We start from the raw sequence: 56060 nt of genomic DNA, 5'->3' as shown, positions 1-56060 counted from the left end.
GTTCGCGCCGCGCGACGATTTCAGGAACCCGATCGCGGCCTGCACTTCGTCCTGCAGCGCCGCGTCGAGGCGGCCCGAGGTCAGGTCCGCGTACACGCCGTCCTGGTTCTGGTAAGACACGACGTTTGCGCCTTGCTTGCCCCAGTACGCCTTGGCGTACGTTTCCTGCGTCGTGCCCTGCTCGACGCCGATCGATTTGCCCTTCAGCGATTCGGCCGTCGGCAGCAGTGGCGAGCCCTTCTTCACGACGAGCCGCGTCGGCTGGTTGTAGATCTTCGTCGTGAAGCCGATCTGCTGCGCACGCTGCGGCGTGATCGACATCGACGACAGCACCGCGTCGAACTTCTTCGCCTTCAGCGCCGGAATCATCCCGTCGAAATCATTCTCGAGCCACACGCACTTTGCCTTCAGGCGCGCGCAGATCTCGTTGCCGAGGTCGATGTCGAAGCCGACGAGCTTGCCGTCGGGTGCCTTCGACTCGAACGGCGCGTAGCTGGCATCGGTGCCGAAGCGGATCGTGGTCCAGTCCTTCGCGACGGCGGGGCCTGCGGATACTGCGAGCAGGGCGATCGAAACAGCGGCAATCAGTCTCTTCATGGTGCGTTCCTTGGCGGGGTGCTTCCGGTTTCTGTGCGACACGGTTTCACGGACCCGAACCGCGTCAGCGCGCGGTGTCCGCATGGCCATTAACGCAGAAAATAAAATCAGAGTCCAGAATGGACAAAAAATATCGTTTTGTCGGATGCATGGCATGGTCGCCGGGTGTCGACCCTTGCAAAAATACGAAAATGGACTAATCTTGTTAGTAGATTCATTTCGAGACTAACGATCATGTCACAGCCCGCCTACGAATCGCATTCCGCCCCGCCGCAGGCTTCGATCGCGCAGATGTCGGCGGCCGGCCTCCGCGCGTTTTTCAACATCGCGCGCGACTGGGAACTGACGATCGACGAGCAGATCGTGCTGCTCGGGTCGCCCGGTCGTTCGACGTTCTTCAAGTGGAAGGCCACGCCGGAATCGGCGCGGCTGCCGCGCGATACGCTCGAGCGGCTATCGCTGCTGCTCGGCATCTACAAGGCGCTGCAGATCCTGCTGCCGCAGCCGGCCGCGGCCGATGCGTGGGTCAAGCGGCCCAACGACGCGGCGCCGTTCGGCGGCAAGCGCGCACTCGACCGGATGCTCGCCGGCAACGTCGGCGACCTGGTCGCCATCCGGCAATATCTCGATGCGATGCGAGGTGGCTGGGCGTGACGATGCCGATCCAAGCACAACAATGGCCCACGACCGCGGTCGACTGGGCGCCTGCCTATCGCGTGATCCCCACCCGTTTTCCGGCGATCAACCTGTTCGACCGCGTTGCGTCAGCGGACGATTTCGACGCGCTTTACGCGCTCGAATCGCTGACCAACGACCGGATTCGCAACGAAGTCGGCACGCTTGATCTCGTGCCGCCCGCCGAGCGTCGCTACGGGCAGGGCTGGGGGCCGATCATGGCCGCGTTCACGCACCTGAATCCGCAGGGCAGCCGTTTTTCCGATGGCAGCTATGGCGTGTTCTACTGCGCGCGCTCTCGCGATACGGCGATCGCCGAAACGCGTTATCACAGCGCGCTGTTCCTGGCGGCGACGAAGGAGCCGCCGATGCGCCAGCAGATGCGGCTCTACACGGTGATTGCGCAAGGCGACGTGGCCGACGTGCGCATGTGGCCGAAACGCGATCCGGCGTTGCTGCACCCGCTCGACTACAGTGCCGGGCAGGCGCTCGGTCGCGCGGTGCGCAATGCCGGCGGCGCGGGGATCGTCTATCCGTCGGTGCGGGATCCGCGCGGCGAGTGCCTGGCGGCGTTCCGCACCGCGCTGCTGCGCGACTGCCATCACGCGGCGTACCTCGAATACAACTGGAACGGCTCGGCGGTTGACGCGGTGTTCGAACTGAACCAGGTCGGCTAGTGTCCGCCCGCGGGCGTCAGGGCGTCAGGGCGTCAGGGCGTCAGGGCGTCGGGGTGTCAGGGCGTCGGGGTGTCAGGGCGTCGGGGTGTCAGGGCGTCGGGGTGTCAGGGCGTCGGGGTGTCAGGGCGTCGGGGTGTCAGGGCGTCGGGGTGTCAGGGCGTCGGGGTGTCAGGGCGTCGGGGTGTCAGGGCGTCGGGGTGTCAGGGCGTCGGGGTGTCAGGGCGTCAGGGCGTCAGGGTGTCAGGGTGTCAGGGTGTCAGGGTGTCAGGGCGTCAGGGCGTCAGGGCGTCAGTGTGTCAGTGTGTCAGTGTGTCAGTGTGTCAGTGTGTCAGTGTGTCAGGGTGTCAGGGTGTCAGGGTGTCAGGGTGTCAGGGCGTCAAGGTGTCAAGGTGTCAAGGTGTCAAGGTGTCAAGGTGTCAGGGCGTCAAGGCATCAGGACATCAGCGCATCAAGGCAGCGGCCAGTCGCCCGCCTGGCGTTCGCGCGCTTCGGCCTGCGTCATCGACCAGGTGCGCCCGGTGCGCGGCTCGGCGAGCGTGAGCCGCCCGGCCGGTGCGAACGCGCCCGTGTCGACGAACCACTGCGCGCCGATCCGCTGCGGTGCGCGCACCGGCGTGTGCCCGGTGCAGGTCAGCGACAGCCCGGCCTGCCGCGCCGGATCGGCGAGCCCCTGGACGAGATCGCGGCCCCAGATCAGCCGTTCGCGCACGTCGTGCGAATAACTGCCCGTGTCGAGATCGGCGTCCGAGCCGAAGAATTCCGCATGCAGCACGTTGAAGCGCCCGGGGCCGTCGCCGATCACGCGCACCAGCGGCAGCGCGTCGACGCGTGCCGCATGCGCGTGCAGCCGTTCCGGCGGCAGGTCGGCGCCCCAGTCGCCGCCGATCCCGCGCCACGCGTCGGGCGACAGCTTGCCGCGCGCCACGAGGCTCAGCACTTCCTCGTGATTGCCGCGCACGACGTGGCACCACGGGCGGTCGAGCAGCTCGAGCGTGGTTTCGGATGCAGGGCCGCGGTCGACGAGATCGCCGACCGAGAACAGGCGGTCGCGAGCCGGATCGAAGCGGATGTCGCGCAGCAGGGCGCGCAGCACGTCCACGCAGCCGTGCAGGTCGCCGACGACGAAGTCGCGGCCGGCCGTGTTCGCGGGATGGCGGCAGAGGGGGGCGGTGGCAGTCATCCCATTATCTTAGGCGCTCGTGCCCATCGCCACGTCACGATGGAATGACGATAATCGGGGCAGTACCCGCCGGCGCGGCGTAGCGGGCTGTCCCGCGCGCCGGTCGAACCCTTTCCATCCGCTTTCGGAATCACACGATGACGTTTTATCCGCAGGTATTACGCAACCGGCCGCGCATGGTTGCGGCATTCGTCGCCGGCGTGCTGTGCGCGCTGCTGCTGCCGTTTCCGCTGCGTCCGACCGTGCGTGCGCTGATCGGCTGGGATGGCGCGATCTGGCTGTATCTCGTGCTGATGTGGGTGCGCATGGTCACCGCGCACCACCACAAGGTGCGCGAAATCGCGATCCGCGACGATGAAAACGCGACGACCGTACTCACGGTCATCTGCATCGCGACCGTCGCGAGCGTCGCCGCGATCGCGATCGAGCTCGCGACCGCCAAGAGCGTCGGCTTCCGCGCGGGGCTCGGCCATTACGCGATCACGGGCGCGACGCTGTTCGGCGCGTGGTTCCTGATCCCGACGATTTTCACGCTGCACTATGCGCGGCTCTATTACGGCTCGCCGAGCGGCGATCGCGCGCTGCGTTTCCCGGACCGGAACCCCGAGCCCGATTACTGGGATTTCCTGTATTTCGCGTTTACGATCGCGGTCGCGTCGCAGACGGCCGACGTGTCGACGACGAACCGCTCCGCGCGGCGCTCGGTGCTCGCGCAGTCGATCCTGTCGTTCTACTTCAACATGGCGGTGCTCGGGCTGTCGATCAACGTCGCGGCGGGCCTGCTGAGTTGACGCAGGCCGGGCGCATTCGCAGCGTTACTTGAGCAGTTCGTACGGGCCGCCGCGTTCCAGCGCCCGCCGGTATGCCGGCCGCGCGTGGATCGCGTCGAGAAAGCGCGCGATCGCGGGATGCCGGCCGTCGCCCCCGCGCGCGGTCGCGGCTTCGAGCGGAAAGCTCATCTGGATGTCGGCTGCGCTGAAGCCGTCGCCGACGAACCAGCCGGTGCGGTTCAGCACGCCGTCGATATAGCCGAGATGCAGCGCGATCTGCGGATCGACGAAGCTCGACTGCAGTGTCGCGGCGATCTTGCGCGCGATCGGCCGTGCGAAGAACGGCATCGGCGCATGCGCGATCCGCAGCGCGACGAGCTTGAGCAGCAGCGGCGGCATCGCCGATCCTTCCGCGTAGTGCAGCCAGTACGTGTAGTCGTGCCGCTCGGGCGTGCCGGGCGGCGGAGCCAGGCGCCCGTTGCCGTAGCGTTCGACCAGGTACTCGATGATCGCGCCCGATTCGGCGTACGTGCGGCCGTCGTCGGTGACGACCGGCGACTTGCCGAGCGGATGGATCGCGCGCAACTCGGGCGGTGCGAGCATCGTCTTCGGATCGCGCGCGTAGCGCACGATCTCGTACGGCACATCCAGTTCTTCGAGCAGCCAGAGCACGCGCTGCGAGCGCGAGTTGTTCAGGTGATGGACGGTGAGCATGGCGACGCCGGAAGTGGGGGCGGGAACGACATCATACCCAGCGCGTGCGGCGCGCACGCGAAACGCTTCGCGTGCGGTGACGCGCCGCGTCTGGCCGACCGCGTCTAGCCGACCGCACCTGGCCGGCCGCCCCGATCCATCACGCGCGCCGCACCGCGATCCACGCACCCCAGAACAGGCTCGCGAAAAAGCGCAGCGGCGCGTCGAAGCCCGCCTCGCGCAGCAGGCCGAACACGGCTTCCTCGGACGCGGGCGGGTCGGCACCCTGCAGGATCTTCGCGAGTTGCGCACGCACCGCGTCGGGCGTCGCGCCTTTCATGCGCCAGCGCTGCTGCCATGCGTCGAGCAGGCGAGGGTGGTCCGCGTAGCGGCGATGGTTGCCGGCGAGCACGAGCGGCGCGCCGGGTTTCAGGCGTCGCGCGATCGCATTCAGCAGCGCCGCCTTCGCTTCGTCGCCCGGGACATGATGCAGCACGCCGATCAGCGTCGCACCGTCGAATGCAGGCGTGTCGGGCAACGCATCGACACCGTCCTCGACGAACACCGCGCGCGTGCCGAAGCCCGCGGCCTCGATGTTCGAGCGCGCGAGCGCGAGCATCGGCGCGGACGGGTCGACGGCAGTGAACCGCCAGCCCGGCTCGAGCGCGGCCGCCACGCAGATTTCCTGCCCCGTGCCGCCCGCGCCCGCGACGAGGATCCGCGCATCGGGTGCAGCGATGGCCGACGCGAGCATGCACGCGGTGAGTTCATGGCAAGCATCGTAGCCGGCGAGCGCGATGCGGGATTGCTCGGCGTATTCGTGTGCGCGTGACGGATCGAATTTGGCGGCACTGGCAGGAAGCGACATGGCAGGTTCCTCGGGGCGGGCGCGGACGACGTGTCCACGAGCATCGCGCAGAGCGTAAGCGTGCGCGGCCGGTGCAACAAGGCGAGCACACATTCCGGTATGCGGGCTACCCGCCTCGTCGGCCCGTGCGGATTGCGGGTTTTCCCGGGGTCGATTCGCTTTTAATAATGTCCGGGAACGATGCATCGGGGTGGCGAATCCGGCGCATACTCGGTTCTCTCCCCCCGCCTGGCCGTCGCATGCCGGGCCCCGATGTGCCGCGCCGCTGGCGCGGCCATGCCGCTCGGTACGCACGAGGAGCGCATGATGTCCGATTGTCCGCACGATCCGTATGCGCAGCACCACATTCACTGCTTGCCGTTCGGCGCACAGCCCTGTGGCGCGCTCTGCGCGACGCCGCGCACGCATTTTCGCGTGTGGGCGCCGGGTAGCGCGCAGGTCCAGCTCGAACTCGATACCGGCTTCGGCCCGTTGTTCGTCCCGATGGCGGCCGCCGGCACGAACTGGTTCGAAGTCTTTGCCGATTGTGGCGCGGGCGCGCTTTACCGCTATCGCCTCGACGATGCGGTATCGATTCCCGATCCCGCGTCGCGCTCGCAACCCGAAGGGCTCAACGGCCCGAGCGAGGTCATCGATCCGCGCGCGTTCACGTGGCGCAATACGTTCTGGCGCGGGCGCCCATGGGAAGATATCGCGCTCTATGCGATTCGCCCGCACGCGGTGGGCGGTTTCGACGCCGTGCGCCGGCGCCTGCCGCAACTTGCGCGCCTCGGCGTGACCGCGCTCGAGCTGCTCGCGTCGCCGCACGACAGCCTGCCGTTCGCGCCGCTTGCGGCCGAAGGCGGTCCCGACGCGCTGAAGGCGCTGATCGACGATGCGCACGGCTATGGTCTCGCGGTGCTGCTGGAGCTCGACTACGCGCGCTTCGGCAGCGGCACCGATGCGCTGCGCCACTACGCGGCGCCGTTCTTCCATACGCGCGACGACCCGCTGCAGGCGCCGCCGCTCGCGCTCGATCATCCGGAAGTCTGCGATTTCTTCTGCGACAACGCGCTGTACTGGATCGACGAGTACCGTTGCGACGGGCTGCGCCTGCGCGAAGCCGACCGGATCGGCGTGTCGTGGCTGCGTGAGATCGCGGATCGGGTGCGCGCGGCCGTGCCGGCCGACCGGCTCATCCACCTGGTACTCGGCAGCGAGCGGCATCCGGCGCATCTTGCCGATACCCATTTCGATGCGCAGTGGAACGGGTGCGGCGAACGCGCGCTGCATCGGCTGACGGGGCGCGACACGTCGGCTCATGAAGGCATTTCCGCGCACCAGTCGATCCACACGCTCGCCCGCGCGCTGACCGCGGCCGGGGCGGCGTTCCAGCCGGCCGGGTCGGGAGAGGGCATGGCGGCCGACAGCGGGCTGTCGTTGACGTCGCTGGTGCTGTCCGATGGCGCGTGGCGCGACAGCGGGCAGGGCGACCACGGGCAGGAGGCCGGTCTGGCCGCACTTGCGCTGTCGCTGCTCACGCCACAGATCCCGTTGATTTTCGATGAAACCGCGCGGGATGCCGATCGCGCGCATTTCGTCCAGTCGGCGCTGGCGGTGCGCGCAAAGCTGATCTCGCCGCGATTGTCCGATTGCCGGCCGCAGGACGCGCATGCGCTGAAGGCGGACGGTGACGGCGATGCCGACGCGCTGCTCGCGTCATGGCGTCTTGCCGACGACGAGACGCTCACGATCGCGTTGAACCTGTCGCCCGATGCGGTGCCGTTCGATGCCCCGAGAGGGCAGGTCGTGTTCGAGACGCCGGCGCGAGCGCGCGACCGGGTCGATGAAGGGGAGTTGCCGCCGTATTCGCTCGTCGCGTGGCTGACGGGTGACGTCAACCGGTATGCGCTCACGCACGACGCGCGTCGCATCGACGACGGTGCCTGGCGCGGATGGCGTCCGAACCTGAACGCATGACGACGTGAGCGGGTAAGAGACCGTACGGCCGGGCGCATCCGGGCCCGGCTGCACCGCAGGAAATTCCCGAACTACCAGAACCCGCGAATGCCGGCGATGCCGTACGCGCCGTGGCGGCGCGCGTCGTCGAGGTGCGTGCGCGTCATGCCGCCGAGCGCGAAGACGGGCATCGCGGCCTCGGCGGCCAGTGCGTCGAACTGCGCCCAGCCGAGCGTCGGCGCACCGGGATGACTGAGCGTCGGCAAGACGGGCGACAGCGTGACGAAATCCGCGCCGGCGCGCGCGGCCAGCAGCAGGTCATCGCGCGTGTGGCAGGCAGCGGACACCCATCTTCCGGCCGGCAACGGCCGCTGCGTGGCGGCGCGCAATGCGGTGCCGTCGAGATGCCAGCCGGCGCCGTCGAACTGCATCACGCCGGCCGCATCGATCGGGCCGTTCAGCATCAGGTGTGCACTGGCCGCGTCACAGCGCACGAGCGCCGCGGCGGCGAGCCGTGCAAACGCGGCTGCGTCGAGCGATTTCACGCGCAGTTGCACGAGCGTCTCGCCGCGCACGAGCACGGCCGACAGCCGGTCGAGGAACGCCGCGCAATCGGCTGCCGACGCGGACGCCGGCTCCGGCGTGATCACGCAGCAGCGCGGCAGCGTGGCGTTCATCGCGTGCGGCAGCGGCAACCACGAGCGGCCGTCATTCGTCGGCCTCTTTCGTGATCTTCGGGTACACGCGCACGAGCACGATGCGCGGCCCGTTCATCTTCTTCACGACGACGTCGAAGCGGTCGAACGACACGCGCTGCCCTTCGGTCGGCAGGTCGCTGAGCGCCTGGATCACGAGGCCGCCGACCGATTCCGCGCGGCCTTCGTCGATGTCGATGCCAAGCGCCTGTTCGAGCGACACGACGGGCAGGCTGCCCTTGCCCATCAGCGTGCCGTCGTCGAGGCGGCTCCAGTCGGCGTCGCCCTGGCGGAACTCGTCGTGGATCTGGCCGACCAGCGCGCCGAGCAGGTTGTCGAGCGTCAGGAAGCCGATCGGCTTCTCGCCCTTGTTGCCGACCAGCGCGAAGTGCGGTGCGCCCTTGCGGAAGCGGCGGAACAGGTCGAGTGCCGGGGTGTCGGGCTTCACGTACTGCACGGGGCGCACGTAGTCGGACAGGTCTTCGAGCGCGGCGCCCGCGTGACGCGCGAGCAGCAGGTCCTTCAGGTGGATCAGCCCGCTCACCTGTTCACGCGACGCATCCTCGAACAGCGGATAGCGGCTGAAGCGGTGCCGCGCGACGATCTCCATGTTGTCCGGCAGCGGCAGGTTGCGACGCAGGCCGATCATTTCATGGGCCGGCCGCATCAGGTCCGACACGGTCATCGACGAAAAATCGAGCGAATGCGCGAGCGTGTTCCACTCGTCGTTGCTGTACGTGCCGCGCGCGGGCTGTGCCGGATTGCCGGCCGTGCTGCGGCGGCTGCGCAGGATCAGCTTCAGCTCGTCGGTCGAGTAGTGCGCGTCGCCGCCGTGGTCGGCCGACAGCCCCGCGAGCCGCAGCACCGCGTTGGCGCTGTTGTTGAGCACCCAGATCGCCGGGTACATCGCCCAGTAGAACGCGTACAGCGGCAACGCGACCCACAGGCCGACCTTCTCCGACTGGCGGATCGCCATCGATTTCGGCGCAAGCTCGCCGACGACGATGTGCAGGAACGAGATCAGCGAGAACGCGAACACCAGCGAGATCAGGTGCACGACGCGCTCGGACTGCACACCGATCAGGTCGAGCAGCGGGCCGAGCAGTTGCGCGAACGCCGGCTCGCCAACCCAGCCGAGGCCGAGCGACGCGAGCGTGATGCCGAGCTGGCAAGCGGAAAGATAAGCGTCGAGCCGGCCGTGCACGATGCCGAGGATGCGGCCGCGCAGGCCGTGCTTGCGGGCCAGTGTCTTGACGCGCGTGGCGCGCAGTTTGACCAGGCCGAATTCGGCCGCGACGAAGAACCCGTTCAGGGCCACCAGGAACAACGCGCCGATGAGCGCGAAGATCTGTAACAAAGAATCACTCCGGTTATGACAGGCCCATCAGTATAGAGCCAGAAAGGAATTTGTAATGTATTGGGAGGCCGATTGCTTACACCGGCGTCTCGCCGGGGACGGAGAACGTGATGGTGGCGGTTGCGCCATCGGCGAACGCGTCGTGCGAGAACGAACCACCGTGTGCGAGCGCGACGCGCTGGCAGAGCGCAAGCGTCCAGGCGACGCGCTTCGCGTCGCGTTCGCGCAGCAGCTCGCGTCGTGCGAACGATTCGAATGCGTGCGGCTGCGCGGGATCGGCGAGCGCGCCGGCGTCGACGGTGCACGTGGCGCGCGCGGTGAACTGCACGCCGTCGCGTGCGCACGCGACCGTCACGCGGCCGCCGGCGGCGCTGGCTTCGACGGCGACCGTCAGCATCGTCCAGAGCGCCTGCGCGATGCGTTCGCGGTCGGCGGTCAGCGACGGTTCGCCGTCCGGCAGCGTCGCGTCGAGCGTGACTTGCCGTGCGTCGGCGAGCGCGAAACGGACGAGTGCGAGCGTGTCGTCGAGCAGCGCGCGCAGCGCGAACGGCTGCGGCTCGAGTGCGAGCGTGCGCGTTTGCGCGCGCGGCGCGTCGAGCACGTCGTCGATCAGCGCGACCTGCTGGTCGATCCCGGTGCGGATGCCCGCGAGCGCGCGCTGCAGATTCGGATCGGCGTTGGCCAGCTGGCGCTCGAGCACGTACGCCCAGCTATGCATGGCGTTCAGCGGGCTGCGCAGGTCGTGCGACGCGGTGGAGAGCGCCTGGTCGCGCAGGAACAGCGCCGCCTGGGTGGCGTAATGCGCTGCGCGTTCGCGCAGCAGGTCGGCGGCGGGATCGACGGAAGTGGACGTCACGGAGCTGGCCTGTCGGAAGCGGTTGGCGTGGAAGTCACGCGAACCGCCATTATAGGGACGGTGCGTGTCACGCCGGCAGCGCGTCCTCGTCCTTTTTCCGGGCGTCGCCGTTCGGCAGCAGCTGGCACGCGAGCAGGCCGGCCAGCATCAGCGCGCAGCCGACGAGCGCGCGCAGCGTCAGCGTTTCGCCGAGCGCGGCCCAGCCGGCGATCGCCGCGAACACGCCTTCCATGCTGAAGATCACGGCCGCGTGCGCGGGCGCCGCGTCGCGTTGCGCGACGACCTGCAGCGTATAGCCGACGCCGACTGACAGCAGGCCGCCATACAGCAGCGTCGGCAGTGCGTTGCGCAGCATCGCGCCGCTGACCGGCTCGATGACGAGGCCGACCGCGAGGCACGTCACGCCGCATACGACGAATTGCATGAACGCGAGCACGAGCGGATTGTGGCGCTTCGCGAAATGGCCGACGGCCATCACGTGCGCGGCGATGATCACGGCGCCAGCGAGCTGGAACCAGTCGCCGTACAGCACCGAGAAGTGCTCGTTGATGCTGAGGAAATACAGGCCGATCGCCGCGAGCAGCGCGCCGAACCACGTGCCCGGGCCGATCCGGTGACGGGCGAATACGCCCATCAGCGGCACGATCACGACGTACAGCGAGCTGATGAAGCCCGCGTTGGCGATGCGCGTGTATTGCAGGCCGATCTGCTGCAGCGAAATCGATACCGCCAGCAGCCCGCCGAGCGCGAGGCCGGGCAGCAGCAGCGCCGGCTCACGGCGGATGGCCGCGAGCTGCGCGCGCGACGCCGTGTTCAGCGTCAGCAGCGGCACGAGCACCAGCGCGCCGAGCAGGAAGCGCAGCCCCGTGAACAGGAACGGCCCGATCACGTCGAGGCTCAGGCGTTGCGCGACGAAAGCCGAACCCCAGATCGCGGCGGCGGCGAGCATCAGCAGGTTGGCACGGAGGTGCTTGCGGGCTTCGGGCTTCATCGGAATTCTTCTGGAGATTGCGGGCGGCGGAACCCGCTAGTTTACGCCGAGATTGCAAGGCTGTCGGCAAACCTGCGCAACGCGGCGGCGGCGCGTGCGTCGCGCACGCGCGAATACAGCACGACCTGCGACAGCGGCAGCGGCGGCAGCCCGAATTTCGCACCGACGTCGACCAGCGTGCGCGGCGCGACACGCCGCGCGAGCGGGCAGACGGCGAGCCCCGCGGCAGCGGCGGCCGTGACCGCCGCGACGCCGCCTCCCGTAAAGCGCTCGCGCCACGGCCGCCCTGCGTGATCGAGTGCGCGCAGCGCCGCGGCCCGCACGCCGCACGAGCCGGCCAGCACCGCGAGCGGCAGCGGCTCGCCGGCACGCGGCGCCCAGTCCGGCGCGGCGAGCCACGCGAGCGGTTCGGAAAACAGCAGCGTGCCGTCTTCGCGCGGCGGGTCTTCGCCCGGCTCGTGCCGCACGATCACCGCATCGAACCGGCGTTCGTCGTATTGCGCGAGCAGGTTCGTCGACGTGCCGAGATGCATTTCGAGCGACAACCCCGGATCCTGCCGATGCAGGCTCGTGAGCACGGCCGGCAGGTCGGGCACGGCCACATGTTCGCTGACGCCTAGCGCGAGCCGGTGCGTGCCGGCCGAGATCGCGCCGAGCGCGTGGTCGTGCGCGTCGAGCAGCGCGCGGGCGGCCGGCAGGAAATTCTCGCCGTCGGCGGCCAGCTTGACCACGCGCGGCGTGCGCGCGAGCAGCGGCTTGCCGAGATGGGCTTCCAGCCGCTTCAGCTTCAGGCTCACGGCCGACTGCGTGGTGCCGAGCGCATCGGCGGCACGCGTGAAGCTGGCGAGATCGGCGACCAGCACGAACGCGCGTACGGCATCGAGGTCAAGGACTTTCATTTCTGATGTAAATGGATGAAATATGCATCAATGACTGTTTATTATAGTTCGGCGAGCCTAACCTGACGCTGTGTTTCCGTTCTTCAACGTCAACTTCACCGACAGGAGCAGCACCATGCCATTCACCCGTATCGCAGTGCGCGAAGGCAAACCGGCCGCCTACCGTGCGGCGCTCGTCGACGGCGTGCATCGCGCGCTGATGCACACGTTCAACGTGCCCGAGGACGATATCTTCATGGTCGTCACCGAGCATGCGGCCGAGAACTTCGTATACGGTCGCCACTACCTCGATATCGAACGCAGCGACGATCTCGTGATGATCCAGATCACTGCGAACAACACGCGCACGCTCGAACAGAAGCGGGCGCTGTACCGGGCGATCGCGGACAACCTCGCACAGCAGCCCGGCGTGCGGCAGCAGGACGTATTCATCAGTCTTGTCGAGGTGCTGAAGGAGGACTGGTCGTTCGGCAACGGCCTCGCGCAATACGCCGTTTGACCTGCGACAGGTCGACAGGGCCAGATCGTCGCCTGCGCGTTTTTGCGGCGTGTACTATGGAAGCTGCTTCACGGGTGACGCCGGCGCGATCGATGCGCCGGCGATTCTTCATGTGCAGGAGCCTCCATGTCGCGTGTGCTGGAAATCGTGTTGTCGCTGTCGCTGGAAGGGTGGCCGGTCAAGACTGCGAGTCGCGCCCGAGGCGCGCAGCGCGATTTCGGCGCCGAGCTCGTGCGCGCGTGGCGGATCTGCCCGCAGGTCCGGATGCGCCGCGGCCATGAACGCGTGACGATCGAGCCATGCCGGATCGAGGAGGCCGAGTTGAGCCCCGGCGCGAGCTGGTGGACATGGGTCGAGTCGAATGCCCATGGAAGGCGGGTCGTTGCGTCGCGCACGAAGGCGTTTGCGCCAGGTGTCACCGAGCGCGAACTGTTCGACGCGGAGCATGCGGGCATTGCCGTCGCGATGCCGTTACCCATACCCGAAGCGGCCGTCGCAGTCGAGGCCGTCGTCGCGACGGGCGAAGTCGACGGCACCGCGCCGGATGCGACCGGGCGCCCGGAGGCAGTCGGTACCCAGCCAGAAGCGTCGGCGCTGCGCCTCGTCAGCGAACGGCGGCGCGGGCGGTGGGCCGACGACAGCGGCGTCGTGGTCGAGATGACGCTCGACGACGTCACGCTGCATCGCGGCAGCGAGCCGCCGCACCGCTACGTCGAACTGCGCCTCGCCGCGCCCGATTGGGAAACCTTGCCCGCGCGCACCGCCGCGCTGCACGCGCTGTTTGCGGCGGCGCGCGAATTGAGCGGCGCGTGGCCCGCATTCGTGCAACTGACGAGCGTGATCGATCGCACATGTGCGGCCGAGCCGACCACCGACGGGCCCGTCAAGGCAAAGCTCGTTGACCTGACCGGCGTGCGCACGCAGCGCGCCGCGCTCTTCGCGCTGTCCGGCGACATCACCGCACAATGGCTCGGCAACGAGGGCGGCGTGCTCGAGCATGACGATCCCGAATTCGTGCACCAGATGCGCGTCGCGCTGCGTCGCCTGCGAACGCTGATGCGCTTTTTCCCGCTCTTTGCCGACCGCCAGTGGCGGGACACGCTCGGCGTCGACCTGCGCTGGCTTGCCGCGCTGCTCGGCACGGTGCGCGACTGGGACGTGTTTGCGACCGAAAGCCTGCCCGCGCTGATCGCCGCCGACGGCGGCGACGGCGAGTGGCACGGCACGCTCGACGCCGCGCGCGCGCAGTGCGGCGCGGCGCGGGGCGAGCTGCGGCAGGCGCTGCATTCGGCCCGCTACGCCCGGCTGACGCTCGGCTGGCTCGAATGGCTGAGCTTGCTTGCGCTGCCGCCCGCCGAACACGGCGAGGCACCCTCGCTGCGGCGCCACGCGACGAAGCGCGTGCGGCGGCTGTTCGGTCATCTGTACGCGTCGCCGTCGCTCACGTCACTCGACACGGCTGCGCGCCATCAGGTGCGGATCGATGCGAAGCGGCTGCGCTATGCACTCGAATTCTTCGCGTCGCTGGCGTCGCGCCGCACGCGCACCGAGACGGTCAAGACGCTCACGCGCGTGCAGAGCGTGCTCGGCGAAGCCAACGACACGATGGTCGCGCTGCATCATCTCGAAAAACTGGCGGCGCCGCCGTACCAGCTCGGTTTCGTGCGCGGCTACGGCGCTGCGCTCGAGCAGCGCGCGGCGCGCGATGCCGAGACACTGCTTGCCAGCCTGCGGCCGCCGAAGCTCGACGGCAAGCCGGGTTGAGCGGCACGCGCTGACTATAATGGCCGCCCGATTCCCGCACGTATCCCGATGACCGACACACTGCATTCCTCCCCGTCCGCCGAACCGCTCGAACTGGGTGGCGAGCTGTGGCTGCGCGCCGGCGAGCAGACGCTCGGCGGCGCCACGCGCATCGCGCTGCTCGCGGCGATCGGCGACACCGGTTCGATCACGCGCGCGGCGAAGGCCGTCGGCCTCAGCTACAAGGCTGCGTGGGATGCCGTCGATACGATGAACAATCTCGCCGGTGAACCGCTCGTCGCGCGTTCGACGGGTGGCAAGGGCGGCGGCGGCACGACACTGACGCCGCGCGCGACGTCGCTGATCGCCGCGTTCCGCACGATCGAGCGCGAGCATCGCCGGTTCATCGAGGCCGCGAGCGCGGCCGTGGCCGGGTTCGACGTCGACTGGGCGCTGATCGGCCGGATCGGGATGAAGACCAGCGCGCGCAACCAGTTGTTCGGCAAGGTCGCATCGATCGTGCGCGGCACCGTCAACGACGAGGTCACGCTCACGCTGCCCGGCGGGCAGCCGGTCGTTGCCGTGCTGACGCACGAAAGTGCCGATGCGCTCGGCCTGCAGGCAGGCGCGGATGCATGCGCGCTCGTGAAGGCGTCGTGGGTCGTGCTCGCGGTCGACGATGGCGAGGACGCGTTGAGGGTGTCGGCACGGAACCAGTTGCGCGGCCGCGTGGAAACCGTCACAGCGGGCGCGGTGAATAGCGAGGTGACGCTGGCGCTCGACGGCGGCGGGACGCTGACGGCCGTCGTGACCAACGACAGCGTCGATGCGCTGCAGCTCGACGCCGGCCGGCCGGCGATCGCGCTGTTCAAGGCGTCGAGCGTGATTCTTGCTGTGACGGGCTGAGCGCCCGCGCGCGTCGGCGCGCTTCGGCGGTCGTGTGACGGACGGAGCGAAGCCGGCATCGTCGCAGTATCAGTACGGCGCCGGCTTCGTTTCCGCTTTCTGCTTGTGCCGCTGCTTGCGGCTTCTCTCAGGCTCCAACGTGCTTGTCACCACCACGACGACCACGGCCTCGCGCGTTCACGCGACGCGCGTCGGCCACTCGGCGTGCGGCGGAGCCGCCTGCACGCGTCCTTCGCTCAACTGCACGACCTGGTCGCCGAACGCGGCGACGTCGTCGGGATCGTGCGAGATCAGCACCATCGGGATATCGAGCCGCGCCTGCAGTTCGGCGAGCTCGTGACGCATGCGCTGGCGCATTGCGCCGTCCAGCGCCGCGAACGGTTCGTCGAGCAGCAGGATCCGCGGCTGCGCGACCAGTGCGCGCGCGAGCGCGACGCGCTGTTTCTGCCCGCCCGACAGTTGCGACGGATACTGTCCCGCGAGCGCTTCGAGATCGAACGCCTGCAGCCAGTACGCGACTTCCGGCGGTACCGTCTTCGCGCGCGGGTTGCGCAGCCCCGACGTGAGCCCGAACGCGATGTTCTGGCGCACGTTCAGGTGCGGAAACAGCGCGTAGTCCTGAAACAGGTAAGCGACGCGGCGTTCGCGGGTCGGCACGTCGATGCGGCGCGCGGCGTCGAACAGCGGTTCGCCGTTCAGCACGATCGTGCCTTCGTCGGGCGACAACAGGCCGGCGATCGCCTGCAGCGTCATGCTCTTGCCCGCGCCGGACGGCCCGAACAGCACGACGCGCTGTGTCGTCGCAGTGAACGACATGTCGAGCGTGAAGCGGCGCTCGGCGTTCGCGTAGGTCTTGCGGATGTCGACGACGAGGCTCATGCGGGCCTCCGCCGAAGCCGGCCGGCCACGAAAGACGATGGGCGAGGCAGGCGCTTCATGTCAGCTGGCTCCGCCGGGCACGCGACGGCACGAGCCAGCCGGTCGCGAGCAATACGAGCACGCAGGTGATCGACGTCACCAGCACGAGGAAGTTGGCCGTGTTGTCGTCGCCGGCCTGCACGGCCGCATAGATCGCGACCGACAGCGTCTGCGTGCGGCCGGGCAGGTTGCCCGCGATCATCAGCGTCGCGCCGAACTCACCGAGCGCGCGCGCGAACGCGAGCAGCGCGCCCGCGAGGATTCCGCGCGTGGCGAGCGGCAGCGTCACGCGGAAGAACACCGCGACTTCGCCGAGCCCGAGCGTGCGCGCGGCACGTTCGAGATGCGGATCGACGCCTTCGAATGCAGCCCGCGCCGATTTCAGGATCAACGGAAACGCGACGACCATCGATGCGATCACCGCGCCTTGCCACGTGAATACGAGCTCGATGCCGAGCCTGTCGAGCCACGCGCCGAACACGCCGCGCCGGCCGAGCAGCACGAGCAGGTAATACCCGAGCACCGTCGGCGGCAGCACGAGCGGCAGCGTCAGCACGGAATCGACGACGTCGCGCAGCGGCGAGCGCCAGCGTGCGAGCATGAACGCGGCCGCGACGCCGAGCACGATGTCGAGCGCGGTCGCCCAGCCGGCAACCTTCAGCGACAGCAGCAGCGGGACCCAGGCGTCTTGCATCGCGTTACGCTCACTTGCCCGCGGGCTTGAAGCCGAACGTCGACAGCACGGCCTGGCCTTGCGGCGACGCGACGAAGTCGATGAACGATTGCGCCTGCGCGGCGTGGCGGCTGTCCTTGACCACGGCGATCGGATAGGTGATGGCGGTCTTCGTCGGCACCGTCAGCGCGATTTTCACGCGGCCCGGCATGATCGCGGCGTCGGTGCCGAACACGAAGCCCGCGTCGACTTCGCCGCGCGCGACGTAGTCGAGGCTCTGGCGCACGTTGGCGGCCAGCACGCCCTTCGCGCTGACGGCATCCCACACGCCGGCCGCGCGCAGCGCGCCTTCGGTGTAGCGGCCGACCGGCACCGACGCCGGGTCGCCGTACGCGATGCGCTTTACGCCGGGCGCCGCCAGATCGTTCAGCGACGTCGGCGCGGCCGCCTTGCTGTCCGCCGGCACGATCAGCACGAGCGAGTTCGCGGCGAAATCGCGACGCGTGCCGGGCACGATCACCTTTTCGTCGACCGCGCGATCCATCGCCTTCTGGTCGGCCGATGCGAACACGTCAGCCGGCGCGCCCTTGGCGATCTGCTGCATCAGCACGTCCGACGCGCCGAAGTTGAACAGCACCTTGGTATCCGGATGCTGCTTCTCGTACGCGTCACCGACGGCCTTGAACGCGTTCGTCAGGCTGGCGGCGGCCGACACGACCAGTTCATCCGCGGCGGAAGCGGGCGCGCTGAACGCGATGCCGGCACCGGCAAGCGTGGCGATCGGCAGCAGGCGGAGCAGGGTGCGGCGAAGCGGACGGACGGTTGAGCGCATGGTGGATTCGTTTTGAATGGGTGAAAACCGTAATCGTAATATAGGGCGGGTTATAACGCTCGACATACCGCTCATGCGACGGCGCGCATGTAATGGTCAGACCTGAATAGGGGTGTGCGCGCCGGCCGGGTGGCCGGTCACGTACGGAGCGTCTGCGGTGACGACTGGGTGCGCTGCAGCGACGACGGCTGCGATGCGGGGCGGTAGTTCGGGTTGGCCTTCCAGCGCGCGCGGACGAACGGGCGTTCGTGGCCCGACAGTTGCAGCGCCACCTTGGTGACCCAGCGATGCGACGGCACCGTGATGCCGTGCAGCGCCACGGTGACGAGCGCGAGGCTCGCGACGACCGCGGGCACCGACCAGCGGTGCGGCACCGCGCGCCATGAACCCGCGATGAACGCGAGCGCGGCGATCGCGCCGACGATACAGCCGGTGATCGATTCGGACGGCGAATGCGCGTCGAGCGCGACGCGCGACACGCCGACCGCGACGCCGGCCGCGAGCCCGAGCGCGATGCCGGCGATCCGCACCGGCGTGCGCGTGCGGATCAGCGCCAGGAAAATCGCGACCGGATAGACCGACGTCGACAGCATCGCATGGCCGCTGAACCCCGTGAAATCCCACTTGCGGATGCCGATCCCCCAGCCGAGGAACGCGATCTTCGTCAGCGCGACCACGCCGATCGCGGCCGCGAGCACGCCGAGCCACGCGGCCGCGCGCTGCCACGAGTAGCCGAGCGCGAGCCAGACGGCGATCGTGATCGCGAGCGGCAAGGTCAGGCCGGCGCCGCCGAACGCGGTGATCATGATCCACAGGTGAGACGACAGGTCGAACATCGGGAAGGGGACGAACGAAGGCGGGGAGGATGCTTAAATCAACGCGCGAGCCGGGAAGAACGACTACAACGGATACAAGCGGCGAAACCCCAGTATAGCGCCGCGTGCGCATGAGCCCCGTTTTTTGCGCGGACGGGAACTATCCGCATGCAGGAAAAATCCCAGAAACAATGTTATGGTGCATTGCACAAAGTCGAACGCTGCATCCGTTGTGGTGCCCCTATTTTTCCTGACTGCGAGCCCGATCGATGACCAAAAGTCTGACCAAGGTGTGGGTAGGCGGCATGAAACGCATGCTGTCTCCTGCCGCCAAGCGCGCGGCGCGCGATGCGCAGCGCATCACACGCGACGCCCTCGAAGCCGCGGCGTCTCCCGCCGTATCCGATCTGTCCCCACCGCGCGAATCGCGCGTGCGCCCGCGCGCGGCCGCATGGGCGGCCGGCGAGTGGACGCGCGGCGAACATCCGATGGCACCCGCGCTCGGGCGCCTCGTCCAGCATCTCGCTTACGGCCTCTACGTGCCGCCCGGCCGCCGGCGTGGCGCGATGCCGCTCGTCGTGATGCTGCACGGCTGCCAGCAGTCCGTCGACGAATTCGTGCAAGGCACGCGGATGAACCTGCTGGCCGACAAGCATGGTTTCGCGGTGCTGTATCCGGAGCAGTCGCTGCGCGCGCACGCGCACGGCTGCTGGCACTGGTACGAAGATACTGACCGCGCGGGCCGTGGCGAGGCGAACGCGGTGGCGTCGCTCGTCGATGCGCTCGTCGACGAGCGCGGTTTCGACGCGTCGCGTGTCTATGTCGCGGGGCTGTCGGCCGGCGCGGGCCTCGCGTCGCTTCTTGCACTGCACCATCCCGACCGCTTCGCGGCGGTGGCGTTGCACTCGGGCCCCGCGCTCGGCGAGGCGAATTCCGGCATTACCGCGATGGACGTGATGCGGCGCGGCGTGCGGCAGAACCCGGCCGCGGCCGTCGATGCGCTGGTTGATGCCGCCGCGTATCCGGGCATGCCGGCGCTGATCGTCCAGGGCGACGGCGACCACGTGGTTGCACCGAAAAATGCCGACCAGCTGACGGTTCAGTTCATGCGCCTGAACGGGCTCGCCGACAGCCGCGGCGCACTGCGAGGCGGCGAGCGGGTCGAGACGCGCGACACGGGTGTGCAGATCACCGATGTCTGCCGCGACGGCGAGCCGGTCGTGCGGCTCTGCCACGTGAAAGGGCTCGATCATGCGTGGGCCGGCGGAGATGAAGCGGTGCCGTTTCATGCGGCGGTCGGCCCCGATGCGAGCGCAATGATCTGGGCCTTTTTCGAAGCACAGCAGCGCACTGTGGCGACCGAACGACGCATCGTCTGATCGACGCTGGCCAAGAACTAGGGTTTTCCCTATAATTCGGGAAAACCCTAGTCAAAGAACCCTTGGATTGCGAGATCGACCATGTACCTGCTGAGCCACCTCTTCCTGATGCTGACCAAGAACGCTGAAACGGCCCGTAAAGAGCGCGCCGAGGCGTACCTGTCCGAAGCAACCGACATCTACGATCTCGAATTCCGTATGCGCAAGATCGATCGCGAAGCGGCGGTGAACCGCCCGTATTCGATCGGCTCGCGCTAAGCAGCGCAAGGCGGGCCTGCCGGTCTGCCATTCCGGCGAGTCACGCAGTAAAAAAGGGCGCGTGCGGCTACATGCCGCACGCGCCCTTTTTGCATTCGCGGCCTTGCGTCGCGTCAGACGAGCGTCAGGCGCACCGGCACGTTGTTGCGCGTCGCGTTCGAGTACGGGCAAACGTGGTGCGCCTTTTCGACCAGCGCTTGTGCGTCGGCCTTGTCGAGCCCCGGCAGCGACACGCGCAGCTCGATGTCGAGCCCGAAGCCGCCTGCGTCGTTCGGGCCGATGCCCACTTCCGCCGTGACCTGCGTGTCGGCCGGCAGCGCCTTCTTGTCCTGGCCGGCGACGAATTTCATCGCGCTCAGGAAGCAGGCCGAGTAACCTGCAGCGAACAGTTGCTCCGGATTCGTGCCTTCGGCGCCCGTGCCGCCGAGTTCGCGCGGCGCGGCCAGCTTTACTTCCAGCTTGTTGTCGGCGGATACCGCGCGGCCATCGCGGCCACCCGTGCTCGTGGCGCTGGTCTTGTACAGAATGTTCATCGTGCAGCTCCTGTCGGGAAAAGGGAGGAAAAGCGGCCCGGTCGAACGGGGTGTCGCCGGCCACGAGAAAAATATAGAACACAAATCATTTGTGTGCAAATGAAATTTCGAAGAAAAGGCCCGGTAGTGCCGGGCCGGTTCGTCGATGCCCGCCTGTCAGCGTTCGTTGGCGGCCGACAGCGCGTCGCGCAGCTGCTGGAGATCGGCGCGCAACCTGACCAGGAACTCGGGGGATTGCTGCATCGCGCAAAAGAGATCGGCGGGTACCGAGCGCGCGCGGTCCTTCAGCGCACGGCCTTCCGGCGTCACGCGTACGTTCACGACGCGTTCGTCGGCCGCACTGCGCACGCGCTCGACGTAGCCGAGCGCCTCCAGCCGCTTCAGCAGTGGCGTGACCGTGGCCGGGTCGAGGTCGAGCCGCGCGGCGATGTCCTTCACGGCGATGTCGTCGCGCTCCCACAGCACGAGCATCGCGAGATATTGGGGATAGGTCAGCGACAGCTTGTCGAGCAGCGGCTTGTACGTTTTCGTCATCGCGTGCGAAGTCGAGTAGAGCGCGAAGCACAGTTGCTCGTCGAGCGTCTGGGGCAGTGGGGGCAGGCGGTCCATGATTCGGGAGGCGCGTTGAACGCGCGAACAATTTGTACGCAAATTATTTTGCGCGCAAAAGATCGGGATGAACAGAGGCGGCCGGCGCGGGGCGGTGGCCGACGGAGGCGGGGGAAGGGAGGGGGCGCCGGGAGTCAATCCGGCGCGCAGAGCGGCGGGCCGGCGACGCGCGCCGGCCGGAGACTTCAGCGGCCCGACGTGGTTGTCGTCGCGCCCGGCTCCTGTACGCCGAAGCAGCCGCGATAGGTCGCGTAGAACGAGCAGTACAGCATCGTGACGATGACGATCGTCACCGGCATCATGATCGTCAGTGCATAGGCGCCGGCGCCGAGCGCCTGCAGCAGCAGCGACAGCGCGAGCGACGTGCCGAGCGCGACGCCGAACCACAGCGCGCCGTACACGACGAACGCGCCGCGATTGCGCCAGCAGCTGACGATGCTGAAGAACAGCGCCTTGGCGGGCGGGACGTCGTGCCACGCGACCAGCACCGGCGCGAACCAGAACAGCATCGCGACCGGCAGGTAGAGCAGCGTCGCGAACATCAACGCGCCGAACGTGCCTTGCGCAGCGAGCGTTTCCGGCGTCGTGCTCGCTTCATCGGCCGCGCCCATCATCACGTGGAACAGCGCGCCGCCGTCCACGAACGACGAAGCAGCGAACACGAGCACCATCGATACAACGTAGATCACGCCGAGCACGAGCAGCCGCTGGGTCGCGACGGTGCCGTAGGAGCGGAAGCCGTCGATGAGGATCGTCGGCATCACGGGCTTGCCGGCCACCGTGTCGCGGCATGCGGCCATGAAGCCGACCGCGATGCCGGGAATGAACACGAGCGGCAGCGCGGAGCCGATCACGGGCACCATCGACACCAGCGTGATCGCCAGCAGGTACGTGAAGAACAGCGTGATGAACGCGAGCGGGTTCCGGCGGAACAGCCAGACGCCTTGACGGAACCAGACATAGCCCGTTTTGGCGGGCACTTCGATCAGTTGCATGCGGTTTGGATCTCGGGAAGCGCGGGCGTATGCGCGATACGCTCGCGCAGGATGCGTTCGAAATGGCCGGGGTCGTGCGGCTTGAGCATCTCGGCCGCGCGCGGCAGGTAGAAGTCGTACAGGCGCGACACCCAGAAGCGGTACGCGCCCGCGCGCAGCATGTCGCTCCAGTGGCGGCGCTCCTCGGCCGTGAACGGCCGTACGGTCTGGTACGCGCGCAGCAGCGCATCGGCGCGCGCGACGTCGAGTACGCCGGTCGCGAGGTCGACGCACCAGTCGTTGACCGTGACCGCGACGTCGAACAGCCACTTGTCGCAGCCCGCGAAATAGAAGTCGAAGAAGCCGCCGAGCCGTACGTCATGGCCGGTGTCGGGCGCCGCGTGCGCGAACAGCACGTTGTCGCGGAACAAGTCGCAATGGCACGGCCCGGCCGGCAGCGCCGCGTAGTCGTCCGACGCGAAGAAGCCGGCCTGGTGCGCGAGCTCGCCTTCCAGCAGCGCGCGCTGCGCGTCGGTGATGTACGGCGCGATCGCCGGCACGTTCTCCTGCCACCACGACAGGCTGCGCAGGTTCGGCTGGTTGCGCGGATAGTCGCGGCCGGCGAGGTGCAGGCGCGCGAGCATCTGCCCGACCTCGATACAGTGTTCGACCCTCGGTGCGAGTTCGGCCGAGCCGTCGAGCTTCGTGACGATCGCGGCCGGCTTGCCGTGCAGCTCGCCGAACAGCGCGCCGTCGTCGCGCGGGATCGGATCCGGCACCGGCACGCCGTGGCCGGCCAGATGGCGCATCAGGTCGAGGTAGAACGGCAGTTGCTGTGCCGTCAGATTTTCGAAGATCGTGAGGACGTACTCGCCGCGCGTCGTCGTCAGGAAGAAATTGCTGTTTTCGATACCGGACGGAATGCCGCGGAACGCAAGCACGTCGCCCAGTTCGTAGTGGCGCATCCATTGCGCGAGATCGGAGTCGGAAACAGCAGTGAAAACGGCCATGCGGGATGCGTCAGGTCAGGGTGTCGGCACGCGGGCGGCGTGCGTCGCGACAGCAGGTGAAGGGAGGCGGCGCGCGGCGGTTGGTGCCGCGCGCCACGGAATCAGTAGCGCAGGTTCAGCGACGGCAGGCGCGTGATCGGGATGCCCGCGTCGTGCGGCTTCGGCGACGTGTCGGGCGTCGAGCTCATCTGGTAGCGCGTGCCGAAGTTCGACTTCACGTCGATCTCGACCGGCTTGCCGCGATCGCGGTACTCGGTGACTTCGGTGCCGTTCTTGCTCTTTTCGTGGAAGCTCGGCGTGCGGCGGATGTCGGCGAAGTCGACTTTCGACGTGACTTCGGCGCCCGGCCGGTTGATCTTGCGGAGATCGGGCAGGCCGGCGGCCTCGTTGGCCTCGGCCCGTGCCTGCGCGTCGGCGTCAGGCGTGCCGCCGGCGGCGTAAGCGGCGCTGGCGGCGGCAAACGCGGCGGCAGCGACGACGAGAATGAGCGGCTTCATGATGAGTCTCCAGTGAACCCACCGATTTTAGCAAATACTGCGCACCATCCGGCCCTCGCGTGCGTAGGGGCGCCCATAAGGGCGACCGGGTTCCGTGGTAATGTCGTCGGATCAGACGAGGTGATGAAAATGAAGAACGATTTGAGCCGCCGGCACCGGGTGCTGACGCCCGAGAGCCCGTCGGTCGAGGCTTTCGACGATCCGATCGCCGCCGTCGCGCGGCTGTCCGCCATTTACGACACGAACACGGGCTTCCTGCGCGACGCATTCGCGCGCTATCGTCGCCACGAACCGATCACCGAGCACGTGCGCGCGTGCTACCCGTTCGTGCGGATCCGCACCGACGTCAACACGCACGTCGATTCGCGCCGCTCGTACGGTTTCGTCGCGGGCCCCGGCGTGTTCGAGACGACGGTCACGCGCCCCGACCTCTTCGCGAACTACTATCGCGAGCAACTGCGCCTGCTGGCGAAGAATCACCATGTGAAGATCGAGATCGGCGTGTCGTCGCAGCCGATCCCGATCCATTTCGCGTTTCCGGAAGGCATCCATCTCGAGGGCGAGCTCGACCGCGACCGCCTGCTCGCGATGCGCGACATCTTCGATACGCCCGACCTGTCGTATCTCGACGACCGCATCGTCAACGGCACGTTCGAGCCGGCGCCGGGCGAGCCGCATCCGCTCGCGCTGTTCACGGCCGCGCGCGTCGACTTCTCGCTGCACCGGCTGCGCCACTACACGGCGACGTCGCCCACGCATTTCCAGAACTACGTGCTCTACACGAACTACCAGTTCTACATCGACGAGTTCGTGAAGCTGGGCCGCACGGTGATGACGGAGAGCGACGATCCCGAGGTGCGCGCGTATCGCAGCCAGTACAGCGCGTTCGTCGAGCCGGGCGATGTCGTGACCTACAACGCGAACCTCGGCAGCGAGCCGGCCGAGGGCGCCGCGCCGCCGCGCCTGCCGCAGATGCCCGCGTATCACCTGAAGCGCGCGGACGGCAGCGGGATCACGATGGTCAACATCGGCGTCGGCCCGTCGAACGCGAAGACGATCACCGATCACATCGCGGTGCTGCGTCCGCACGCGTGGGTGATGCTCGGTCACTGCGCGGGGCTGCGCAACACGCAGCGCCTCGGCGATTACGTGCTCGCACACGGTTACGTGCGCGAGGATCACGTGCTCGATGCCGACCTGCCGCTGTGGGTGCCGATTCCGGCGCTCGCCGAAGTGCAGCTCGCGCTCGAGCGCGGGGTGGCCGACGTCACGCGGCTCGATGGCGTCGAACTGAAGCGCGTGATGCGCACGGGCACCGTCGCGAGCGTCGACAACCGCAACTGGGAGCTGCGCGATCATCGCGAACCCGTGCAGCGCCTGTCGCAGAGCCGCGCGATCGCGCTCGACATGGAAAGCGCGACGATCGCCGCGAACGGCTTCCGCTTCCGCGTGCCGTACGGCACGCTGCTGTGCGTGTCGGACAAGCCGCTGCACGGCGAACTCAAGCTGCCGGGCATGGCCGACACGTTCTATCGCGGGCAGGTCGACCAGCATCTGCAGATCGGCGTGAAGGCGATGGAGATCCTGCGCACGAACGGGCTCGACAAGCTGCATAGTCGGAAGCTGCGCAGCTTCGCGGAAGTGGCGTTTCAGTAAACGCGCTGACCGGCGCGCCTGTCGTGGCGCCGCCGGTTTGGGGGGGCTGTCCGGCCGGCGTAGGCGCACGTTCGGTCGCCGCGGCGACCGGCGCGAGCCCGTATGGCGCCATGATTTACGCGGCATCGGTGTCCCGGTCCAGCAGGCCGGCCCGCGCCACCCTCACCATTGCACCGGTTCGACCGTCCGGTCGAACGCGACCTCCAGCAACGCGGTTTCGCCGTCGTCGAGCGTCAGGTCGAGCGCCGCGAGCGCATCGGCCGTATGGTTCGGCTTCGACAGCCCGACGATCGGCGCAGTGATGCCGGGCCGTCGCAGCGCCCAGGCAAGGGCGACCCGCGCGGGCGGTACGCCGCGTGCCCGTGCCACCTGCCCGACCGCTTCGACGGTCGCCGCGACGGTGTCGCGGCCGTCGTACCACGACACCATCTGGCGGTCGGTTGCAGCGCGCGTCGTGCCTGCCTCTCGGGAGCCGGCCAGCAGCCCGCGGCCGAGCGGCGACCACGGCGTATACGCGATACCTTCGTCGATGCACAGCGGCAGCATGTCGCGTTCGTCGTCGCGGCAGATCAGGCTGTACTGGCTCTGCATCGACACGAACCGGGCGAGGCCGTGATGCCGCTGGAACGCGAGCATTTTCATGAACTGCCATGCGTGCATCGACGATGCGCCGAGATAGCGCACCTTGCCGCAGCGGACGAGCGCATCGAGCGCATCGAGCGTTTCGTCGATCCGCGTGTCCGGATCGAACCGGTGGATGACGTAAAGATCGACGTAATCGGTGCCGAGGCGCTGTAACGACGCATCGATGCTGGCGAACAGGTGCTTGCGCGACAACCCGCTCGCATTCGGGCCGTCACCGGTCGGAAAGAACGCCTTGGTCGCGATCACCACGTCGTCGCGCGTTGCGAAGTCGCGCAGCGCGCGCCCGAGAATGCGCTCGCTCTCGCCGTCCGAGTAGATGTCGGCCGTGTCGAAGAACATCACGCCCGCGTCGAGCGCCGTGCGGATGAGCGGGCGGGCCACGTCCTCGGTCACGACCCACGGCCGCCACGCCGGGTTGCCGTAGGTCATGCAGCCCACACACAGCTTCGACACCTTCAGCCCGGACGTTCCCAGTCTCACATGCTCCATCGGTTCTTCCTCCGTCGCGGCGTCGCTCAGCGCATGCCGCCGATCGTGTAGCCACCGTCGACGAGGATCGATTCGCCGGTCACGAAACGCGCGTCGTCGCTGCACAGCCAGACGGCGGCGTCGGCAACATCCTCGGGGGTGCCGATCCGCCGCGCGGGCGTGAACGCGGCGAACGGGCGAAACATCTCGTCGTCGCCGAAGCGGCGCGCCATCGGCGTGTCGATGATGCCGGGGTTCACGTTGTTGATCCGGATGCCGTGCGGGCCACCTTCGAGCGCGACCGCGCGCACCAGCGCATCGAGCGCGCCCTTGCTCGCCGAATAGGTCGACGAGCCGGCCAGCGCGCCTTTCGCGAGCCAGGACGATGTATTGACGATCGCGCCGCCGCCGTGCGCGAGCATGGCTTCCATCTCGTATTTGATCGACAGCCACGTGCCCTTGAGATTGGTGGCGATCACGTCGTCGAAGTCGGCTTCGGTCTGTTCCACGATCGGCGCGAACGTGCCTTCCGTGCCGGCATTGTTGAAAGCCGCATGCAACGCGCCGTAGCGCTCGAGCGTCGCGTCGACGAGCGCGCGTACGCCATCGGCGGATGCGACGTCGACCGCGATCGCGAATGCGTCGCCGCCGCGTTCGGCGATCGCCCGCACGGTTTCGTCGAGCGGCGCCGCGCGCCGCCCGGCGACGACGACGCGCGCACCGTCCCGCGCGAACGCGAGCGCGGCTGCACGGCCGATGCCGGTGCCGCCGCCCGTGACGAGCGCGACGCGTCCGTCGAGGCGCGGCCGGGGTGCGGCGGAAGGGCGGGATGGGTTACGTGAATCGGTCATGATGGGTGGCGCTCCGCGTCAGGGTAAAACGAGCCGGTCTGCGGGCCGGCGCTCAGTCTTCGCTGTCCGGAACCGTCAGCGGTGCACCGGGCGTGCCGGCGTAGAACACGATCAGTTCCGCGGCTTCGTCGCCGGTTTCGCCGCGATGCGCACCGCCGACCATTTCCGGTACCACGTCACCGGGACCGAGCGCCAGTCGCTTGCCGTCGCTGCGGCGCACGGCATTCAGATGGCCCGACAGCACATAACCGACGTTGATTGCCGGATGCGTGTGCCATGGCAGCACGGCGTGCGGCGGGATGGTGTAGCGTACGACCGTCACTTCCGGCTGCCGCGCCGGATACGCGCGATACGGCGAGCCGTCCCACGCGTGCGTGGTCTGCAGCAGTACCGTTTCGACGACGCCGGTGCGCGCACCGGCGTCTTGCGCGAGTGCGGGCGACGCCGGGCCGGCAAGGATCGACCCGACGGCGACAGCGGCGCGGGAGGCAGCGGAAAATGAGCGCAGGTTCATGGCGTACGGCCCGGTGGGGCGAATCGTCGAAGACAGCGCCATTGTGCGAAGCGGGGCGGCACGCGAATAGCGCCGGTCCGGTTGAAACGGATTCAACTTGACCGGCCGGCGTCACGACGTCATCGATGGATGCCCGGGCGTGCCGGGATCGACGGGAGGGAAACTCGGATGGATCGTTTGAAGGCGCTGACGGTATTCGTTCGCGTCGCCGTCGCGGGCGGCATCAGCGCGGGCGCCCGCGAACTCGGCATGACGCCGCAGGCGGCCAGCAAACAGGTCGCGGCGCTGGAGGCGCTGCTGAACGTGCGACTGTTCCAGCGCTCGACGCACCGGATTGCGCTGACGGCCGAGGGCGAGCGCCTGCTCGCGCAGTGCCGCGGCGCGGTCGGCGAGCTCGAGACGGCGTTGCGCACGCTCGACGACGATCGCGCGCACGCGGTCGGCACGATCCGCGTGGCCGCGCCTTACTCGCTGGCCCGGCGCTTTCTCGCGCCGTTGCTGGGCGAGTTTTGCGATCAGCAGCCGGGCGTCACCGCCGAACTGATCGTCAGCGACGACATGGCCGACATCGTCGAGCAGCGAATCGACATCGCGGTGCGGACCGGCGATCTGCCCGATAGCGGGCTGGTCGCGCGGCGCGTCGCCGACCTGCAACTGGTCGTCTGCGCGACGCCGGCGTATTTGCGTCGCCACGGCGCGCCGCTGACCGTCGACGCGTTGCGCGATCACCGTTGTACCGCGTTCCTGTATCCGCGGACGGGCAAGCCGTTTCCCTGGGAATTTCTCGTCGACGGGCGCGTCGACACGCGACAGGTGTCTCCTTTCATCGCGACCAACGACATCGATGCGGAGCTCGACATCGTGCTGAGCGGCGCGGCGATCGGCCAGTTCTTCGGCTATTCGGTCCATGCGCATGTGCGTGAGAGGCGCCTCGTGCCGCTGCTGACGCAGCATGCGACCTGTCGCTACGGGCTCTATCTGTGCATGCCGCAACGATCCCATTTGCCGCGAAGGAGCCGGCTGTTGATGGATTTTCTCGCCGAGCGGCTCGGCGCGCATCCGGAGCTCGCGCCGCTTCCGCTGGCGGGCGCGGCGGCGTGACGCGCGTGGCCGGCGAAGCGAGCCCGGACGCCCAACGCGGGAAGCGGTGCGCCAGAATCAGTGTGCGGGCGTGGTGGCGAGGTCGTGTGACGCACTGCGATGCGTGGCGCGCATCGCGTCGAGCATGGCCTCGATCATGCCGATTGCATCCGCCCGTCGCTTGATCGCCAGCCGCTGTTCCCCGAGCGCTCGCAGCGTCGCGCCGCCGAAATATTCCATGATGTCCGGCAGGCGGCGCACGACGCCGCGGCTGCCCCAGCGGCCGTCGTCGATTTCCGTTGGAAAGACCCACACGCGCGTCGCGACGGCGTCGGCCGGCACGCCTTCGGCGCGAGCGACGGCAGCGGTCACATCCGCGATCAGCGCGGCGCGCGCGGCGTCCGTGTACTGACCTTCCGGCACGGTCGGCACGATCCGGTAGATCGGCGCAGGTGCGACAGCCCCCGCGCGATACACGGCTGCCGGCCGATGGACGAAGATCCACGTCACGTCTCGCACGCGCGGGTTGTCGGGATCGAGTCCCTCGTGACGGATCAGCGTTCCGGTCAGTTCTTCCATCAGTTGTGCTTCGGCCTGCGGTGCGAGCGCACCTTCGGGAATGTAGACGTCGATCATCGGCATGATGGTGTCCTGGTTCGGTGGAGATGGCGTCGCTCCGAGGCGGGGCGACGTGAACCGAGTGTATGAATCCTGTGCCGATGTGCGGAGTGGCGAAACTGCCATTCGACGATGCCATTTCCGACACCGTACCCAATGCCTGTCGTATGCGCTTATTGCGTGAAGCGACGGCGATACTCGCCGGGGGAGATACCCGTCTCGCGCTTGAACAGTTGCCGGAAGCCGCTGATGTCCGCGTAGCCGACGCGCTCGCAGACGGTATCGATAGCGAGCTTCGTTTCCGCGAGCAGCCGCTTCGCGACTTCGATCCTGAGCGACTGCAGATACCGGAGCGGCGGCGCGCCTACCGCGTCCCTGAAGCGGCGATGGAGCGTGCGTTCGCTCATCGCGACGTGATCGCTTAGCCGGGCGAGGCTGAACGGTTCGCGCAGGTGCTTTTCCATCCAGCGCTGCGCGCGGGCGATGGCCGGATCGTCGTGCTCGTCATGACCCATCCGCCCGAGATCGATGAACGAATCCTGCGACACGCGGTTCACGTCGATCAGCATGAGCCTGGCGACAGCCGCGGCAACGCGCGCGTTCGCCAGTTTGTCGACGACCCGGAGCGCGAGATTCTGATACGACGTGACCGCGCCGCCACACAATATGTCGTCCTGTTCGGTGAGGACGTCCGACGCGCGCAAGGCCACGTCCGGATAACGTACGCGGAAGTTCGACGCTTTCGACCAGTGCGTCGTGGCGACGCGGCCGTCGAGCAGCCCGGCTTCCGCGAGCAGGAACGCGCCCGTGCAGTAGGTGGCGATCAGCGTGCCGCGTGCGTGATGCCGGCGCAGCGCGTCGAACAGCGGCGCGAGCGACGCGGGCCGCGCGAGCAGCCGCTCGAGATCGGCGACGAACGGTGCGGTCAGCCAGATCGCATCGGCGGCGCTGTGGCCGTCGATCGCGCCGTCGACCGGGGCGATCTGGCCGGAGGCGGTGCGCACCGGTTTGCCGTCGATCGATTCGATGCGCCAGCGGAACGGGGCCTGCGGCCGGCCGGCGCGTATCGACGGGGCGAGGTGATTGGCTGCCGTGAAGATGTCGGTCGGCGCGGCGATGCCAGACGCAAGGGCGCGGTCGACAGCCCAGATCCGGATGAGTGGCATGGGTGGCGGGAATGGCCATGGACAGGGCCGATCCTACCATCGGTACGCGGGATCGCGCAGGCGCTCGTCGTATGCGTGATAGTCGGGCTCGCCGCTCGCGTCGCCGGCGGCGGGCCGTGACGGCGCGCAACGCGCCGCCGAAAGCGACAAGGCCGCCTGACGCCGAAGCGCACGGGCGGCCTTGCCGGTCAGTCGAGTGCGCTGTCGCTCAGCACTCACCCTTCTTCGCGTGTCCCGGCGGGCAGTGGTAGCCGCCGCGATCCGGGCCGTGATCGCGGTCGGGGCCGCGATGGCGCTGGTGATCTTCCCACTCGCGGCGTTCCCAGTAGCGGCGGCCGTCCCAGTAGCGATCGCCATGCCAGCCGACGATGACCGCGGGCGCCGGGGCGACCATGACGGGCGCAGGGGCGACGACGACCGGCGCGGGCGTGCCGATGTTGACGTCGACGTTGACGGCGTGAGCGAGGCCCGACAGCGAGAGGCCGAGCCCCGTGAAGGCGAGGGCGATCAGAGAGCGCTTCATGTTCTTTTCCGTGATGTCGTTGTGAGGTGGCCGGCGCGACGCGGTGGAAGCGAGGGGGGATCGTTCCACCGGGGGAAACGCCACGCCGACGGAACGAAGTGTGCTGGCACGGCACGGAAAAGGCGAGGCTCGTTTATTACAGCAGGTTGGCGGCGCGCCGCACCCGGATACGGGCATCAGGCCGCCCATTTGACAATGGCGGGCCGCGCGTGTGGGTGGCCTCGCTGCATTGCGTAGTGCGGGCCGCACGAATTTGACATTCAGCGGTGCGCTGCCATCAGGCGGGATTAACAGCGCGTTACAAAGTGACACGCGGCAGGTGGCGGGATCGCCATGCCTGCCGCGTGGAAAGCGGTACGCCGGCCGTCGGGCCGGCGGTCGTCACGGATGGGTTACAGATAGAACATCCGGTCTTCTTCGGGGCGCGGCGGATGGCCGTCATCGTCCGAACCTTCTTCCTCGCCGCTGTCCTCGTAGAACGCGAGCACGGCATCGAGCACCTGATCGGGATCGTCGATCACCTGCATCAGGTCCATGTCTTCCGCGTTGATGAGGCCCATCGGGATCAGCTGGTCGCGGAACCACTGCAGCAGCCCTTTCCAGAACTCGCTGCCGACGAGGATGATCGGCACGAGGCGCGATTTCTTCGTCTGGATCAGCGTGAGCACTTCCGACAGCTCGTCGAGCGTGCCGAAGCCGCCCGGCATCACGATCACCGCATCCGAATTCTTCACGAACGTGACCTTGCGCGTGAAGAAGTGGCGGAAGCGCAGCGAGATGTCCTGATAGTGGTTACCGGCTTGCTCGTGCGGCAACTCGATGTTCAGGCCGACCGACGGCGCCTTGCCGGCGTGCGCGCCCTTGTTCGCGGCTTCCATGATGCCGGGGCCGCCGCCGGAGATCACGGCGAAGCCGGCATCGGACAGCTTGCGCGCGATCTGCACGGCGAGCTTGTAGTGCGGCGTGTCGGGCTTGAGGCGGGCAGAACCGTAGATGCTGACAGCCGGGCGGATCTCCGACAGGTACTCGGTCGCCTCGATAAACTCTGCCATAATCGTGAACATCTGCCACGATGCGCGCGCCTTCTTGGCCGTCGCGCGTTCTTGATCTGCGAGCGAACGCAGACTCGGAATCACTTTTCTCTTGTTCATAATGCCTGAAGAACGAAATCTGGAAGGTAAGACCCTGCTATTGGTTGACGGTTCGAGCTATCTGTATCGGGCTTACCATGCGATGCCTGATTTGCGTGGCCCTGGCGGGGAGCCGACCGGAGCGCTCTACGGAATCATCAACATGCTGCGCCGTATGCGCAAGGAAGTCAGTGCAGAGTATAGCGCTTGCGTGTTCGATGCAAAGGGCAAGACGTTCCGGGACGACCTTTATGCCGACTATAAGGCAAACCGTCCGTCGATGCCGCCCGATCTTGCATTGCAGGTCGAACCGATCCACGGCGCCGTGCGCGCACTCGGCTGGCCGCTGCTGATGGTCGAAGGCGTCGAGGCCGACGACGTGATCGGTACGCTTGCGCGCGAAGCCGAGCGGCACGGGATGAACGTGATCGTGTCGACGGGCGACAAGGATCTCGCGCAGCTCGTGACCGACCACGTCACGCTCGTCAACACGATGACCAACGAGACCCTCGACCGCGACGGCGTGATCGCGAAGTTCGGCGTGCCGCCCGAGCGGATCATCGACTACCTCGCACTGATCGGCGACACCGTCGACAACGTGCCGGGCGTCGAGAAGTGCGGGCCGAAGACGGCCGTGAAATGGCTGGCGCAATACGACAGCCTCGACGGCGTGATCGAGCATGCGGGCGACATCAAGGGCGTGGTCGGCGACAACCTGCGCCGCGCGCTCGACTTCCTGCCGCTCGGCCGCACGCTCGTGACCGTCGAGACGGCGTGCGATCTCGCACCGCATCTCGAATCGATCGAAGCGTCGTTGAAGACCGACGGCGAAGCGCGCGACCTGATGCGCGACATCTTCGCGCGCTACGGCTTCAAGACCTGGCTGCGCGAAGTCGACAGCGCACCGGCCGAAGGCGGCGGCGCCGATGCGCCGGAAGGCGAGCCGGCGCCGGTGGTGGCAGCCGACATCGTCCGCGAATACGACACGATCCAGACCTGGGAGCAATTCGACGCGTGGTTCGCGAAGATCGACGCGGCCGCGCTGACCGCGTTCGACACCGAGACGACCGCGCTCGATCCGATGCTCGCGCGGCTCGTCGGCCTGTCGTTTTCGGTCGAGCCGGGCAAGGCAGCGTACCTGCCGGTTGCACACCGCGGCCCCGACATGCCCGAGCAGCTGCCGATCGACGAAGTGCTCGCGCGCCTGAAGCCGTGGCTCGAATCGGCCGATCGCAAGAAGGTCGGCCAGCATATGAAGTACGACGCGCAGGTGCTCGCGAACTACGACATCGCGCTGAACGGCATCGAGCACGACACGCTGCTCGAATCGTATGTGGTCGAATCGCACCGCACGCATGACATGGACAGCCTCGCGCTGCGTCATCTGGGTGTCAAGACGATCAAGTACGAAGACGTCGCGGGCAAGGGCGCGAAGCAGATCGGCTTCGACGAAGTGGCGCTTGCGGAGGCCGCCGCTTACGCGGCCGAAGATGCGGACATCACGCTGCAGCTTCATCACGCGCTGTATCCGCAGGTCGCGCGCGAACCGGGCCTCGAGCGCGTGTATCGCGAGATCGAGATGCCCGTGTCGCTCGTGCTGCGCAAGATGGAACGCACGGGCGTGCTGATCGACGATGCGCGCCTGCAGGCGCAGAGCACCGAAATCGCGACGCGCCTGATCGAGCTCGAGGCGCAGGCGTACGAACTGGCAGGCGGCGAATTCAATCTCGGCTCGCCGAAGCAGATCGGGCAGATCTTCTTCGAGAAGCTGCAGTTGCCGGTCGTGAAAAAGACGCCGAGCGGCGCGCCGTCGACCGACGAAGAGGTGCTGCAGAAGCTGGCAGAGGACTACCCGCTGCCGAAGCTGCTGCTCGAGCATCGCGGGCTGTCGAAGCTGAAGTCGACCTATACCGACAAGCTGCCGCGCATGGTGAACCCGTCAACGGGCCGTGTGCACACGAACTACGCGCAGGCCGTCGCGGTCACGGGCCGTCTTGCGTCGAACGATCCGAATCTTCAGAACATTCCGGTGCGCACGGCCGAAGGCCGGCGCATCCGCGAGGCGTTCATCGCGCCGCCGGGTCACCGGATCGTGTCGGCCGACTATTCGCAGATCGAACTGCGGATCATGGCGCACATCTCGGGCGACGCGTCGCTGCTGCGCGCATTCTCGCAGGGCGAGGACATCCACCGCGCGACGGCCGCCGAGGTGTTCGGCGTGACGCCGCTGGAGGTCAATTCCGACCAGCGCCGGATCGCGAAGGTGATCAACTTCGGGCTCATCTACGGGATGAGTGCATTCGGCCTCGCGTCGAACCTCGGCATCACGCGTGACGCCGCGAAGCTTTATATCGACCGTTATTTCGCGCGCTACCCGGGCGTCGCGCAGTACATGGAAGACACGCGCTCGGTGGCGAAGGAGAAGGGCTACGTCGAAACCGTTTTCGGTCGCCGCCTGTGGCTGCCGGAGATCAACGGCGGCAACGGCCCGCGCCGCCAGGCGGCCGAGCGCGCGGCGATCAATGCGCCGATGCAGGGCACGGCGGCCGACCTGATCAAGCTGTCGATGATCGCGGTGGACAATTGGCTCACGCGCGACAAGCTTGCATCGCGGATGATCATGCAGGTGCACGATGAACTGGTGCTCGAGGTACCCGACGGCGAGCTGTCGCTGGTGCGCGAGAAACTGCCGGAAATGATGTGCGGCGTGGCGAAGCTGAAGGTGCCGCTCGTCGCCGAAGTCGGTGCCGGCGCGAACTGGGAAGAGGCACACTGACGCACCGACGCGCGGTTCCCGATTCCTGCGGCATATTGTTGCAGGGATGCTGAATATCGAGATGGTTTGCTTGTGGTCAACGCGCAAGCTCCCGGACAATGCATGTCATTGACACGGGGGCAGCGCGCCCCGCGTTCCGGGGTGGGCGCATCGAAGTGCTTCGAACTGCACAATGATGATGTCCGAACCGGTTAATCCACCGGATGGCGCGAATGCATCGCGTTCGCACTGTCAGGCGGCAGCAGTTTCGAATCGCAAAGGGGGAACAGATGCATCGGATCATCATCGTAGGCGGGGGCGCGGGCGGCCTTGAACTGGCGACGCGGCTCGGCGACCGTTACGGCGCGCGCGGCAATCGCTCCGCGCGTGCGCTTGTCACGCTCGTCGACCGCAATCCGACCCACATCTGGAAACCGCTGCTGCACGAGGTTGCGGCCGGCAGCATGGACCCGTTCACGCAGGAGCTCGAATATGCGGCGCAGGCCCGCTGGCATGGCTTCGAGTTCCAGCAGGGCGGGCTGACCGGGCTCGACCGCGCGGCGAAGCGCATCACGCTCTCGCCGGTCAACGACAGCGACGGCGAGGAACTTCTGCCGGCGCGCGAGCTGGAATACGACACGCTCGTGATCGCGATCGGCAGTACAACCCACTTCTTCGGCGTGCAGGGCGCATCGGAAAATGCGATCGCGCTCGATACGGTCGGGGAGGCCGAGCGCTTCCGCAAGCGGCTGATTGCCGCGTGCATGCGCGCCGAGCACCAGGTGCCGGCGCCGGCTGCGCCGGGCGAAGCGGCCGAGCCGCGCATCCAGGTGGTGATCGTCGGCGGCGGCGCGACGGGCGTCGAGTTGTCCGCCGAGTTGCGCAACACCGCGCAGGTGTTGTCGGCCTACGGGCTGCACAAGCTCGACCCGCGGCACGACGTCGGCATCGTGCTGATCGAATCGGGGCCGCGGATCCTCCCGGCGTTGCCGGAGCGCGTGTCGTCGGCGACGGCCGAACTGCTCGAAAAGATCGGCGTGCGGCTGATGCTCGCCGAGCGCGTGACCGAGGTGGCGCCCGGGGCCGTCCATACGGCGAGCGGCAAGTCGGTGCGTGCCGACCTGACGGTCTGGGCCGCAGGCATCAAGGCGCCGTCCGTGCTTGCCAATCTCGATGGTCTCCAGGTCAACAAGCTCGGCCAGCTTGACGTGCGCCGCACGCTGCAGACCTTTACCGACGATAACGTGTTCGCGCTCGGCGATTGTGCGGCATGCGCATGGCCCGGCAACAAGCGCAACGTGCCGCCGCGCGCGCAGGCCGCGCACCAGCAGGCGAACTTCCTGCTGAAGGCAATCGGCTGTCGGCTCGACGGGCGCCCGCTGCCCGAATTCACATATCGCGACCTGGGCTCGCTCGTATCGCTCGGCCATTTCAGCGCGGTCGGTAACCTGATGGGCGGGCTGATCGGCGGCAACATGCTGATCGAAGGGCTGTTCGCGCGCTTCATGTACATGTCGCTGTACCGGATGCACATCGCCGCACTGCACGGCTATCCGCGCATGATGCTCGATACCGTCGCGCACTGGCTGCGGCGCACGACGCTGCCGCGCGTCAAGTTGCACTGAGCGCGCGCTCACGCGGGAAGCGGGCGGGGAGTGCGCACGTCGTGCGTCGTCTCTGCCCGTTGCTTTTTGCGGGCAGCCGGGCTGCCGTGCCCGTGTGTGACGGGCAACATCGACCGCGGGTTTTCGTTTCAATTCGCAAGCATCCGATCGCGCGACGGCGATCGGCATGCGGCTTGTTGCATCGCGATTCGACGGGCCGCCTGCGGTTTTTTGCGCGACGATCGACGTGTCGCAGCAACGCGTCGTAATTGAGTCTTACATATCTGACAGTTGACGTGACAACGGATTATTGGGCATCTTGTCCGGGTTTCCGTTTGCGGCGGGGTGCCAACCGCCGTGACATCCGCGCCGCGCGCCGGCGCGATGCCCCGTCATGCCGTATCCGCGATCGTGACGGCGGCGCCCAATCGAGGAGTGCATTCATGTTGAAACCCGAAGTCGACAGCCTGGTTCCCCACGTTCCGTTCTCGCGCCGCAAGTTCATGCAGGCCGCGCTGGGCGGTGCCTTCGCGGCGGCGGTGCTGCCCGTGTCGGCGCAAACGGTCACGACCGACAGCGAAGGGCTGGACGTCGACACCGTCGAGATCCGCTCGGGAGACTCGAGCGTGCCTGCGTATCGCGCGCAGCCGAAGGACAAGACGAACCTGCCGGTCGTCATCGTGATTCACGAGATCTTCGGCGTGCACGCGCACATCGCCGATGTCTGTCGCCGCTTCGCGAAGCTCGGTTATCTCGCCATCGCGCCCGACCTGTTTGCACGGCAGGGCAATGCGGCGAAGTATCCGACGATCAAGGATCTGTCCGAGCACATCGTCAGCAAGGTGCCGGACCGGCAGGTTACCGAGGATCTCGATGCGACCGTCGCGTGGGCCGGCAAGAACGGCGGCGATCTGTCGCGTCTCGGCGTGGTCGGGTTCTGCTGGGGCGGCCGTCAGAGCTGGCTGTATGCCGAGCACAACCCGCACGTGCGTGCGGCCGTTGCATGGTACGGGTTCGTCGAAGGCAAGACCGACGAGATGACGCCGTTCAACCCGGTCGATCATGCATCGTTGCTGAAGGTGCCCGTGCTCGGGCTCTACGGCGAGAAGGATGCGAACATCACGCAGGCGTCGCTCGCCGACATGCGCAAGGCGATCCAGGCGAGCGATTCGAAGCTCGCGCGCGAATCGGAGATCGTCGTGTATCCGGATGCCGGTCACGCGTTCTTTGCCGATTACCGGCCGAGCTATGTGAAGGCCGATGCGGAGGAGAGCTGGAAGCGCGCGATCGCGTGGCTCCGCAAGTACGGCGTGATGTAAACGGCAAGCGGCGGCACATGCCGCCGCTTCGTTGAGGTCGAGCTTACGGTGTCGGGCCGGTTGCGATCGGCCGCGACGGATCGGCGCTCCATTCGCTCCACGAGCCCGGGTACAGCGATGCGCCGTGCAGGCCCGCAATCTCCAGTGCAAGCGCGTTGTGGCATGCGGTGACGCCGGAGCCGCATTGCAGGATCACGCGATTCGGTTCGGTGCCCGCCAGCACCGCGGAAAACGCTTCGCGCAGTTCGTGGCCGGTCTTGAAGCGGCCGTCTGCGGCGAGGTTGTCCTTGAAGAAGCGGTTGCGTGCACCGGGGATGTGGCCGCCCACACGATCGATCGTTTCGTTTTCACCGCGGTAGCGGTCGGGTGCGCGCGCATCGATCACGACGCGCGTGGGTGTGCTCACGTTGGCGAGCACGGCTGCCGCGTCGACCGTCGATTCGAGCGGCGCAGCCGCGCGGAAATCGCCGGCGGCCGGTTTCGGCACGTCGGTTGCCACCGGCTGGCCGGCTGCTTCCCAGGCCTGCAGGCCGCCGTCGAGCACGGCGACCGAATCGTGGCCGAGCCAGCGCAGCAGCCACCACAGGCGCGCCGCATAGGCACCGCCTTGCGCGTCGTACGCGACGACCTGCTGGCCCTGCTTGAGGCCGCGGCTCGCGAGCAGCGTGGCGAGTGCGTCGCGGGTCGGCAGTGGATGGCGGCCGTTGGTGCCCGTCTTGCGGCCCGACAGGTCGCGATCGAGATGGAGGTACTGTGCGCCGGGAATATGGCCGGCCGCATACGCGGCTTCTCCGGCGGCGGGATCGACGAGATCGAAGCGGCAGTCGAACAGCGCGACGCTGCCGGGCGCCGCCGCCAGGCGCTCGGCGAGATTGGCGGCGGAAATGAGCGTGGTGTAGTGGGTGTGTGGCATGACGGCTCCCTGAAGTGCGAATGGCCTGACATTCCAAGTCTAAACAAAAAAAGACGGGCCGAAGCCCGTCTTTTCGTCTGCCGGATGCCGTGCAGCGTCAAAGCGCCGCACCGGCTGTCAGATGTCGCCGAGGTGGCGGCGCAGGAACTCGTGGAAGTGCTGCATGCCGTCTTCCATCGGGCTCTGGTACGGGCCGACCTGCGACTCGCCGCGTGCCATCAGCGCACGGCGGCCTGCGTCCATCCGCATGGCGATCTCGTCGTCCTCGACGGCCGTTTCCATATAGGCGGCGCGTTCCGCCTCGACGAATTCGCGTTCGAACAGCGCGATTTCCTCGGGGTAATAGAACTCGACGATGTTGGTCGTCTTCTGCGGGCCGCGCGGGATCAGCCACGACACGACGAGCACGTGCGGATACCACTCGATCATCAGGCCCGGGTAGTAGACCATCCAGATCGCGCCGAACTCCGGCGGCACGCCGTTGCGGAACTTGAGCACCTGCTCGTGCCATTTCTGGTAAGTCGCGCTGCCCGGTTTCGCGAGGGCGTTGTGCACGCCGACCGTCTGCACGCTGTACCAGTCGCCGAACTCCCACTTGAGGTCGTCGCACGACACGAAGCTGCCGAGGCCCGGGTGGAACGGGACGACGTGGTAATCCTCGAGGTAGACCTCGATGAACGTCTTCCAGTTGTAATCGCACTCGTGCACTTCGACGTGATCGAAGTGGTACTCCGAGAAGTCGAAGTGATGCTTCGTGCCGAGATGGGCGAGGTCGCGCGCGACATTGCGGCCTTCGGCCTCGAACAGCAGCCCCTGCCAGTTCTGCAGCGGGCTCTTGCCGAGGTTCAGGCACGGCTTGTCGGGGAAGTGCGGCGCGCCGAGCAGTTCGCCTTCCAGATCGTACGTCCAGCGGTGCAGCGGGCACACGATGTTCTGCGTGTGGCCGCGCCCGTTGAGCATGATCGCCTGCCTGTGACGGCAGACGTTCGACAGCAGTTCGATCTGGTTCGCCTGGTTGCGAACCAGCACGCGGCCTTCCTTCTCGGACGGCAGCGCAAAATAATCCCCCGCCTCGGGCACCATCAACTCGTGCCCGACGTAACGAGGTCCTTTCTTGAAGAGGGTTTCGATCTCGCGCTCGAGTAGCGCCTCATCGAAATATGCAGTGACTGGAAGCTGGCTGTGAGCCGACTTCAACTGAAGCGCATCGCTCAGATTGGACATTCCCACTCCCGGTGTTAGCGTGAAAGCAGTGAACAACCCAACCATCGAAAAATCGATTTAGGGAAACGGGGAATTATACCCGGTTCGCCTCGCAAGGCTAGGATTAAGTGCCTGATTTGTGTCAATTTTTTGTCGAGCGACAATCGGGAGGTGCATACTGCGGGTCAGAGATGGGGCCCGAATATGCGCTCGGGCGTCCAAGTCGGCAGATCGGAGAATTCTCTTTTGCCGTAGAATGTCCGACTTGTTTTGAAATTTGACACCCTCGTCCATGGCGAAAACCGCATCCCCTGGCGCCACGCCGCCCGGTAATGGCACCGAACCGTTGCCGGACAATTACGAGTTGGCGCTCGCGGAACTCGAGACGCTGGTTGCCCGGATGGAAGGCGGCGCGTTGAGCCTCGAGGATTCACTGACGGCATACCGCCGCGGTGCGACCCTCGTTGCGTTTTGCCAACAGCAGCTTGAGAAAGTGGAACAGCAGGTTCGCGTGCTCGACGGCGCGACGCTGAAGCCGCTTTTGTCCGGAACGGCCGCCACGGACGGCGAAGACGACGATCTATGACATTCGAACAATGGATGCGGTCCGTGCTTGACCGCGTCGAGGACGCACTCGGCCACTATCTGCCCGCTGAAACCGCGGTGCCGGTGAAACTCCACGAGGCGATGCGCTATGCGGTCCTCGGCGGCGGCAAACGCGTTCGCCCGCTGCTGTGCCATGCAGCAGGCGAACTGACCGGCGCGACGGAAGCGGCGCGCAATGCGGCGGCAGCAGCACTGGAGATGATCCACGTCTACTCGCTCGTGCACGACGACATGCCGTGCATGGACGACGACGCGCTGCGTCGCGGCAAGCCGACCGTGCACGTGCAGTACGATGAGCCGACGGCACTGCTGGTCGGCGACGCGCTGCAATCGCAGGCGTTCGTGGCGCTGACCGATGCCGCTGCGCTGTCGCCGGTGCAGCAGGCCGCGCTCGTGCGCGAACTGGCGCTGGCGAGCGGCTCGATCGGCATGGCCGGCGGGCAGGCCATCGACCTGGCGAGCGTCGGCCTCAAGCTGACGCGCGAGCAGCTCGAGACGATGCACCGGATGAAGACGGGCGCACTGCTGCGCGCGGCCGTGCGGATGGGCGCGCTGGCCGGCGAGACGCCGTCGGCGGAAACGATGGCTGCACTCGACGTGTACGCGGGGGCGGTGGGTCTGGCCTTCCAGGTCGTCGACGACATTCTCGACGTCACGACCGATTCGGCGACGCTCGGCAAGACGGCCGGCAAGGATGCGGCGAACGACAAGCCGACCTATGTATCGATCCTCGGCCTCGAGGCGTCGCGCGAGCTCGCAGCACAACTGCGCGCCGAAGCCCACGACGCGCTGAAACCGTTCGGCGCACGCGCTCAGCGTCTCGCCGAACTTGCCGACCTGGTAGTGAACCGGGTCAGCTGACGCGAAAGCCCGCCGCCGCGCACATGCTACGGTGCGTGCAACAGAATGCGGGCGCGTTTGATTTCCTACAATGGAACGACGATGTACGACTTGCTGAAAACCATCGACGACCCGGCGGATTTGCGCCGCCTCGATCGTCGCCAACTCCAACCGCTCGCGGATGAACTGCGCGCGTTCGTGCTCGACAGCGTGTCGAAGACGGGCGGCCATTTGTCGTCCAACCTCGGGACGGTCGAGCTGACGATCGCGTTGCACTACGTGTTCAACACGCCGAACGATCGCATCGTCTGGGACGTGGGCCACCAGACCTACCCGCACAAGATCCTGACGGGCCGTCGCGACCAGATGCATTCGCTGCGTCAGCAGGACGGCATCTCGGGTTTCCCGCGCCGTTCGGAGTCGGAATACGACACGTTCGGCACCGCGCACTCGAGCACGTCGATCTCTGCCGCGCTCGGCATGGCGATCGGCAGCCAGCTGAACGGTGACGACCGCTTCTCGATCGCCGTGATCGGCGACGGTGCGATGACGGCCGGCATGGCGTTCGAGGCGATGAACAACGCGGGCGTGTCGGAAGACGCGAAGGTGCTCGTGATCCTGAACGACAACGACATGTCGATCTCGCCGCCGGTCGGCGCGCTGAATCGCCATCTCGCACGCCTGATGTCGGGCCGCTTCTACGCGGCCGCGCGCGCGGGCGTCGAGCGCGTGCTGAGCGTGGCGCCGCCGGTGCTCGAACTCGCGCGCAAGCTCGAGGAACACGCGAAGGGCATGGTCGTGCCGGCCACGCTGTTCGAAGAGTTCGGGTTCAACTACATCGGCCCGATCGACGGTCACGATCTCGATTCGCTGATCCCGACGCTGCAGAACATCCGCGAACTGCGCGGCCCGCAATTCCTGCACGTGGTGACGAAGAAAGGCCAGGGCTACAAGCTCGCCGAAGCCGATCCCGTGCTCTATCACGGCCCCGGCAAGTTCAATCCGGCCGAAGGCATCAAGCCGTCGACCGCACCCGCGAAGAAGACGTACACGCAGGTGTTCGGCGAGTGGCTGTGCGATGAAGCCGAGCGCGACTCGCGCGTCGTCGGCATCACGCCTGCGATGCGAGAAGGCTCGGGCATGGTCGAGTTCGAGAAGCGCTTCAAGGATCGCTACTACGACGTCGGCATCGCCGAGCAGCACGCGGTGACGTTCGCAGGTGGCATGGCAACCGAAGGCCTCAAGCCGGTCGTCGCGATCTACTCGACGTTCCTGCAACGTGCTTACGATCAGCTGATCCACGACGTCGCGCTGCAGAACCTGCCGGTCGTGTTCGCGATCGACCGCGCGGGCCTCGTCGGCGCGGACGGCGCGACGCACGCGGGCGCGTACGATCTCGCGTTCATGCGCTGCATCCCGAACATGACGATCATGGCTGCGTCCGACGAGAACGAGTGCCGCCAGATGCTGCACACGGCGCTGCAGCAGCCGAACCCGACCGCGGTGCGCTATCCGCGCGGCGCGGGCACGGGCGTGGCGACGGTGAAGGAATTCACCGAGATCCCGCTCGGCAAGGGTGAAGTGCGTCGCCAGACGTCGCAGCCGGAAGGCAAGCGCGTCGCGATCCTCGCGTTCGGCACGATGGTCGCACCGTCGCTCGCCGCGGCAGAAGAACTCGATGCGACCGTCGCGAACATGCGCTTCGTGAAGCCGGTCGACGCGGCGCTCGTGCGCGAACTCGCCGAGACGCACGACTACCTCGTCACGGTCGAGGAAGGCTGCGTGATGGGCGGCGCGGGCTCGGCCTGCGTGGAAGCCCTGATGGAGAGTGGGGTTATCCGACCCGTACTACAATTGGGCCTCCCTGACCTGTTCATCGATCACGGCGACCCCGCGAAGCTGCTGTCGCAATGCGGCCTCGACGGCGCGGGTATCGCGAAATCGATTCGCGAACGCTTTCTGAATCCGGCGGCCGATGTCGCCGGTCAGGCGAAGCGCGTCGCATAAGCTGGCACCGCCCGCGGGCGGTGCCGGTGCGACTGGCGCAACCGGTCTTCATTGATGCGGAAAACATGGGCCTGCGGGCCCATGTTGCTTTTCCGGCTGCCGCATGACGCGGCGTGCGCGTCGTCGAACGCGCGGTTTACAAGGATTGAACAAGATGAACCAGATGAATCCCGCCTTCGTGATGCCCGACGTGCAGAGCACGGTGGATACCCGCCAGATTCCGATTCAGCGCGTGGGCGTGAAGGCGGTCCGGTATCCGTTGATGGTGTGTACCGAAAGCGGCGACGTGCAGCCGACCGTCGGTGTCTGGAACCTCGACGTCCGCCTGCCGGCCGACCAGAAGGGCACGCACATGTCGCGCTTCGTCGCGCTGCTCGAAGAGAACCGCGCGCCGCTGACGGTCGAGCGTTTCCGCGCGATGCTCGCGTCGATGCTCGAGAAGCTGGAAGCCGAGGCGGGCCGCATCGAGGTCACGTTCCCGTACTTCGTGAACAAGACGGCACCGGTATCGGGCGTGCAGAGCCTGCTCGACTATGAAGTGACGCTCGCGGGCGAAAGCCGCAACGGCGACACGCGCCTGTTCCTGAAGGTGCTCGTGCCGGTGACGAGCCTGTGCCCGTGCTCGAAGAAGATCTCGCAGTACGGCGCGCACAACCAGCGCTCGCACGTGACGATCGATGCCGAACTCGCGGCTGACCTGCCGGTCGAGGCGCTGATCCGCATCGCGGAGGAAGAGGCGTCGTGCGAGCTGTGGGGCTTGTTGAAGCGTCCGGACGAGAAGTTCGTCACCGAGCGTGCGTACGAGAACCCGAAGTTCGTCGAGGATCTCGTGCGCGACGTCGCGCAGCGCCTCGACGCGGACGAGCGCGTGGTGGCGTACGTGCTCGAAGCCGAGAACTTCGAGTCGATCCACAATCACAGCGCGTATGCACTGATCGAACACGACAAGCGGCAGGCCGCATAACGCTGCGTCGTTTTGTCGCGCGAATGAGAAAGGCCGCTCACTGAGCGGCCTTTTTTCGTGGGTTGCGCGGTTCAGCGTGCGAGCGACGCGAGATCCCAGCGCGGCTTCACCGTGAATGCGTAGTCGGCATTCGCCTGCTCGGGCCAGCGGCCGAGCCGCAGCGCGCCTGCGAGCGCGATCATCGCGCCGTTGTCGGTGCAGAGCGCGAGATCGGGGTAGTGCACGTCGAAGCCGCGCTTGGCCGCGGCGGCCGACAGCGCTTCGCGCAACTGGCGGTTCGCGCCCACGCCGCCCGCGACCACGAGGCGCTTGAGCTTCGTCTTCTTCAGCGCGGCGAGCGACTTTGCGACGAGCACGTCGACGGCCGCGTCGACGAAGCCGCGCGCGAGGTCGGCCTTCGCGCGGTCGAGCGCAGCGCCCTCCAGCTTCGCCGCCTCGAACTTCTTCATCTGCGTGAGCACGGCCGTCTTCAGGCCGCTGAAGCTGAAGTCGAGATCGCCCGAATGCAGCATCGGTCGCGGCAGCACGACCACGCCCGGCGTGCCGGTTTCGGCGAGTTTCGATACTTCCGGGCCGCCCGGGTAGCCGAGGCCGATCAGCTTGGCCGTCTTGTCGAACGCTTCGCCGGCCGCGTCGTCGAGCGTTTCGCCGAGCGTCTCGTACACGCCGACGTCGGTCACGCGCATCAGTTGCGTGTGGCCGCCGGACACTAGCAGTGCGACGAACGGGAACGGCGGCGGCTGGTCGACGAGCAGCGGCGACAGCAGGTGGCCTTCGAGGTGATGGATGCCGACGGTCGGCTTGTTCCATGCGAGCGCGAGCGCATTCGCGATGCTCGCACCGACCAGCAGCGCGCCGGCGAGGCCGGGGCCCTGGGTGAACGCGATCGCGTCGATGTCGTCGCGGCGCGTGCCGCTTTGCGCCATCACTTCCTCGAGCAGCGGCAGCGCGCGTCGGATGTGGTCGCGCGATGCGAGTTCGGGCACGACGCCGCCGTACTCGCGGTGCATCGCGATCTGCGAGTGGAGCGCGTGCGCGAGCAGGCCGCGCTGCGTGTCGTAGAGCGCGAGGCCGGTTTCGTCACAGGAGCTTTCGATGCCGAGAACGAGCATGGGTGCGGGCAGGGCGTGCTGTTTCGAGCGCGCCGCAGGTAGGTCAACGTAACCGGAAAGTATAGCAGGCGAGGGCCCGCCGCCGCTGGCGGCGGCCCGGGCCCGATGCCGGGCAGGTACAATCCGCGCCATGGAAACTTTTGACATCGCCGTGATCGGCGCGGGCGCCGCCGGGATGATGAGCGCCGCGGTTGCCGGGCAGCTCGGCCGCCGCGTCGTGCTGATCGACCACGCGCCGCGGCTCGCCGAGAAGATCCGCATCTCGGGCGGCGGCCGCTGCAACTTCACGAACCTGTACGCCGGCCCCGACAACTATCTGTCGGCGAATCCGCATTTCGCGCGCTCGGCGCTGGCGCGCTATACGCCGCGCGACTTCCTCGGGCTCCTCAAGCGCCATCATGTGACCTGGCACGAAAAGCACAAGGGTCAGCTTTTTTGCGACCACGGCAGCGACGCGGTCATCGACGTGCTGAAGCACGAGTGCGACGCGGGCGGCGTCGCATGGCGCAGGCCCGTCGTCGTCGACGCGGTGCGCCACGCGCCGGCCGACGGTTTCACGCTCGACACGCAGCAGGCCGGGACGATCGGTGCGCGTGCGCTGATCATCGCGACCGGCGGCCTGTCGATCCCGAAAATCGGCGCGACCGACTTCGGCTACCGGCTCGCGAAGCAGTTCGGCCACAAGCTGATCGACACGCGGCCGGCGCTCGTGCCGTTGACGTTCGCCCAGCAGGACTGGGAGCCGTTCGCGGCGTTGTCCGGCGTATCGCTCGAAGTGCGCGTATCGACCGGCGACAAGAAGCGCGGCGGCGAATTCGTCGAGGATCTGCTGCTGACCCATCGCGGCCTGTCCGGGCCCGGGATCCTGCAGATCTCGAGCTACTGGCAGCCTGGCGACCCGATTCGCGTCGACCTGCTGCCGCAGCGCGATACGGTGGCCGACCTGCTCGACGCGAAGCGCACGTCGAAGCGCCAGATCGGTTCGCTGCTCGCCGACTGGGTGCCGTCGCGCCTCGCGCATGCGTGGCTCGACACGCATCGCGTCGCGGCCGACGCGCGGCTCGCGGACCTGCCCGACAAGACGCTGCGCCAGGTCGGCGACGCGCTGTCCGGCTGGACGCTGACGCCGAACGGCACCGAGGGCTACAAGAAGGCCGAAGTGACGAAGGGCGGGGTCGATACGCGCGACCTGTCGTCGGCGACGATGATGAGCGCGCGCGTGCCGGGCCTGTTTTTCGTTGGCGAGGCGGTGGACGTGACGGGCTGGCTCGGCGGCTACAACTTCCAGTGGGCATGGGCGTCCGGAACGGCGGCCGGGCAAGCCGCTGCCGAGTATTCGCGCAGCGCCTGACATGCCGGGCCGACGCCGTTTTGGCGGGACCAGGCCCCGTGCCTTTAGGCAATCGCTCTGCTATACTCGGTAGTCTTTCCCTGCAAACCTTTATTCGTGTCGGATCATGACGATCATTCGCGTTAAAGAGAACGAGCCGTTCGAAGTTGCAATGCGTCGCTTCAAGCGCACGATCGAGAAGAATGGTCTGCTGACCGAACTTCGCGCGCGCGAGTTTTTCGAGAAGCCGACCGCGGAGCGCAAGCGCAAGAAGGCCGCTGCAGTGAAGCGTCATTACAAGCGGATTCGCAGCCAGACGCTGCCGAAGAAGCTGTACTGAACGATTGGGCGCCGCGCGGTTCGCTGAGCGGCGCACCGGCGACTCCGTGCGATCGCGGAAGATCGAGCGTGATCGTGCGACCGATCAGGCGAGCCGCCGATGCCGGATTCGAGCAACCCGCTTGAGACATTGTCCCAAGCGGGTTTTTGTGTTGACGCCCTTTGGGTGGGCGTCGGATTCACGTTTCCTTCCCGGGTGAAAGATGAGTTTGAAAGAGCAGATCAGCGAAGACATGAAGGCCGCGATGCGCGCGAAGGAAAGCGAGCGCCTGGCAACGATTCGCCTGCTGATGGCCGCAATCAAGCAGCGCGAAGTCGACGATCGGATCACCCTCGACGACGCGGGCATCACGGCCGTGATCGACAAGATGATCAAGCAGCGCAAGGATTCGATCAGTCAGTTCCAGGCAGCCGGCCGTGACGACCTCGTCGCGAAGGAGCAGGCCGAACTGGTCGTGCTGGGCGGCTACATGCCCGAGCAGCTGTCGGAGGCCGAGGTGGCCGCAGAAGTCCAGGCTGCGGTCGCGCAGACGGGTGCCGCCGGCCCGCAAGACATGGGCAAGGTGATGGGCGTCCTGAAGGGCAAGCTCGCCGGCCGTGCCGACATGACGGCCATTTCGGCGCTGGTCAAGGCCGCGCTCTCGAAGTAACACCCGTTTCCCCGGTGCGCGCAGTGCGTGCGCCGGGGTGTCGTATTGTCTTTTTTTCGCTCGATCCCACGGTGATTCCGCATTCGTTCCTGCAGGACTTGCTGAACCGCGTCGATATCGTCGACGTGGTGGGCCGGTACGTGCAGCTCAAGAAGGGCGGCGCCAACTTCATGGGGCTGTGCCCGTTCCATAACGAGAAAAGCCCGTCGTTTACGGTCAGTCCGACCAAGCAGTTCTATCACTGCTTCGGTTGCGGCGCGCACGGCACGGCGATCGGCTTTCTGATGGAACACGCGGGGCTCACGTTCCCGGAGGCCGTGCAGGAGCTTGCGCAGTCCGTCGGTCTGACCGTGCCGCACGAGCCGTCGATGCGTGGCGGTGGAGGCGGTGGCGGCGACTATCCGGCGTCGGTGTCGAAATCGGTTGCGACCGCGCTGTCCGATGCGATGACCGCCGCGTGCGACTACTACCGCAAGCAGTTGCGCGGCGCGACCGTCGCGATCCAGTACCTGAAGAACCGGGGCCTGACCGGCGAGATCGCCGCACGCTTCGGGCTTGGCTATGCGCCGGACGGTTGGCAGAACCTCGAAGCCGCGTTCCCGGACTATCGCGACGAGTCGCTCGTCGAGTCGGGGCTCGTGATCGTCAGTGAGAAGACCGATGCGCAGGGCGTCGCACGCCGCTACGACCGGTTCCGCGAGCGGATCATGTTCCCGATCCGAAACGTGAAGGGGCAGGTGATCGGCTTCGGTGGTCGCGTGCTCGGCAGCGGCGAACCGAAGTACCTGAACTCGCCCGAAACGCCGCTGTTCAACAAGGGTAGCGAGCTGTACGGGCTGTTCGAGGCGCGGCTTGCGATTCGCGAGCGCAAGTACGTGCTGGTCGTCGAAGGCTACATGGACGTCGTCGCACTCGCGCAGCTCGGGTTCCCGAACGCGGTCGCGACGCTCGGCACCGCGTGCACGCCGATTCACGTGCAGAAACTGCTGCGCCAGACCGATACGGTCATTTTCAGTTTCGACGGCGATTCGGCCGGGCGGCGGGCGGCCCGGCGCGCGCTCGAGGCATGCCTGCCGCATGCCGGCGACAACCGCACGATCCGGTTCCTTTTTCTGCCGACCGAGCACGATCCGGACAGCTACGTGCGGGAATTTGGCGCGGATGCGTTCTCCGAACAGGTCGAGCGCGCGATGCCGCTGTCACAATTTCTGCTGAACGAAGCAATTGCCGGCAAGGCGCTCGATCAGCCGGAAGGCCGCGCGAAGGCGTTGTTCGATGCGAAGCCGATGTTGCAGGCACTGCCCGCGAACGCGTTGCGTGCGCAGATCATGCACATGTTCGCCGACCGCCTCGATATCCCGTTCGAAGAGGTCGCGGGGCTGTCCGACGTCGATACGCGGATCGCGGCTCCGCCGCGCCAGGCGCCCCCGCGCAGCGAGCGGCGCCGTGTGACGGACAGCGAAAAGCGTGCGCTGCGCACGCTGGTGATGCATCCGCGCATCGCGTCGCAGCTCGACGATGAGCAGCTTGCGACCCTGCGCGCGTTGCCGCGCATCGGCGAGTTGTTCGCGGAAGTCGTCGATCATGCGCGCGCGCTGGGCGACGGCGCGGAGTTCCGGCTGCTGTCGGATGTCCTGCGGACGTCCTCGAACGGGGCGACTTACGAGGAAATCTTCCGCGAAATTCTGGACTATGATGAAAACGTCCGCGATTTGCTGTTACAGAATCCGGAAGACGAGACGGTGCCCGAGCGGCAGCGTGAACAGGAGCGGATCGCGGGGGAGGAACTGCAGGCGGCGGTGCTCAAGATGCGTTACGACGCCTGCTGCGACCGGCTTGACAGGCTGGCGCGGCAATCCACCTTCACACCCGAGGAATTGGCCGAATTGACGGAATTGAACCAGCAGCGAACCGACATGAAGCGTCGGCTCGGGCTGTAGGCGGCCGGGGAGCTTAGAGAGGGTTCCCCAGCGTGCTATAATATAAGGTTTCCAGCGGTTTGTTTTCTAAGCAGAGGCGAGAATCGCGATGGCAAAGACGACAGGCGGAAAGAAAGCAGCAGGCAAGGGCTCGACGGAGCCGACCAAGAAGGTCACAGCGGCCAAGTCTGCTTCTTCCACCAGGACAACGTCTTCAGCCACGTCAGCCCCTGCAGGAAAGAAAACCGCGGCCGGCACTGCTCAGGCTGCGCCGGCGCCGGCAGCCAGAACACGGGCTGCCGCCAGACCCGACTCCGGGCCGGCCAAGCCGGCGGCGAAGCGGGCAAGTGCGAAAAGCGCAAGGGACACGACTGCCGCCGCGGACGAAACGGCAGTACGTACTACTCATGCACCCACGGTTCAACCGGCTGTCGTCCAGCAGCCGCGAGTCGATATAGCCGGTACGGCGAACTCCATGACCAAAAAGCTGAACGAAGTATCCGTCGTTGACGACGCAAATCAGAGCGACGAGCAGCCCGCAGCCGCGGCTGCACCGGGCAAATCCAAGGTGCGCGATCGGCGCGCCAAGGAAAAGGCGCTGCTGAAGGAAGCGTTCGCGACGAGCACGCCCGGCACGGCCGAGGAGCTCGAAGAGCGCCGCGTGAAGCTGCGCGCGCTGATCAAGCTCGGCAAGGAGCGCGGCTTCCTCACGTACGCCGAAATCAACGACCACCTGCCGGACAACTTCACCGAGACCGAAGCCCTCGAAGGCATCATCGGCACGTTCAACGACATGGGCGTGGCGGTCTACGAGCAGGCGCCGGACGCGGAAACGCTGCTCCTGAACGACAACGCGCCCGCCGCGTCGTCGGACGATGAAGTCGAAGAGGAAGCGGAAGTCGCGCTGTCCACCGTCGATTCGGAATTCGGCCGCACGACCGATCCGGTCCGGATGTACATGCGCGAAATGGGCACGGTCGAACTGCTCACGCGCGAAGGCGAAATCGAGATCGCGAAGCGGATCGAGGACGGCCTGCGCCACATGGTGATGGCCATCTCCGCGTGCCCGACGACGATCGCCGACATCCTCGCGATGGCCGAACGCGTCGCGAACGAAGAGATCCGCGTCGACGAACTCGTCGACGGCCTGCTCGATCCGAATGCTTCGGACTCCGCCGATACCGACGGCTTCTCCGCGAAGGAAGCGGAAGCCATCGAGAACGAGGACGAGGAAGCCGAAGAGGAAGAGGAAGAAGAGGAAGAGGAGGAAGATGACGGTGCCGCACAGGCATCGGCCAACGCCGCCCAGCTCGAAGCCCTCAAGCGTGCCTCGCTCGACAAGTTCTCGCAGATCAGCGAGTGGTTCGACAAGATGCGCCGCGCGTTCGAAAAGGAAGGCTACAAGTCGAAGGCCTACCTGAAGGCGCAGGAAACGATCCAGACCGAACTGATGACGATCCGCTTCACCGCGCGTACCGTCGAACGCCTGTGCGACACGCTGCGTGCGCAGGTGGACGAAGTGCGTCAGGTCGAACGTCAGATCCTGCACATCGTCGTCGACAAGTGCGGCATGCCGCGCTCGGAATTCATCGCGCGCTTCCCGGGCAGTGAAACCGATCTCGACTGGTCCGAGAAGATCATGGCCGAAGGCCATACGTACGGCGCGGTGCTGTCGCGTAACGTTCCGGCGATCCGCGAACAGCAGCAGCGCCTGCTCGACCTGCAGGCGCGCGTCGTGCTGCCGCTGAAGGACCTGAAGGAAACCAACCGCCAGATGGCGGCCGGTGAACTGAAGGCGCGCCAGGCGAAGCGCGAAATGACCGAGGCCAACCTGCGTCTCGTGATCTCGATCGCGAAGAAGTACACGAACCGCGGCCTGCAGTTCCTCGACCTGATCCAGGAAGGCAACATCGGCCTGATGAAGGCGGTGGACAAGTTCGAATACCGTCGCGGCTACAAGTTCTCGACCTATGCGACGTGGTGGATCCGCCAGGCCATCACGCGCTCGATCGCGGACCAGGCGCGCACGATCCGTATTCCGGTTCACATGATCGAGACGATCAACAAGATGAACCGCATCTCGCGGCAGATCCTGCAGGAAACCGGTCTCGAGCCGGATCCGGCAACGCTCGCCGAGAAGATGGAGATGCCGGAAGACAAGATCCGCAAGATCATGAAGATCGCGAAGGAGCCGATCTCGATGGAAACGCCGATCGGTGACGACGACGATTCCCATCTCGGCGACTTCATCGAGGACACCAACACGGTCGCGCCGGCGGATGCCGCGCTGCATGCGAGCATGCGCGACGTCGTGAAGGACGTGCTCGATTCGCTGACGCCGCGCGAGGCGAAGGTGCTGCGGATGCGTTTCGGTATCGAGATGAGCACCGATCACACGCTCGAGGAAGTCGGCAAGCAGTTCGACGTCACGCGCGAGCGGATCCGTCAGATCGAGGCCAAGGCGCTGCGCAAGCTGCGTCACCCGAGCCGTTCCGACAAGCTGAAGTCGTTCCTCGAAGGGAACTGATTTCCAGCGTCTCTCCTGCGAACGCCACCGGCATCCGCGTGATGCCGGTGGCGTTTGTCTCCTTTGTTGTTACAATGCCGGCCCGGCTTCTTTGTCGGGGCAGCGTGTGACACGCTTCGATTCTCATCAGGGCTTGTAGCTCAGCGGTTAGAGCAGTCGACTCATAATCGATTGGTCGCGGGTTCGAACCCCGCCGGGCCCACCAGATTTCATGCGCGCGCTCGCGCAGCATGCCGAAAACCCGCGATGGCTTCATGCGTCGCGGGTTTTTCTTTGTGTGGACGCGCGTCACGATCAGGAAAGTACCGAGAGGGTGCCGCTCCGTTGTCAATCGAAGTATCCTGTAGCGCGGCCGTGCCACACGCAATACTGGGTATGGCCGAAGGAAAGCCAGGCAGCCCCGCGATCCATCCGGCGGCGAGAATAAACAGACTTCGGCCGGGAGTGGGGGCGGTCATCATGACCATGCTGCGTTCGTGGGGTGCGATTCTTTCGTTGCTGGCGCTCGTTGCATGCGCGAGCCTGCCGCCACAGGCCGACCGCGCGCCGACGCACGCGTACACCGATACGGACAACACGCGGCTGGGCGTCGCATTTCAGCAGCAGGCCATCACGCACCCCGGGCAGGACGCGTTTCATCTGCTGACCGATCCCGTTGATGCACTGGATGCGCGCGTGTTGCTCGCCGATCGCGCGGACCGCTCGCTCGACCTTCAGTACTACATCTGGCACGACGACCTGACCGGGCACGAACTGGCCGACGCGATCATTCGCGCGGCCGATCGCGGCGTGCGCGTCCGTGCGCTGCTCGACGACCTCGGCACGAACGCGGACGACCGCAAGCTGCTCGAGATCAGTTCGCATCCGAACATCGAGATCCGGCTGTTCAATCCGGTGGCGACGCGCCGGTTCAAGAAGATCGGTACGGTGTTCGAGTTCGCGCGCGTCAACCGGCGCATGCACAACAAGGCGATGATCGCGGACAACCAGGCGGCGATCGTCGGCGGCCGCAATATCGGCGACGAGTATTTCGGCGCATCGTCGATGCTGGAGTTCGGCGATCTCGATGTCGTCGTTCACGGCCCGGTCGTGAAGGACATCTCGACCGAATTCGACACGTTCTGGAATTCCCCGTACGCGTATCCGATCAGTGCGCTGGTCGGGCACGATGCGGCGCCGGGCGGGCTGGACCGTGAGCGCGAACGGTTGCGCGACTACCTGAGGGCCATGGAGGACAATCCGTACGTGCTCGAGGCCAGGCAGCGGCTCGACCGGATCGTTCACGGGCAGGGCACGGAATTGTCGTGGGGGCGCGCGACGGTGCTGTACGACGATCCGGCGAAGATCGCGCACGCACCGAAGGACAGCGACGGGCATCTGATGCCAAAGTTGCGGGCGCTCGCGTTGCAGCCCGAACATGACCTGCTGATCGTGTCGCCGTATTTCGTGCCGGGCAAGGATGTCGTCGAACGGCTGCGCGCGCTCACGGCGCGCGGCGTGCGCGTCACGGTGCTGACCAATTCGCTCGCGTCGACCGACGTGGCGGCCGTGCATGCGGGCTACCGGCACTACCGGAGCGATCTCGTGGCCGCCGGCGTGCGGCTGTACGAACGGCGGCCGTCGGGCGACAAGAGCATTTCAAAGCAGGTCATCATCGGGTCGTCGCGTGCGTCGCTGCATGCGAAGACCTACGTGTTCGATCACAAGAGCATTTTCATCGGGTCGATGAATCTCGATCCACGCTCGCTGAACCTCAATACGGAGATCGGCGTTTATTGCGAGAGTCCGGCGATTGCGTCGCAGGTGGCAAACGATCTGGAAGCGCGGCTCGATCGAATCGCGTGGCGCGTCGAGCCGAGGACCGATCCGGCCGGCCAAGGGCAGCTCAAGTGGATACAGACCGATGCGAACGGGGAGGTCACCGAGCTCGATCACGAGCCGGAGGTGTCGGCCGGGCGGCGGATGGAAGTCTGGTTTCTCGGGCTGTTTCCGCTTGAATCGCAACTGTGAGCGACGATGCCGCGTGCGACGCTCAGCAACGCGTGCGGCCCTGCGCATCGATGACGGCCGCGAGCTGCATCGTCGCGGCCTCGATCGTTGCGTCGTTCAGCCCGGAGTATCCGAGCACGAAGCCGTTGTACGGCCGGCCGTCGCCGACCCGGTAGCTGCTCAGCGGCTGAAGTAGCAGGCCATGCGCGGCTGCGGCGCGGGCGACGTCGGTATCGTGCAGCGGCATCGCGAGATCCGCCGACAGATGCATGCCGCCCGGGCTTTCCCGAACGCTCAGCGCGGTGCCGAGGTGGCGGGCGAGCGCCGCTTCGAGGCTGCTCCGTCGCTCGGCGTACAGCGTCCTCATCCTGCGCAGGTGCCGCGCAAAGAGGCCGGTGTCGATGAATTCGGCCATCGCCAGCTGATCGGCCGGATGGCCGCGATGGACGAGTTCGCGCAGCGTTCTGGTGAAGCGGTCGACCAGAACCGGCGGAACCACCATGAAGCCGAGCCGAAGGGCGGGAAACATCGTCTTGCTGAAGGTGCCGAGATAGCAGACCGGTGCGTCGGCATGCAAGCCCTGGATCGCGGGCAGCGGCTGGCCGCCGTGGCGGAACTCGCTGTCGTAGTCGTCCTCGATGATCCACGCGCCGCACGCACGTGCGTGCTCGACGAGTGCCGCTCGCCGCCGGGGGCTCATCAGCGCGCCGAGCGGGTATTGATGCGACGGCGTCGTATAGATCAGCCGGGGTGGCTGAGTGCGCCACTGCTCGTCGGTTGGCGCCATCCCTTCGTGGTCGACCTCGATCGGCACGATCTCCAGGCCGGTCGAGCGGAATGCGGTACGGGCGCCGTTGTAGCAGGGGTTCTCGAGCCAGCCGAAATCGCCGGGATTCGCCAGCATGCGCGCGCACAGTTCGAGGCTGCTTTGCGTGCCGTCGGTGATGAATACCTGGCCTGTTTCGCAGCGCACGCCTCGCGAGACCCGGATGTAGGCGGCCACGGCACGCCGCAATTCGGGTAGCCCTTCGACCGGGCCGTATGCGAGCTGCGCGGGCTTGATGATTTTCCATGCGTGCTCGATGCAACGGCGCCACTGGGCAACGGGGAATTCATCGAGCGACGGAAGACCGGGAACGAACGGCAGCATGCGTTCGGGTTCGGGGTCGGCGTTCTCCAGCCCGTGCACGCGCTCGGACAATTGAACCGTGGCCGGGCCGGTTTCGCGCCCGGCGCTCGAACGGCCGCATCCGTCCCATCGCGTGATCGTACCGTTGCGCGTGGCCGCCACGAAGCCTTCCTCGGCCAGGCGCTCGTACGCATAGACCGCGGAATTGCGCGCGATGCCCAATTCCGCGGCGAGCACGCGCGTCGACACGAGCCGCGTGCCGGACGGGATGTGTCCGTCCAGCAGCATGTTGCGCAGGCTCCGGTAGAGGGCTTCCTGCTGGCTGTGGCGTGTCGTGCCGTCCTGTCTGGAAAGCGACGAG

General features: G+C 66.9%; 53 protein-coding genes and 1 tRNA gene (2 of these 54 only partly in view). 25 read left to right on the top strand and 29 right to left on the bottom strand.

From position 1 onward, the window contains the following. Positions 1 to 597, bottom strand: partial view of an ABC transporter substrate-binding protein gene (locus tag ACPTTF_RS28190; protein ID WP_021156310.1) — the 5' portion only. It extends 186 nt beyond the left edge of the window; 597 of the gene's 783 nt are visible here — the first part of the coding sequence; the start codon lies at positions 595 to 597; its stop codon lies off the left edge, out of view. Between the two features lie 234 nt (positions 598 to 831). On the opposite strand from ACPTTF_RS28190, the gene ACPTTF_RS28185 reads away from it, so the two are divergent. Both ACPTTF_RS28185 and ACPTTF_RS28180 read left to right on the top strand, forming a co-directional pair. Further along, positions 832 to 1251 carry an MbcA/ParS/Xre antitoxin family protein gene (locus tag ACPTTF_RS28185; RefSeq protein WP_423369092.1) on the top strand — a complete coding sequence of 140 codons (420 nt, stop codon included), beginning with the start codon at positions 832 to 834 and terminating at the stop codon, positions 1249 to 1251. A gap of 2 nt (positions 1252 to 1253) precedes the next feature. Continuing rightward, positions 1254 to 1949, top strand: coding sequence for an RES family NAD+ phosphorylase (locus ACPTTF_RS28180; protein WP_048022260.1), 696 nt, complete (start codon positions 1254 to 1256; stop codon positions 1947 to 1949). Positions 1950 to 2397: 448 nt separating this feature from the next. Here the strand turns inward: ACPTTF_RS28180 and ACPTTF_RS28175 are convergent, their stop codons facing one another. After that, positions 2398 to 3129 carry a metallophosphoesterase gene (locus tag ACPTTF_RS28175; RefSeq protein ID WP_423369091.1) on the bottom strand — a complete coding sequence of 244 codons (732 nt, stop codon included), beginning with the start codon at positions 3127 to 3129 and terminating at the stop codon, positions 2398 to 2400. 137 nt (positions 3130 to 3266) lie between these two features. On the opposite strand from ACPTTF_RS28175, the gene ACPTTF_RS28170 reads away from it, so the two are divergent. Then, positions 3267 to 3920 (top strand): DUF1345 domain-containing protein, encoded by a 654-nt coding sequence (locus ACPTTF_RS28170; RefSeq protein WP_423369090.1) that lies wholly within the window; start codon positions 3267 to 3269, stop codon positions 3918 to 3920. A 24-nt stretch (positions 3921 to 3944) separates the two neighbouring features. Here the strand turns inward: ACPTTF_RS28170 and ACPTTF_RS28165 are convergent, their stop codons facing one another. After that, the gene (locus ACPTTF_RS28165; protein WP_423369089.1) at positions 3945 to 4613 is read right to left on the bottom strand and encodes a glutathione S-transferase; all 669 of its coding nucleotides are present in this window, start codon (positions 4611 to 4613) and stop codon (positions 3945 to 3947) included. A gap of 139 nt (positions 4614 to 4752) precedes the next feature. After that, positions 4753 to 5460: an SAM-dependent methyltransferase gene (locus tag ACPTTF_RS28160; RefSeq protein WP_423369088.1), complete on the bottom strand. Its 708-nt coding sequence runs from the start codon at positions 5458 to 5460 to the stop codon at positions 4753 to 4755. A gap of 306 nt (positions 5461 to 5766) precedes the next feature. Here ACPTTF_RS28160 and ACPTTF_RS28155 point away from each other — a divergent pair, with 306 nt between their 5' ends. Then, complete coding sequence (locus ACPTTF_RS28155) at positions 5767 to 7419, top strand: DUF3459 domain-containing protein (protein ID WP_423369896.1); 1653 nt, start codon at positions 5767 to 5769, stop codon at positions 7417 to 7419. 71 nt (positions 7420 to 7490) lie between these two features. On the opposite strand, the gene ACPTTF_RS28150 is transcribed toward ACPTTF_RS28155, so the two are convergent. From ACPTTF_RS28150 to ACPTTF_RS28130, 5 genes are all read right to left on the bottom strand, one after another. After that, complete coding sequence (locus ACPTTF_RS28150; RefSeq protein ID WP_423369087.1) at positions 7491 to 8075, bottom strand: thiamine phosphate synthase; 585 nt, start codon at positions 8073 to 8075, stop codon at positions 7491 to 7493. A gap of 31 nt (positions 8076 to 8106) precedes the next feature. Then, positions 8107 to 9450 carry a hemolysin family protein gene (locus ACPTTF_RS28145; protein WP_423369086.1) on the bottom strand — a complete coding sequence of 448 codons (1344 nt, stop codon included), beginning with the start codon at positions 9448 to 9450 and terminating at the stop codon, positions 8107 to 8109. 76 nt (positions 9451 to 9526) lie between these two features. Beyond that, on the bottom strand, positions 9527 to 10306 hold the full coding sequence (locus tag ACPTTF_RS28140; RefSeq protein ID WP_423369085.1) for a sensor histidine kinase: 780 nt from the start codon (positions 10304 to 10306) through the stop codon (positions 9527 to 9529). 67 nt (positions 10307 to 10373) lie between these two features. Further along, entirely contained in the window at positions 10374 to 11297 is a 924-nt protein-coding gene (locus ACPTTF_RS28135; protein ID WP_423369084.1) for a DMT family transporter, read from the bottom strand. Positions 11298 to 11338: 41 nt separating this feature from the next. Continuing rightward, complete coding sequence (locus tag ACPTTF_RS28130) at positions 11339 to 12196, bottom strand: LysR family transcriptional regulator (protein ID WP_423369083.1); 858 nt, start codon at positions 12194 to 12196, stop codon at positions 11339 to 11341. A 115-nt stretch (positions 12197 to 12311) separates the two neighbouring features. Between ACPTTF_RS28130 and ACPTTF_RS28125 the strand changes: the two genes are divergently transcribed. The 3 genes from ACPTTF_RS28125 (at position 12312) to ACPTTF_RS28115 (ending at position 15344) form a co-directional block, all read left to right on the top strand. Continuing rightward, on the top strand, positions 12312 to 12695 hold the full coding sequence (locus tag ACPTTF_RS28125; protein ID WP_059521475.1) for a tautomerase family protein: 384 nt from the start codon (positions 12312 to 12314) through the stop codon (positions 12693 to 12695). A gap of 126 nt (positions 12696 to 12821) precedes the next feature. After that, positions 12822 to 14459 carry a CHAD domain-containing protein gene (locus tag ACPTTF_RS28120; protein WP_423369082.1) on the top strand — a complete coding sequence of 546 codons (1638 nt, stop codon included), beginning with the start codon at positions 12822 to 12824 and terminating at the stop codon, positions 14457 to 14459. 48 nt (positions 14460 to 14507) lie between these two features. Further along, positions 14508 to 15344, top strand: coding sequence for a TOBE domain-containing protein (locus ACPTTF_RS28115; protein ID WP_423369081.1), 837 nt, complete (start codon positions 14508 to 14510; stop codon positions 15342 to 15344). Positions 15345 to 15521: 177 nt separating this feature from the next. Here ACPTTF_RS28115 and ACPTTF_RS28110 read toward each other — a convergent pair whose 3' ends face one another. The 4 genes from ACPTTF_RS28110 to ACPTTF_RS28095 form a co-directional block, all read right to left on the bottom strand. After that, on the bottom strand, positions 15522 to 16223 hold the full coding sequence (locus tag ACPTTF_RS28110; RefSeq protein WP_043177825.1) for a sulfate/molybdate ABC transporter ATP-binding protein: 702 nt from the start codon (positions 16221 to 16223) through the stop codon (positions 15522 to 15524). Positions 16224 to 16278: 55 nt separating this feature from the next. Continuing rightward, positions 16279 to 16956: a molybdate ABC transporter permease subunit gene (gene modB / locus ACPTTF_RS28105; protein ID WP_423369080.1), complete on the bottom strand. Its 678-nt coding sequence runs from the start codon at positions 16954 to 16956 to the stop codon at positions 16279 to 16281. 10 nt (positions 16957 to 16966) lie between these two features. Further along, complete coding sequence (gene modA, locus ACPTTF_RS28100; protein WP_423369079.1) at positions 16967 to 17767, bottom strand: molybdate ABC transporter substrate-binding protein; 801 nt, start codon at positions 17765 to 17767, stop codon at positions 16967 to 16969. 137 nt (positions 17768 to 17904) lie between these two features. Then, positions 17905 to 18603, bottom strand: a complete 699-nt coding sequence (locus ACPTTF_RS28095) for a phosphatase PAP2 family protein (protein WP_059521469.1) — start codon at positions 18601 to 18603, stop codon at positions 17905 to 17907. A gap of 248 nt (positions 18604 to 18851) precedes the next feature. Between ACPTTF_RS28095 and ACPTTF_RS28090 the strand changes: the two genes are divergently transcribed. Both ACPTTF_RS28090 and ACPTTF_RS28085 read left to right on the top strand, forming a co-directional pair. Continuing rightward, positions 18852 to 19961, top strand: coding sequence for a PHB depolymerase family esterase (locus tag ACPTTF_RS28090; RefSeq protein WP_423369078.1), 1110 nt, complete (start codon positions 18852 to 18854; stop codon positions 19959 to 19961). An 81-nt stretch (positions 19962 to 20042) separates the two neighbouring features. Further along, positions 20043 to 20219 (top strand): DUF3563 family protein, encoded by a 177-nt coding sequence (locus tag ACPTTF_RS28085; protein ID WP_166954001.1) that lies wholly within the window; start codon positions 20043 to 20045, stop codon positions 20217 to 20219. Between the two features lie 113 nt (positions 20220 to 20332). Here the strand turns inward: ACPTTF_RS28085 and ACPTTF_RS28080 are convergent, their stop codons facing one another. The 5 genes from ACPTTF_RS28080 to ACPTTF_RS28060 form a co-directional block, all read right to left on the bottom strand. Then, a complete protein-coding gene (locus tag ACPTTF_RS28080) occupies positions 20333 to 20752 on the bottom strand; it encodes an organic hydroperoxide resistance protein (protein ID WP_166953999.1) in 420 nt (139 codons plus the stop codon). Positions 20753 to 20908: 156 nt separating this feature from the next. Next, positions 20909 to 21361 (bottom strand): MarR family winged helix-turn-helix transcriptional regulator, encoded by a 453-nt coding sequence (locus tag ACPTTF_RS28075; RefSeq protein WP_166953997.1) that lies wholly within the window; start codon positions 21359 to 21361, stop codon positions 20909 to 20911. 185 nt (positions 21362 to 21546) lie between these two features. Continuing rightward, positions 21547 to 22356 carry a BPSS1780 family membrane protein gene (locus ACPTTF_RS28070; protein WP_166953995.1) on the bottom strand — a complete coding sequence of 270 codons (810 nt, stop codon included), beginning with the start codon at positions 22354 to 22356 and terminating at the stop codon, positions 21547 to 21549. Further along, entirely contained in the window at positions 22347 to 23345 is a 999-nt protein-coding gene (locus tag ACPTTF_RS28065) for a homoserine kinase (RefSeq protein ID WP_423369077.1), read from the bottom strand. Before ACPTTF_RS28065 ends, ACPTTF_RS28070 begins: the two co-directional genes overlap by 10 nt. Before the next feature lie 101 nt (positions 23346 to 23446). Beyond that, positions 23447 to 23842, bottom strand: a complete 396-nt coding sequence (locus ACPTTF_RS28060) for a hypothetical protein (protein WP_021160838.1) — start codon at positions 23840 to 23842, stop codon at positions 23447 to 23449. 129 nt (positions 23843 to 23971) lie between these two features. Between ACPTTF_RS28060 and ACPTTF_RS28055 the strand changes: the two genes are divergently transcribed. Further along, positions 23972 to 25498, top strand: a complete 1527-nt coding sequence (locus ACPTTF_RS28055) for an AMP nucleosidase (protein ID WP_423369076.1) — start codon at positions 23972 to 23974, stop codon at positions 25496 to 25498. Between the two features lie 162 nt (positions 25499 to 25660). Here the strand turns inward: ACPTTF_RS28055 and ACPTTF_RS28050 are convergent, their stop codons facing one another. From ACPTTF_RS28050 to ACPTTF_RS28040, 3 genes are read right to left on the bottom strand one after another with little or no spacing between them, the layout of a single operon-like run. Next, positions 25661 to 26632: an aldo/keto reductase gene (locus tag ACPTTF_RS28050; RefSeq protein ID WP_423369075.1), complete on the bottom strand. Its 972-nt coding sequence runs from the start codon at positions 26630 to 26632 to the stop codon at positions 25661 to 25663. A gap of 26 nt (positions 26633 to 26658) precedes the next feature. After that, positions 26659 to 27462 (bottom strand): SDR family NAD(P)-dependent oxidoreductase, encoded by an 804-nt coding sequence (locus ACPTTF_RS28045; protein WP_423369074.1) that lies wholly within the window; start codon positions 27460 to 27462, stop codon positions 26659 to 26661. 52 nt (positions 27463 to 27514) lie between these two features. Then, the gene (locus ACPTTF_RS28040; RefSeq protein ID WP_423369073.1) at positions 27515 to 27976 is read right to left on the bottom strand and encodes a cupin domain-containing protein; all 462 of its coding nucleotides are present in this window, start codon (positions 27974 to 27976) and stop codon (positions 27515 to 27517) included. A gap of 168 nt (positions 27977 to 28144) precedes the next feature. Between ACPTTF_RS28040 and ACPTTF_RS28035 the strand changes: the two genes are divergently transcribed. Then, positions 28145 to 29077, top strand: coding sequence for a LysR substrate-binding domain-containing protein (locus ACPTTF_RS28035; protein ID WP_423369072.1), 933 nt, complete (start codon positions 28145 to 28147; stop codon positions 29075 to 29077). 57 nt (positions 29078 to 29134) lie between these two features. Here ACPTTF_RS28035 and ACPTTF_RS28030 read toward each other — a convergent pair whose 3' ends face one another. From ACPTTF_RS28030 to ACPTTF_RS28015, 4 genes are all read right to left on the bottom strand, one after another. Further along, complete coding sequence (locus ACPTTF_RS28030) at positions 29135 to 29698, bottom strand: tautomerase family protein (protein WP_423369071.1); 564 nt, start codon at positions 29696 to 29698, stop codon at positions 29135 to 29137. A 149-nt stretch (positions 29699 to 29847) separates the two neighbouring features. Further along, entirely contained in the window at positions 29848 to 30840 is a 993-nt protein-coding gene (locus ACPTTF_RS28025) for a GlxA family transcriptional regulator (protein ID WP_423369070.1), read from the bottom strand. A 208-nt stretch (positions 30841 to 31048) separates the two neighbouring features. Further along, positions 31049 to 31363, bottom strand: coding sequence for a hypothetical protein (locus tag ACPTTF_RS28020; RefSeq protein WP_423369069.1), 315 nt, complete (start codon positions 31361 to 31363; stop codon positions 31049 to 31051). A 392-nt stretch (positions 31364 to 31755) separates the two neighbouring features. Beyond that, positions 31756 to 32514, bottom strand: a complete 759-nt coding sequence (locus ACPTTF_RS28015) for a TIGR00730 family Rossman fold protein (RefSeq protein ID WP_166953975.1) — start codon at positions 32512 to 32514, stop codon at positions 31756 to 31758. Between the two features lies 1 nt (position 32515). Here ACPTTF_RS28015 and polA point away from each other — a divergent pair, with 1 nt between their 5' ends. The 3 genes from polA (at position 32516) to ACPTTF_RS28000 (ending at position 38171) form a co-directional block, all read left to right on the top strand. Further along, complete coding sequence (gene polA, locus ACPTTF_RS28010; RefSeq protein WP_423369068.1) at positions 32516 to 35269, top strand: DNA polymerase I; 2754 nt, start codon at positions 32516 to 32518, stop codon at positions 35267 to 35269. A 269-nt stretch (positions 35270 to 35538) separates the two neighbouring features. Continuing rightward, a complete protein-coding gene (locus tag ACPTTF_RS28005; RefSeq protein WP_423369067.1) occupies positions 35539 to 36873 on the top strand; it encodes an NAD(P)/FAD-dependent oxidoreductase in 1335 nt (444 codons plus the stop codon). A gap of 422 nt (positions 36874 to 37295) precedes the next feature. After that, positions 37296 to 38171, top strand: coding sequence for a dienelactone hydrolase family protein (locus ACPTTF_RS28000; protein ID WP_423369066.1), 876 nt, complete (start codon positions 37296 to 37298; stop codon positions 38169 to 38171). 43 nt (positions 38172 to 38214) lie between these two features. On the opposite strand, the gene ACPTTF_RS27995 is transcribed toward ACPTTF_RS28000, so the two are convergent. Together ACPTTF_RS27995 and ACPTTF_RS27990 are read right to left on the bottom strand one after the other, a co-directional pair. Further along, complete coding sequence (locus ACPTTF_RS27995) at positions 38215 to 39084, bottom strand: sulfurtransferase (RefSeq protein ID WP_423369065.1); 870 nt, start codon at positions 39082 to 39084, stop codon at positions 38215 to 38217. 117 nt (positions 39085 to 39201) lie between these two features. Then, positions 39202 to 40308 carry an aromatic ring-hydroxylating oxygenase subunit alpha gene (locus ACPTTF_RS27990; protein WP_166953965.1) on the bottom strand — a complete coding sequence of 369 codons (1107 nt, stop codon included), beginning with the start codon at positions 40306 to 40308 and terminating at the stop codon, positions 39202 to 39204. A gap of 271 nt (positions 40309 to 40579) precedes the next feature. Between ACPTTF_RS27990 and ACPTTF_RS27985 the strand changes: the two genes are divergently transcribed. From ACPTTF_RS27985 to folE2, 4 genes are all read left to right on the top strand, one after another. Further along, positions 40580 to 40873, top strand: a complete 294-nt coding sequence (locus ACPTTF_RS27985; RefSeq protein WP_423369064.1) for an exodeoxyribonuclease VII small subunit — start codon at positions 40580 to 40582, stop codon at positions 40871 to 40873. Further along, a complete protein-coding gene (locus ACPTTF_RS27980) occupies positions 40870 to 41754 on the top strand; it encodes a polyprenyl synthetase family protein (RefSeq protein WP_042975833.1) in 885 nt (294 codons plus the stop codon). The genes ACPTTF_RS27985 and ACPTTF_RS27980 overlap by 4 nt, the downstream gene beginning before the upstream one ends. Before the next feature lie 81 nt (positions 41755 to 41835). Continuing rightward, on the top strand, positions 41836 to 43740 hold the full coding sequence (gene dxs, locus ACPTTF_RS27975; RefSeq protein WP_166953963.1) for a 1-deoxy-D-xylulose-5-phosphate synthase: 1905 nt from the start codon (positions 41836 to 41838) through the stop codon (positions 43738 to 43740). Between the two features lie 154 nt (positions 43741 to 43894). Next, entirely contained in the window at positions 43895 to 44704 is an 810-nt protein-coding gene (folE2, locus tag ACPTTF_RS27970) for a GTP cyclohydrolase FolE2 (RefSeq protein WP_423369063.1), read from the top strand. Between the two features lie 71 nt (positions 44705 to 44775). Here folE2 and tsaD read toward each other — a convergent pair whose 3' ends face one another. Beyond that, positions 44776 to 45816: a tRNA (adenosine(37)-N6)-threonylcarbamoyltransferase complex transferase subunit TsaD gene (gene tsaD / locus ACPTTF_RS27965; RefSeq protein WP_423369062.1), complete on the bottom strand. Its 1041-nt coding sequence runs from the start codon at positions 45814 to 45816 to the stop codon at positions 44776 to 44778. Positions 45817 to 45946: 130 nt separating this feature from the next. Here tsaD and ACPTTF_RS27960 point away from each other — a divergent pair, with 130 nt between their 5' ends. From ACPTTF_RS27960 to ACPTTF_RS27930, 7 genes are all read left to right on the top strand, one after another. Beyond that, positions 45947 to 47167, top strand: coding sequence for an NAD(P)/FAD-dependent oxidoreductase (locus tag ACPTTF_RS27960; protein WP_423369061.1), 1221 nt, complete (start codon positions 45947 to 45949; stop codon positions 47165 to 47167). 106 nt (positions 47168 to 47273) lie between these two features. Then, complete coding sequence (gene rpsU, locus ACPTTF_RS27955) at positions 47274 to 47486, top strand: 30S ribosomal protein S21 (protein WP_006751743.1); 213 nt, start codon at positions 47274 to 47276, stop codon at positions 47484 to 47486. Between the two features lie 202 nt (positions 47487 to 47688). Further along, positions 47689 to 48135, top strand: coding sequence for a GatB/YqeY domain-containing protein (locus ACPTTF_RS27950; protein ID WP_166953960.1), 447 nt, complete (start codon positions 47689 to 47691; stop codon positions 48133 to 48135). A gap of 71 nt (positions 48136 to 48206) precedes the next feature. Beyond that, complete coding sequence (gene dnaG / locus ACPTTF_RS27945; RefSeq protein ID WP_423369060.1) at positions 48207 to 50075, top strand: DNA primase; 1869 nt, start codon at positions 48207 to 48209, stop codon at positions 50073 to 50075. 88 nt (positions 50076 to 50163) lie between these two features. Beyond that, positions 50164 to 52581 (top strand): RNA polymerase sigma factor RpoD, encoded by a 2418-nt coding sequence (rpoD, locus tag ACPTTF_RS27940; RefSeq protein ID WP_166953958.1) that lies wholly within the window; start codon positions 50164 to 50166, stop codon positions 52579 to 52581. A gap of 129 nt (positions 52582 to 52710) precedes the next feature. Continuing rightward, a tRNA-Ile gene (locus ACPTTF_RS27935) sits at positions 52711 to 52786 on the top strand. Between the two features lie 254 nt (positions 52787 to 53040). Continuing rightward, a complete protein-coding gene (locus ACPTTF_RS27930; RefSeq protein WP_423369059.1) occupies positions 53041 to 54591 on the top strand; it encodes a phospholipase D family protein in 1551 nt (516 codons plus the stop codon). Positions 54592 to 54613: 22 nt separating this feature from the next. Here the strand turns inward: ACPTTF_RS27930 and ACPTTF_RS27925 are convergent, their stop codons facing one another. Then, positions 54614 to 56060, bottom strand: partial view of a PLP-dependent aminotransferase family protein gene (locus tag ACPTTF_RS27925; protein ID WP_423369058.1) — the 3' portion only. Its footprint extends 20 nt past the window's final position; the window shows 1447 of its 1467 coding nt (coding positions 21–1467); its start codon lies off the right edge, out of view; the stop codon is at positions 54614 to 54616.

The sequence above is a fragment of the Burkholderia crassaminum genome (assembly GCF_964265005.1).
In the GTDB taxonomy this organism is placed as follows: domain Bacteria; phylum Pseudomonadota; class Gammaproteobacteria; order Burkholderiales; family Burkholderiaceae; genus Burkholderia.
Note: the sequence above shows the minus strand (reverse complement) of the source record. Positions and strands in the feature narration are given on the sequence as shown.

Bases quoted from the DNA above. Each gene is read 5' to 3' on its own strand.
- ACPTTF_RS27980 (WP_042975833.1), top strand. From the start codon at position 40,870: ATGACATTCGAACAATGGATGCGGTCCGTGCTTGACCGCGTCGAGGAC.
- dxs (WP_166953963.1), top strand. From the start codon at position 41,836: ATGTACGACTTGCTGAAAACCATCGACGACCCGGCGGATTTGCGCCGC.
- ACPTTF_RS28070 (WP_166953995.1), bottom strand. From the start codon at position 22,356: ATGCAACTGATCGAAGTGCCCGCCAAAACGGGCTATGTCTGGTTCCGT.
- ACPTTF_RS28055 (WP_423369076.1), top strand. From the start codon at position 23,972: ATGAAGAACGATTTGAGCCGCCGGCACCGGGTGCTGACGCCCGAGAGC.
- tsaD (WP_423369062.1), bottom strand. From the start codon at position 45,816: ATGCTCGTTCTCGGCATCGAAAGCTCCTGTGACGAAACCGGCCTCGCG.
- ACPTTF_RS28135 (WP_423369084.1), bottom strand. From the start codon at position 11,297: ATGAAGCCCGAAGCCCGCAAGCACCTCCGTGCCAACCTGCTGATGCTC.
- ACPTTF_RS28060 (WP_021160838.1), bottom strand. From the start codon at position 23,842: ATGAAGCCGCTCATTCTCGTCGTCGCTGCCGCCGCGTTTGCCGCCGCC.
- rpsU (WP_006751743.1), top strand. From the start codon at position 47,274: ATGACGATCATTCGCGTTAAAGAGAACGAGCCGTTCGAAGTTGCAATG.
- ACPTTF_RS28155 (WP_423369896.1), top strand. From the start codon at position 5,767: ATGTCCGATTGTCCGCACGATCCGTATGCGCAGCACCACATTCACTGC.
- polA (WP_423369068.1), top strand. From the start codon at position 32,516: ATGCCTGAAGAACGAAATCTGGAAGGTAAGACCCTGCTATTGGTTGAC.
- ACPTTF_RS27930 (WP_423369059.1), top strand. From the start codon at position 53,041: ATGACCATGCTGCGTTCGTGGGGTGCGATTCTTTCGTTGCTGGCGCTC.
- ACPTTF_RS28030 (WP_423369071.1), bottom strand. From the start codon at position 29,698: ATGCCGATGATCGACGTCTACATTCCCGAAGGTGCGCTCGCACCGCAG.
- ACPTTF_RS28150 (WP_423369087.1), bottom strand. From the start codon at position 8,075: ATGAACGCCACGCTGCCGCGCTGCTGCGTGATCACGCCGGAGCCGGCG.
- ACPTTF_RS28115 (WP_423369081.1), top strand. From the start codon at position 14,508: ATGACCGACACACTGCATTCCTCCCCGTCCGCCGAACCGCTCGAACTG.
- ACPTTF_RS28005 (WP_423369067.1), top strand. From the start codon at position 35,539: ATGCATCGGATCATCATCGTAGGCGGGGGCGCGGGCGGCCTTGAACTG.
- ACPTTF_RS28125 (WP_059521475.1), top strand. From the start codon at position 12,312: ATGCCATTCACCCGTATCGCAGTGCGCGAAGGCAAACCGGCCGCCTAC.
- ACPTTF_RS28175 (WP_423369091.1), bottom strand. From the start codon at position 3,129: ATGACTGCCACCGCCCCCCTCTGCCGCCATCCCGCGAACACGGCCGGC.
- rpoD (WP_166953958.1), top strand. From the start codon at position 50,164: ATGGCAAAGACGACAGGCGGAAAGAAAGCAGCAGGCAAGGGCTCGACG.
- ACPTTF_RS28035 (WP_423369072.1), top strand. From the start codon at position 28,145: ATGGATCGTTTGAAGGCGCTGACGGTATTCGTTCGCGTCGCCGTCGCG.
- ACPTTF_RS27995 (WP_423369065.1), bottom strand. From the start codon at position 39,084: ATGCCACACACCCACTACACCACGCTCATTTCCGCCGCCAATCTCGCC.
- ACPTTF_RS28130 (WP_423369083.1), bottom strand. From the start codon at position 12,196: ATGAAAGTCCTTGACCTCGATGCCGTACGCGCGTTCGTGCTGGTCGCC.
- folE2 (WP_423369063.1), top strand. From the start codon at position 43,895: ATGAACCAGATGAATCCCGCCTTCGTGATGCCCGACGTGCAGAGCACG.
- ACPTTF_RS28085 (WP_166954001.1), top strand. From the start codon at position 20,043: ATGTACCTGCTGAGCCACCTCTTCCTGATGCTGACCAAGAACGCTGAA.
- ACPTTF_RS27960 (WP_423369061.1), top strand. From the start codon at position 45,947: ATGGAAACTTTTGACATCGCCGTGATCGGCGCGGGCGCCGCCGGGATG.
- modA (WP_423369079.1), bottom strand. From the start codon at position 17,767: ATGCGCTCAACCGTCCGTCCGCTTCGCCGCACCCTGCTCCGCCTGCTG.
- ACPTTF_RS28020 (WP_423369069.1), bottom strand. From the start codon at position 31,363: ATGAAGCGCTCTCTGATCGCCCTCGCCTTCACGGGGCTCGGCCTCTCG.
- ACPTTF_RS27990 (WP_166953965.1), bottom strand. From the start codon at position 40,308: ATGTCCAATCTGAGCGATGCGCTTCAGTTGAAGTCGGCTCACAGCCAG.
- ACPTTF_RS28120 (WP_423369082.1), top strand. From the start codon at position 12,822: ATGTCGCGTGTGCTGGAAATCGTGTTGTCGCTGTCGCTGGAAGGGTGG.
- ACPTTF_RS28110 (WP_043177825.1), bottom strand. From the start codon at position 16,223: ATGAGCCTCGTCGTCGACATCCGCAAGACCTACGCGAACGCCGAGCGC.
- ACPTTF_RS28075 (WP_166953997.1), bottom strand. From the start codon at position 21,361: ATGGACCGCCTGCCCCCACTGCCCCAGACGCTCGACGAGCAACTGTGC.
- ACPTTF_RS28185 (WP_423369092.1), top strand. From the start codon at position 832: ATGTCACAGCCCGCCTACGAATCGCATTCCGCCCCGCCGCAGGCTTCG.
- ACPTTF_RS28170 (WP_423369090.1), top strand. From the start codon at position 3,267: ATGACGTTTTATCCGCAGGTATTACGCAACCGGCCGCGCATGGTTGCG.
- ACPTTF_RS28095 (WP_059521469.1), bottom strand. From the start codon at position 18,603: ATGTTCGACCTGTCGTCTCACCTGTGGATCATGATCACCGCGTTCGGC.
- modB (WP_423369080.1), bottom strand. From the start codon at position 16,956: ATGCAAGACGCCTGGGTCCCGCTGCTGCTGTCGCTGAAGGTTGCCGGC.
- ACPTTF_RS28015 (WP_166953975.1), bottom strand. From the start codon at position 32,514: ATGAACAAGAGAAAAGTGATTCCGAGTCTGCGTTCGCTCGCAGATCAA.
- ACPTTF_RS28180 (WP_048022260.1), top strand. From the start codon at position 1,254: ATGCCGATCCAAGCACAACAATGGCCCACGACCGCGGTCGACTGGGCG.
- ACPTTF_RS28050 (WP_423369075.1), bottom strand. From the start codon at position 26,632: ATGGAGCATGTGAGACTGGGAACGTCCGGGCTGAAGGTGTCGAAGCTG.
- ACPTTF_RS27985 (WP_423369064.1), top strand. From the start codon at position 40,580: ATGGCGAAAACCGCATCCCCTGGCGCCACGCCGCCCGGTAATGGCACC.
- ACPTTF_RS27950 (WP_166953960.1), top strand. From the start codon at position 47,689: ATGAGTTTGAAAGAGCAGATCAGCGAAGACATGAAGGCCGCGATGCGC.
- ACPTTF_RS28090 (WP_423369078.1), top strand. From the start codon at position 18,852: ATGACCAAAAGTCTGACCAAGGTGTGGGTAGGCGGCATGAAACGCATG.
- ACPTTF_RS28040 (WP_423369073.1), bottom strand. From the start codon at position 27,976: ATGAACCTGCGCTCATTTTCCGCTGCCTCCCGCGCCGCTGTCGCCGTC.
- ACPTTF_RS28000 (WP_423369066.1), top strand. From the start codon at position 37,296: ATGTTGAAACCCGAAGTCGACAGCCTGGTTCCCCACGTTCCGTTCTCG.
- ACPTTF_RS28045 (WP_423369074.1), bottom strand. From the start codon at position 27,462: ATGACCGATTCACGTAACCCATCCCGCCCTTCCGCCGCACCCCGGCCG.
- ACPTTF_RS28025 (WP_423369070.1), bottom strand. From the start codon at position 30,840: ATGCCACTCATCCGGATCTGGGCTGTCGACCGCGCCCTTGCGTCTGGC.
- ACPTTF_RS28165 (WP_423369089.1), bottom strand. From the start codon at position 4,613: ATGCTCACCGTCCATCACCTGAACAACTCGCGCTCGCAGCGCGTGCTC.
- ACPTTF_RS28065 (WP_423369077.1), bottom strand. From the start codon at position 23,345: ATGGCCGTTTTCACTGCTGTTTCCGACTCCGATCTCGCGCAATGGATG.
- ACPTTF_RS28160 (WP_423369088.1), bottom strand. From the start codon at position 5,460: ATGTCGCTTCCTGCCAGTGCCGCCAAATTCGATCCGTCACGCGCACAC.
- ACPTTF_RS28080 (WP_166953999.1), bottom strand. From the start codon at position 20,752: ATGAACATTCTGTACAAGACCAGCGCCACGAGCACGGGTGGCCGCGAT.